This is a genomic window from Staphylococcus sp. GDY8P131P, from assembly GCF_017891975.1.
Lineage (GTDB): Bacteria > Bacillota > Bacilli > Staphylococcales > Staphylococcaceae > Staphylococcus > Staphylococcus nepalensis.
The window spans coordinates 1-57671 of record NZ_JAESKF010000004.1; the positions used below are offsets into that span (position 1 = coordinate 1).

Genomic DNA, 57671 nt, shown 5'->3' on the forward strand with positions numbered 1-57671 from the left:
GTTTGCATCATGACTCATGACTTACAGCCTCCCTTTCTTTTATACGTGCTTCACGTAAACGTTTTTCGGTTTCTGCTACTTCAGAAGCTGGGATATGATAACCGTGGTCTACTTGGAAACTGCGGAAAATCATAGTGCCAAAGATACCTATTAAGCAAATAACAGCTGGAATAATTGTTTCAAAGACAAGGAAGAAGCCCCCGATTGTGAAGAAAATTCCCATCCAGAAACCAACTGGCGTATTATTTGGCATATGGATATCAGTGTAGTTGTGATTATCTAAGTAGTGTCTACCGTGTTCTTTCATATTTACAAATGTATCATAGTCATTCCAGTCTGGTGTAACAGCAAAGTTGTATTTAGGTGGCATCGCTGAAGCAGTTGACCACTCTAATGTACGTCCCAAACCGTACCAGTTATCACCAGTAGCTTCACGTGGTGATTTGAAGAAGCTATATACGATACTAGCAACTAAGAACATAAAGCCTAATGCCATCATGAGCGCACCGACAGTAGAGATTGCGTTTAACAACCACCAGCCGTCTTCTGGCATATAAGTGTATAAACGACGTGGCATACCATCTAATCCAAGGATGAATTGAGGTAAGAAACAAACGTTAAATCCAATCATAAATAACCAGAAACTCCATTTGTTTAATGTTTCGTTTAACTTAAATCCAGTCATCTTAGGCCACCAGAATATGAGCGCACCTAAACAAGCAAATACAACACCAGCTACTAACGTGTAGTGGAAGTGTGCTACTAAGAAGTACGTATTATGGTACTGATAGTCAGCTGCTGCCATTGCAAGCATGATACCAGTTACACCACCAAGTAAGAAGTTAGGGATGAATGCTAGTGCAAATAACATTGGCGATTCAAACGTAATTCTACCTTGATATAAAGTGAATAACCAGTTAAATAATTTAACACCGGTTGGGATACCAATCAGCATGGTTGTGATTGAGAAGAATGAGTTAATTAATGCACCATTACCCATTGTGAAGAAATGGTGAACCCAAACTAAGAAACTAAGGAATGCGATACCTGCTGTTGCCCATACCATACTTTGGTGACCGAACAGACGTTTACGAGCAAATGTTGGAATAATTTCTGAATAAATACCGAATGCAGGCAGGATAACGATATAAACTTCGGGGTGCCCCCATACCCAGAAGAAGTTAGCCCATAACATTGGCATACCGCCATTTGCGACTGTAAAGAATGCAGTATCGAAGATTCTATCTGTTGTGAACAGTGCTAATGCCACTGTTAGTACTGGGAAAGCCAAGATAACGATTAATGCTGTAATGAAAGTAGTAACCGTAAACATTGGCATTTCCATAAATTTCATTGTAGGTGTTTTACATCTAAGTATTGTTACAAAGAAGTTAATACCAGTCATTAGGGTACCTATACCAGAAATCTGTATTGCGATAAGGTAGTAGTTGACCCCAGGTCCTGGACTGAATTCTCCTGCGAGTGGTGCGTAGTTCGTCCAACCAGCTGCAGGTGAGCCTCCGATTATAAATGATAAGTTGAATAACAACATACCTGAGAAGAATAACCAGAAACTTACGTTATTTAATACAGGGAATGCAACGTCTCTTGCACCAATTTGTAAAGGTACAATAACATTCCATAAACCAAAAATGAAAGGCATTGCCATAAAGATAATCATTATTACGCCATGCGTACTAAAGACTTCATTATAATGGTTTCCTTCTAAAAATGTATTATCTGGAATTGCTAATTGTGTACGCATCATTAAGGCATCAATACCGCCACGCACGAACATTAATACAGCACAGATTAAATACATAGCGCCGATTTTTTTATGGTCAATAGATGTGAACCATTCTCTGTATAGATATTTCCACAATTTAAAGTAAGTAATTACTGCGATCACTGCGATGATAGCGAACGGTGCACCAATTTGTGCCATTGTAATCATCCAGTTACCTTGAACGAGCAATTGATCCCATGGGAAATTCATTAATGTCCACCTCCATGTTCATGGTCTTTTTTCTCAGACTCTGATGCTTGTTCGTCTTTAGCACCTTCTGAGATTTTTTCCATTTCGTCCATATTATGTGATTCTTCATCTTTAAACTCACTATTATATGGTTCATTATTGCCTAGAATCATAGCTTTCATACCATGACGTTCGTAGTTTGCGTTTGTGATTTGTGGCTTACGTGCAGGTTTATTAGGTTTATCTAATACGTCCTCTTTTATTTCTTTTGGTGTATTAAAGTTTGGATCTTTCTGTACGTAATTGAAACGATCATAAGCATAGAAAATATACTCAGGATCAGCTGCTGGATCAACAAACGCCATATGCGTACCACTGAAAGTTAAGTTTTTGTTTTCAGTAGTTGGTAAAAGTTGTTTATCAAAAGTATCTTGATCTAATTCCTTTTGACTTTGAGCATCTTTTACCCAATCCTTAAATTCACTTTGGCTAACTGAATTGACATCAAATGTTTGGCGAGCGAATCCTTCACCGTTGAAGTTTGAGTTACGTCCTCTGAACGTTCCTTCTTCGCTAGCAGTTAAAGTCCAATCCATTGTCATTCCAGTCATCGCATATTTTTGACCACCTAACTGTGGAATCCAGAAACTTGTCATCATATCCATTGATTGGAGTTTGAAGACAACAGGTCGATCTTTAGGTATGGTTAAGTGGTTAACAGTTTCAACTTTTTCTTCAGGATAGCTGAAGAACCACTTATAACCAGCGCTTGTTGCATAGACAACAAGGGGATCGTCTTGTTTTTCCGGCGTTTCTTCATACATGTAAAGTGATTTTACTGTAGGAATAGCTAAAGCGATAACAATGATTACCGGGATAACAAACCAAATTGTTTCAATTAAAGAATTGTGGTGCATCTTACCAGATTCGTCTGTTTTGTGTAATCTATATTTATATAGAAACAGAGCAAACATGATAAGCACGGCGGCAATAATAACAAGCATGAAGATGATTGAGTAAATAATCAAGAACTTCGAGTCACTTGCTACCGGCCCTTTTGGGTTTAAAACTTCTACATTGGAACAGCCACTAAGTACAATTAGTGAGCCAAAGAGTAGAAGCAAAGACTTAAATTTTGACACTTTTTTGACCTCCTAATACTACAATTGTAGGGCTTACCATCAATTTTAAGATATTACGCAATATTTACAAGTGTTTGTGTAAAAAAAAATATTGTAAAATTAAAAGAAACCCAACAAACTCAACGTCTGACGGGCTTTTAAAGATTTGTTAAAATTATGTGTACATTTTGTGAAAAGTGTCATATTTAAGGCAATAGGATAATTTCACACTATTTGTTTACTGATTAGCACTCAATATTGTAATCAGATATGTATGAATAGACTCGTTTATTTTACTTCGATATACCTTACAGATTTATTTATAGCGCCTTCTGAATCTTCTACTTTGTATTCAACTTTATATTTTCCTTTTTTATCTGTATTAATTTGACCATCTACTATGATTTTATGCGTTAAGTCACCATCTTCTTTATCATACGCACGTACACCATTTAATAGATTGTAGTTATTCCCTTTATCTATTACTATATCGTTCGTTCCTTTTAACTCAGGTATAGAATTTTCTGTAGCTTCTGCGCTAAGGTTAGGTGAAACGAGTGTGGCAGAGACACCTAATGCTGATAATGACTGTAGTAATTTGTTCATAACGTAAACCTCCGTATGAGCGTCATTTAATTTTACCTTAATTACACTATATTTTATTTTAGATGATAAAACATCGTACTATAGTCCTAATATAACGTAGAAGTGTAAATTCAGTTATAATTTTCAGAAAAAATTCAATTAAATGTAATAATTCGCATATAGTGATAGAAATTGGCAAACGTTCATATATGAATCTAATAAGAAGAAAATAATTATTCTGTTTATAAAACTGTGTTGTAATGTTAGTAAGTTTTCAGTAGATAGAAGTGAATTTATTATAAAAAGATATTTCAAGATGCGTTACTGTAAATTTATATAAAATTGCGCTGGCTATAATTATAAGCCATTTTGCTATATTCATTATCAATTAGTTAGAAGCCAATCATTTATTATATGTTAATTGACATTTTTTATTTGTAATACTTCTGTTATCTAAACATATAAGAATTTAAAATGATATGAAAGAAAACGCACTTTAGAGAATTAATGTTTTAAAAGTGTTATTTAGAAGTGACACTTTGTATATTATCTATTGTCTATATAATAAACGAGCCCAAGCATTATTTATGACCCGGGCCCATTTATTTTTATTCAAATAAAAAGCGTATTATTCGATACCTCTACGCATTTTTTCTGCAATAAGTGTATTATTTAATACCATTGTAATCGTCATAGGGCCAACACCACCTGGAACTGGTGTAATAGCACCTGCTATTTCTTTAACTTCATCGTATGCAATATCACCTTTTAATTTGCCATTTTCATCCGGTGTGTTTCCTACGTCGATAACAACTGCGCCTTCTTTTACATCATCTTTAGTTACAAGCCCTGGACGACCTACAGCACTAACGATAACATCAGCATTTTTTAAATGTTGATGCATGTCTTTAGTTCTTGAATGAAGAATCGTAACTGAAGCATTTTTTTGTAATAATAATTTCGATACTGGCTGACCAACAATGTGGCTACGGCCAATGACGACTGCATCTTTTCCTTCTAAATCAATATCAGCATGGTTTAGTAATTCCATAATACCTAGAGGGGTACAAGGAACGAAAGTCTGTTGGTCGATATAAAGTTTACCAATATTTTCAGGGTGGAACCCGTCAACATCCTTAGCTGGATTAATTGATTCTAAAACTTTTTGTTCACTTACTTGTTCTGGTAGTGGTACTTGAACTAAAATGCCACTTACACTGTCATCTTCATTTAAGCGTTTAAGTTCGCTTAAAACTTTTTCTTCTGAAGCAGATTCATCTAAATGTACAATTTCTGAAATCATACCGATCTTTTCTGCTGCTTTCTTTTTAGAATTCACATAACTTTGACTTGCGCCATCATTACCTACAAGAATAACTGATAATTTTGGTGTATAACCCTTCGCTTGTAAAGCTTCGACTTGGTCTTTTAGACCTTGTCTGTAATCCTTTGCGATTTGTTTCCCGTCTAAAACTTTTGCGACCATGAAAAAATCCTCCTCCAATGTATGAACTTTACTTAACTTTAACATAAATAACACCACGTTTTTCAACCAAAAGACGTAAATTTAATGTTTTTTTAACTTTAAAGTTCGATTTTTGATTGAAAAAGCGTTTTTTAGTTGTTATGCTATATCTGTAATATACATCTAATAGTCATAACATTTCAAATTTCTGAAAGGGTGTTCATTTTGAAAGTGGTAGTCATAATGGGTAGTTCTTCCGATTGGGAGACTATGAAAGAAAGTTGCCAAATGTTAGAACAACTAGAAATACCGTACGAAAAGAAAGTAGTTTCAGCACATCGTACGCCTCAATTAATGTATGAGTTTTCTAAAGGAGCCAGAGATAATGGTTACGACGTCATTATTGCTGGAGCAGGTGGTGCAGCACATTTACCAGGTATGGTTGCATCAATGACAACATTACCAGTCATAGGCGTGCCAATTGAATCTAAAAGTTTAAAAGGTTTGGATTCTCTCTTGTCTATTGTACAAATGCCAGGCGGTATTCCAGTTGCGACAACAGCTATAGGTAAAGCAGGAGCTAAAAATGCAGGTGTTTTAGCTGCCAGAATGCTCAGTATTGGTAATAAATATATCCAAAAGAATTTGGAAAATTACGAAAAATCACTGATTGAGAAAGTGAGTGAAATGCAACATGAACTTCAGTAAATTACCATTTGGATCAACGATTGGCATTATCGGTGGAGGACAATTAGGGAAAATGATGGCACAATCAGCACAGAAGATGGGTTATAAAGTCATTGTGCTAGATCCTGATGAAAATTGTCCGTGTCAATATGTAGCACATCAATTTATAAATGCCAACTATGATGACGAACAATCACTTGCGCAATTAGGTGAATTGTCTGACGTGATCACTTATGAATTTGAAAATATCTCGGCTAGTCAATTACAAACGCTAGTCTCTAAATATAATATTCCTCAAGGTTACCAAGCGATTCAATTATTACAAGATAGATTAGTTGAAAAACAAACGTTGCAAAATGCTCAAACGCAAATAGCGCCATTTATAAAGTTATCAGACCCAAATGATTTAACTCGTGCTATAGAAGAAATTGGTTTTCCATTTATCATAAAAACAAGATTTGGTGGTTATGATGGCAAAGGTCAAGAACTTATTACTAATGAATCAGATTTGAATAAAGCAAAAGTATTAGTTGAAAAGCAAGAATGTGTTGCTGAACAATTTTTAGATTTGCAAAAGGAAGTTTCGCTTACAGTAACAATTGGTAATAATAACCAAATTACTTATTTTCCTCTACAAGAGAATGAACATCAAAATCAAATATTATTTAAGACGATTGTTCCTGCACGTGTCGATGTCCAAAAAGAACAAGAGGCGCGAAATGAAGTTGAAAAAATAATTGAACATGTACACTTTATTGGGACATTTACGGTGGAATTTTTCATAGATTCAAACAATCATTTATTTGTAAACGAGATTGCACCACGACCGCATAATTCTGGACATTATTCCATAGAAGCGTGTGATTATTCGCAGTTTGATACACATATATTGGCGGTTACAGGTCAACGCCTACCAGAAAAGATTAATTTATTAAAACCTAGCGTAATGATGAACTTATTAGGTAGAGACTTAGATTTACTAGAAAATGAGTTTGGGGACCATCCTGAATGGCATGTACACATATATGGAAAAATAAACCGTAAGCCTGATAGAAAAATGGGACATCTCACGATGCTAACGAATGATGTAGATCAAACTGAACAGGCTTTGTTAAATCATTTTGAAGGGAGACATAAATAATGTCTTTATTATATGAAGGGAAAGCTAAACGAATCTTTTCAACAGAGCAACCTGGTGTACTTCGTGTCGAATATAAAGATGAAGTGACAGCAGGTAATGGTGCAAAAAAAGATTATATAGAAGGTAAAGGACGCTTGAATAATCAAATTACTTCTAGAATCTTCAATTTTATTAAAGCACGTGGTATAGAGAGTCATTTTATCGAGCAGACATCAGAAACGGAGCAACTTGTAAAATCAGTTGATATTATCCCTTTGGAAGTAGTAGTGAGAAATATCGCTGCAGGTTCTATCACTAAGCGTTTAGGGTTTGAAAAAGGACATGAATTTGAAAGCCCGCTTGTGGAATTCTTCTATAAGAATGACAACTTAAATGATCCTTTAATTACAGAAGATCATATCCAATTATTACATTTAGCAAGTGAAGAAGATATTGAATTATTAAAAAATGCAGCAAAAGCAATAAACGCTGTGTTAGTTCAATTAATGGATGAAATGGAATTGAGATTGGTCGATTTCAAAATAGAATTTGGTCGAAATAAAAGTGGTCAAATTATTTTAGCAGATGAAATTTCACCAGACACATGCCGTATTTGGGATAAATACAGTGATACTAACTTCGATAAAGATGTTTATCGTGAGGATACTGGCTCAATCATAGAAACTTATCAAACTTTTCTTAATAAATTGGAGGAACTTTAAAAATGAAGACAATTGAATTGCATATCACATTACAACCACAGGTTTTAGATACACAAGGACAAGCGTTAAATCGTGCAGTACATGATTTAGGCTACACACAAGTGAATGATATTCGTGTTGGTAAAGTACTATATATGACAGTAGATGAAGCGACAGATGCTGCGGTACATAACGTTGTTACTACTTTAAGTGAAAAACTATTTGCAAATACAGTAATTGAAGAATATAGCTATAAAGTATTGGAAGAAGGAGAGAAAGCATAATGAAATTTGCAGTGCTAAAATTTCCAGGTTCCAATTGTGATAGAGATATGTATAATGCAGCAGTAAAATCAGGAGTCCAAGCGGAGTATGTAGATTATAGGAATATATCGTTAGAGGGGTATGATGGTGTGCTTATTCCTGGAGGCTTTTCATTTGGTGACTACTTACGATCAGGTGCCATGGCAAGTGTTGCTCCTATTACTGAAGAAGTGAAACGTTTTGCAGAAGAAGGTAAACCAGTATTAGGTGTTTGCAATGGTTTCCAAATACTTACTGAAATTGGTTTACTCCCTGGCGCTTTATTGCACAATGATTCACATTTATTTGTAAGCCGAAATGAGTCTTTGAAAGTGGTTAATAACCAAACGCCATATACAAATTTATATAGTGAGAATGAGGTTGTTGTTTATCCAGTAGCACATGGCGAAGGACATTACTACTGCACATCTGAAATGTATGACAAATTAGAAGCGAATAATCAAATTATTTTAAAATATATGGATAATCCAAATGGTTCGTATAATGATATTGCAGGAATTGTAAATGAAAAAGGTAATGTTTGTGGTATGATGCCTCATCCTGAACGTGCAATTGAAACTATATTAGGAACAGACAGTGGCGTAAGATTATTTGAAGCAATGGTGAATAGTTGGAGGGAACAAAATGTCTAAGTTTATCGAACCGAGTGTTGAAGAAATTAAATTAGAAAAATTATACAAAGATATGGGCTTGTCAGAGGCAGAATACGACAAAGTTTGTGAAATTTTAGGACGTGAACCAAATTTTACTGAAATTGGTATTTTTTCTGTAATGTGGAGTGAACATTGTTCGTATAAACATTCTAAGCCGTTTTTAACTCAATTCCCAACATCAGGGGAACATGTATTAATGGGGCCTGGTGAAGGTGCTGGTGTCGTTGATATCGGGGATAATCAAGCGGTAGTTTTCAAAGTTGAATCTCATAACCATCCATCAGCTGTAGAACCGTATCAAGGTGCTGCCACTGGTGTTGGGGGTATTATCAGAGATATTGTTTCAATCGGCGCTAGACCAATTAATTTGTTAAATAGCTTACGTTTTGGCGAATTAACAGAAAAGCAAAATCGTCGCTTATTACGTGGTGTGGTAGCTGGCATTGGTGGTTATGGTAACTGTATTGGCATACCAACAACAGCTGGTGAAATAGAGTTTGACGACAGATATGATGGTAATCCATTGGTAAATGCTATGTGTGTAGGTATTATTGACCACGATAAAATTCAAAAAGGCACCGCTAAAGGTAACGGAAATTCAGTTATCTATGTTGGATTAAAAACAGGACGTGATGGTATTCACGGGGCAACTTTTGCATCTGAAGAATTAAGTGAAGATAGTGAAAGTAAGCGACCTTCAGTACAAATTGGTGATCCATTTGTTGGTAAAAAATTAATGGAAGCAACTTTAGAAGCGATAACTTTCGAAGAATTGGTAGGTATCCAAGACATGGGAGCAGCCGGTTTGACGTCATCTTCTTCAGAAATGGCAGCAAAAGGTGGTAGCGGTTTACATTTACAACTAGAGAAGGTGCCAACGAGAGAACAAGGTATTTCTCCGTATGAAATGATGTTATCAGAAACACAAGAACGCATGCTTTTAGTAGTAGAAAAAGGTACGGAAGACAAATTCTTAGACCTTTTTGATAAACATGAATTAGATAGCGCTGTAATTGGAGAGGTGACAGATACAGATCGTTTTGTACTTACATATGAAGGCGACGTTTTCGCTGATATACCTGTTCAACCTTTATCTGATGAAGCGCCTGTTTATGTCTTAGAAGGAGTAGCGCCACAATATAATGCTAGTAAGAATGATTACAGTCATATTGATGTAGAAGATGTATTTGAACGTTTATTACAACATCCAACGATTGCTTCAAAGCGATATTTATATGAACAATATGATCAACAAGTCGGTGCTAATACAATTGTGAAACCAGGATTACAATCATCTGTAGTTCGAGTAGAAGGCACTAATAAAGCAATCGCATCTACGATTGACGGTGAAGCGCGTTATGTGTTCAACAACCCTTATGAAGGGGGGAAAATGGTTGTTGCAGAAGCGTATCGCAATTTAATTTCTGTTGGTGCTACGCCTTTAGCTATGACTGATTGCCTAAATTACGGTTCGCCAGAGAAAAAGGAAATTTATCAACAATTAGCTGATTCTACAAAAGGTATGTCAGAAGCTTGTGAAATATTGAGTACGCCAGTAGTGTCTGGAAATGTTTCACTTTATAATGAAACAAAAGAAACGTCAATATTCCCAACACCAGTAGTTGGTATGGTTGGATTAATTGAAGACATTGATTATTTAACTGATTTCTCACCAAAAGCAGGCGACACACTTTATATCGTGGGTGATACAAATGATGATTTTGGTGGCAGTCAAATTGAGAAATTGCTATATAGTAAAGTGAATCATGAATTTGAAGCGATAGATTTATCAGGTGAGGTACATAAAGGTGAAGCAATTAAAACTGCAATTCGTAACGGTGTAGCTTCTCATGTTCAAACAGTTGGAAAAGGCGGATTATTAATGACGTTTGCTCGTTTAAGTGCGCATTATCAATTAGGGCTAGAAGTAGAACTAGCGCTTACGAATGAACAACTGTTCAGCGAAACGCAAGGACGTTATATTGTTTCCGTAAAAGAGAACCAATCATTAGATCTTGATTGCGCAATCAAGGTTGGGTCATTTACACAAGATGGAAAATTTGTAGTTTCTAACAAAAATACTAAAGTAACACGTGATGTTAATGAATTGAATGAACTATGGGAAGGAGCTATTCCTAAATGTATGACTACAACGGATTAAACGAAGAGTGTGGTGTTTTTGGCATCTGGAATCACCATGAAGCAGCACAACTGACTTATATGGGGCTACATAGTTTACAACATAGAGGTCAAGAGGGCGCAGGAATGGTGTGTTCAAATGGAGAGACACTTATTGGAGAAAGAGGACTTGGTCTTTTGACTGAGGCTATTTCAGACACACAATTAGAATCATTTAAATCCTATCAACATGCGATTGGCCATGTACGATATGCAACATCAGGTAATAAAGGTATAGAAAATATTCAACCATTTTTATATCATTTTTACGATATGAGCGTTGCAGTTTGTCATAACGGAAACTTAATTAACGCACAAAGTTTAAGAAGATCGCTTGAACATCAAGGTTCTATTTTCCATTCTTCATCAGATACAGAAGTAATTATGCATTTAATTCGTAGAAGTAAAGCGCCTACATTTGAAGCGGCATTACAAGAGAGTTTACGTAAAATCAAAGGTGGTTTTACATTTGCATTGTTAACAAAAGATGCTTTATATGGTGCTGTTGATCCAAATGCTATCAGACCATTAGTAGTAGGCAAGATGAAAACAGGCTCATATATCCTTGCAAGTGAGACATGCGCTATTGATGTTTTAGGTGCAGAGTTTGTGAGAGATATTCATGCTGGTGAATATGTTGTTATCGACGACGAAGGTATTCGCGTGGAATCATATACGAGACATACAAATACAGCAATATCAGCTATGGAATATATTTATTTTGCTAGACCAGATTCTACCATCGCAGGAAAAAATGTTCATGCAATCCGAAAACAATCAGGTAAGCAATTAGCTTTAGAAAGCCCAGTTGAAAATGCAGACATGGTTATTGGCGTCCCCAATTCCTCGCTTTCAGCAGCCTCAGGTTATGCTGAGCAGAGTGGTTTACCTTATGAAATGGGCTTAGTGAAAAATCAATATGTAGCACGCACGTTTATTCAACCGACACAAGAGTTACGCGAACAAGGCGTGAGAGTTAAATTATCAGCTGTAAAAGATATTGTGCAAGGCAAAAATATTGTACTGGTAGATGATTCAATTGTAAGAGGTACTACAAGTAAACGCATCGTTCAGATGCTTAAAGATTCTGGCGCAAATGAAGTGCATGTACGTATCGCTTCTCCTGAGTTTATGTTTCCAAGTTTTTATGGCATAGATGTCTCAACAACAGCTGAACTTATATCAGCGAACAAATCACCAGAAGAAATTAGTAATCACATTGGGTCTGACTCTTTAGCTTATTTAACAGTAGATGGCTTAATCGATTCTATCGGCCTTGAAGTAGACGCGCCATACAAGGGGCTATGTGTGGAAAGCTTTACTGGTGATTACCCTGCTGGTCTTTATGATTATGAAAAAGATTATCTTGAAAATTTAAGCGAACGCCAAAAAGAATATTTAGCAAATCATAAACAATACTTTGATAGAGAGGGTAATTTAAATGTCTAAAGCATACCAACAAGCAGGTGTTGATATTAACGCAGGATATGAAGCAGTTGAACGTATGTCAAGTCACGTTCAAAGAACAATGCGAAAAGAAGTATTAGGTGGATTGGGCGGTTTTGGTGCTACGTTTGATTTATCTCAATTAAATATGAAAGCGCCGTTACTCGTTTCAGGTACCGATGGCGTTGGTACTAAATTAAAGTTAGCAATTGATAATGACAAACACGATACGATTGGTATCGATGCAGTTGCGATGTGCGTTAACGATATTTTAACGACTGGTGCAGAACCTTTATATTTTTTAGATTATATTGCTACAAACAAAGTAATTCCAGAAGTGATAGAACAAATCGTCAAAGGGGTTAGCGACGGTTGTGAAGAAACGAATACAGCGCTTATCGGCGGTGAAACTGCAGAAATGGGAGAAATGTATCACGAAGGTGAATATGATTTAGCTGGCTTTGCAGTAGGTGCAGTTGAAAAAGAGGCTTATATAGATGGTTCTACGGTAAAACCAGGTCATGTAATTATTGGACTTGAATCGAGTGGGATACATTCAAATGGTTACAGTTTAGTTAGAAATATCATTAAAAAATCTGGTGTTAATTTACAAGATAAATTTGATGTAGATCGCACGTATTTAGATGTTTTTCTAGAGCCTACACGCTTGTATGTCAAACCTGTATTAACAGTAAAAAAACAAATACAAATACATGCCATGACACACATCACTGGTGGCGGATTTATTGAGAATATACCTAGAGCATTGCCAAACGGTGTAACTGCAATGATTGACGTAACGCAGTTCCCGACGCCGAAAATATTCGAATGGCTACAAAACCAGGGTGATATAACAAAAGAAGAAATGTATAACGTGTTTAATATGGGTATCGGTTTTACATTAATTGTAGATGCTCAGGATGAATCTAAAGTGTTGGATGCATTAAAAGCCGAACAGATAAATGCTTATAAAATCGGAGAAATAGTTAAAGGCGAAGAGCCAATTCGCTTAATGGGGGTATAAAAGTGACTAACATAGCCATTTTTGCTTCAGGATCAGGAAGTAATTTTGAAAGTATCATGTCGCAAGTTGTAGCAGGCAAATTACCTCAAATTGAAGTGACTGCTTTATATACAGATAGAGTGGATGCTTATTGTATAGAGCGTGCAAGAAAGTACAATTTAGATGTACATATTAACGAACTTAAAAATTTTGATTCTAAAGCAGATTATGAACGTAAAATAATAGAATGGTTAACTGCTGAAAAGGTAGAATGGATCGTTTTAGCGGGATATATGAAATTAATCGGCGCAAACATCTTAAACGCGTATCCAAAACGTATTATTAACATTCATCCTTCACTATTGCCCAAATATCGTGGCAAAGATGCGGTTGGGCAAGCTTTAAATAGTGGAGAAAGTATTACAGGTACGACAGTACATTATGTAGACAGTGGGATGGATACAGGAGAAATTATTGAACAACGTATATGTGATATTAAACCGGGCGACACAAAAGAGCAATTAGAAACAAGAATTAAAGCATTAGAACATACATTATATCCAGAAGTTATTTCGAAAATTATTCAATAAGAGGTGCCAATAAAAATGAAAAAGGCAATTTTAAGTGTATCTAATAAAACGGGCATTGTCGCATTTGCTCAATCATTACAACAATTAGGATATGAGTTATATTCAACTGGTGGTACAATGCGCACTTTAGTTGAAGCGAATATTACAGTCAAATCTATTTCTGAATTAACGCATTTCGATGAAATTATGGATGGTCGAGTAAAAACACTACACCCGGCTGTTCATGGTGGTATCTTAGCAGATCGTGATAAACCAGAACATTTAGAACAACTCAGAGAACAGCACATTGGTTTGATAGATATCGTTGTGGTTAACTTATATCCATTTAAAGAAACGGTTGCTAAACCAGATGTTACAGAAGAAGAGGCAATCGAAAATATAGATATTGGTGGTCCTACTATGTTGCGTGCGGCAGCTAAAAACTATAAACATGTAACTACTGTTGTACATCCAGCAGACTATAATGAAGTTATCGAAAAATTGAAAGTAAATCAATTAGATGAGTCTTATAGAAAATCATTAATGATTAAGGTGTTTGAACATACAAATCAATATGATACTGCAATAGTTGACTTCTTTAAAAATAATAAAGAAAGTTTAAGATATGGTGAAAACCCACAACAAAAAGCATCTTTTGTTCGCACGTCTGAAGCTAATCACACACTAGGTGGCGCTAAGCAATTACATGGCAAACAATTGAGTTACAATAATATCAAAGATGCTGATGCAGCGCTTTCACTTGTTAAGCAATTTGAAACGCCAGCAGCCGTAGCAGTTAAACATATGAATCCTTGCGGCGTAGGCGTTGGTGAAACAATATTTGAAGCATATCAATATGCTTTTGAAGCAGATAGCCAATCTATTTTTGGCGGTATTGTAGCTTTAAATAGAAGTGTTGATACTAAATTGGCAGAAACGTTACACAGCATATTCCTAGAAGTGATTATTGCACCTCATTTCACACAAGAAGCGTTAGAAATTTTAAGTAAGAAGAAAAATATAAGGCTATTAGAAATTAACATGACAATTGACAATAATGAAGAAGAGATTGTTTCTGTTTCTGGTGGTTATTTAGTACAAGATAAAGATAATGTCGTGGTTCATCGTAATGATTTGACTGTTGTTACTGAAGCCACTCCTACTGAGGCACAATGGGATGCGATGTTACTTGGATGGAAAGTCATCGCATCTGTTAAAAGTAATGCAATTATTTTATGTAACAATAAACAAACAGTTGGTATTGGCGCTGGTCAAATGAATCGTGTAGGTTCAGCTAAAATCGCTATTGAGCGTGCGATTGAGATAAATGACAAAGTCGTTATGGTATCAGATGGATTTTTCCCAATGGATGATACAGTTGAACTTGCAGCACAACATGGTATTAAAGCAATCATACAACCGGGCGGGTCTATTAAAGATCAAGATTCAATTGATATGGCAAATAAACATGGTATAGCAATGGTAACTACTGGCGTTAGGCATTTTAAACACTAAATACATTGGAGGCAAAACCATTTATGAAAGTACTAGTTATTGGCACAGGTGGAAGAGAACATATCTTAGTGCATAAGTTAAACCAATCTTCACTAGTAAATAAAATTTTTGCAATTCCAGGTAATGATGCAATGTCAGACATTGCAGAGGTTCATAGTGAAATAGCAGAAACAGAACATGACCGAATTGTCGAATTTGCTAACGAAAACAACATTTCATGGGTTATTATAGGACCAGAACAACCTTTAACGGATGGCTTAGCTGACAAATTACAGGCAAAACAAATCAAAGTGTTTGGTCCAAATAAAGCAGCAGCACAGATTGAAGGTTCAAAATTATTCGCAAAGCAGTTAATGGAAAAATATAATATTCCTACTGCAGAATATAAAGAAATCACGAATAAGTTTGATGCATTACAATATATTGAAACATGCGAATACCCAGTTGTATTAAAGAAAGATGGTTTAGCAGCAGGCAAGGGTGTTATTATTGCAGAAAATTACGAGGAAGCGGTTGAAGCGGTTCATTTATTGTACTCACAAGAGTTAGGTACAGTGGTCTTTGAACAATTCCTAGAAGGCGAAGAATTTTCATTAATGACGTTTGTAAACGGCGATTATGTCGTGCCATTCGATTGTATTGCACAAGACCATAAACGCGCATTTGATGAAGATAAAGGGCCAAATACTGGTGGAATGGGCGCGTATTGCCCAGTACCACATATCGATCAGAAGATACTTGAACGTACAAATCAAGAGATTGCTCAACCTATCGCACAAGCAATGTATAAAGAAGGGTACATATTCTTCGGTGTACTTTATATTGGCGTGATTTTAACAAATGAAGGCCCAAAAGTAATCGAATTTAATGCAAGGTTTGGTGATCCAGAAGCGCAAGTATTGCTAACCCGAATGGAAAGCGATTTAATGCAACATATTTTAGATTTAGAAGCTAAAAGAGAAATTACATTTAAATGGAAAGATGCGTCTATCGTAGGTGTAATGCTTGCTTCAAAGGGCTACCCAGGTAAATACGAAAAAGGTAAAATAGTGTCTGGATTTAATTTAGATGGAAATTATTTTGTTAGTGGTCTAAAAAAAGATAAAGATAACTTCGTTACAAGTGGTGGCCGTGTTATATTAGCACTCGGAGAGGGCCATGATATCGTTAGTGCGAAAGCAAATGCATATAAGGCTGTAGAAAAAATAAAAAGTGAAGCGTTATTTTATCGCAAAGACATTAGTAATAAAGCAATTAAATAAGCAGATGTTATCACATTAAAATAGACGTATACTGAAATCTAAATTAACTTCAAGGTTTAGTATAAGCACATTTTTACACCAGTTATCTATTGATAATATCGCAGTATATTCAAGTCTATTTATCGACTAGAGCGCTTTGATATCTTTATTAAATTAGAGTATAAGCTAGGCTACTGATTTCCTATATTCTAAAGGAGATGAGTAGTCTCGTTTTGATTTTATTAAAACGTTAAATGTTGTTTTACAATGGCTATGATTGGACAATTTATTTTAAAATGAATACATATAATATATAAAGGGCTGAATAGCAATTTATTAAAAATGTATTATTTAACCCAAGTAGTTAGATTGAAAAAAGCTAAGACAAAGTGGTTTAAGTTTTGTCTTAGCTTTAAAAATTGGATAATAACGAATTTTGGATCTAGTAAAGGTAATGGTTAATAAATATTTGTTATTCTGACATCATTTATACCTGTAATAGGTAATTGTTGTGCTAAAAAATAAGCAACAATTAAAATAATGATGACAATTATAATTAATAGAATATCTTTATACGAGAAAGGCGCGTAATAATAATACGTACGTGGTCCATCTTTAAACCCTTTTTTTTCCATTGCTACAGCTAATTGATGTGCTTTTCTAATATTTTGGCTTAAAAGTGGGATAATAAGATGTTTCATTCGATTTAAAAAATTATAATTTTGTTTAGATATGATTTGATATCTCATTTTTAGGGATTTTCTAAGTTGTACGAGAGAACTAATCATTAATGGCACCATTCGAATAGCAGCCATAAAAGCATACGCAACTTTTGGTTTAACTTTTAAATGTTGCATGAGACTATAAAAAACCATAACAATTTCTGATGTAAATGCTATTAAAATACCAAAGAATGATATGGTTGTTGTACGTAATGCTAAATGAAGCCCTCTAACTAAACTTTCTACACTAATCTGAATAAATCCGAATTTAAATAGAATGTGGGTGCCGTCGCCATAAAAAATCATAAATAGTGCTGAAATTAAACTAAAGATAATCGTAAATAAAATAAACGCTAATGTAATTTTGAATTTTATACCATTGAAAAGTAATAAAAATATAAACATTAATAAACAAATGTAAACCATATAATCAAATTGATGTACAAAAATAATATAAAAAAACAAAATAATGGCTAATGTTAATTTAGTAATGATATTCACGTCATCTATGAAGGAATAATGGTTTTTCCACATTTCAAACATGTTTATCACCTTCGATTTCAAGTATTCGCTTATTTTCCACATATAATCTTCGTGAAGGGTAGCGTGAAATAATTTCTGAATCGTGTGTCACCATTATAATAGATTGGCCATTTTTCACACGTTGTTGGAATAATTTGATTAGGTTAAAGGTATTGTGACTATCCAAACCAAAAGTAGGCTCATCCAATAAAATAAAATCGGATGAAGAACTTAAAGCAATTGCTACGCTTAGCCTTCTTTTTTGGCCAATAGATAATTCATAAGGATGTTGCGTTTTAACAGCTTCTAAATTTAACAAACGGAGCAGTGTGTTGGTTTTTTCGTCAGCCTCTGCTTTTGAACGATAATTTGATTTGTTTTGAATTAAAATTTCTTGAAAAACTGAATGTGTAATAAATTGTTGCTCTGGATTTTGATATACTAAGTACATATTTTTGGAAGCGTCTTTAATTTTAGTGAGCTTTTTGTGATTGAAAAACATATTACCATCATATTTAATTAGTTGCATCATTGATTCTAATAGTGATGTTTTACCTGTACCATTTGGACCAGTGATGGTAATCCATTCTCCTTGCGTAATCTCAAGCTTAGGAATATTGATAAGTGATTGTTTTCTTCTTTTAATGATGCCTTTTTCAAAAGTGAATATCTTATTATTTGTTTCTGGGTTGTGATCGAGCTCGATTGGTTTGGGTGCTCTATCCCATGCCTTAGGATGCCATACGCCATACTCAGATAATAGATGTTCGTAGTTGTTAAGTATTTCAGCTGGCATCGCGTCAGCTACGATGTCTCCATCATAATTTAATAATATGACACGATCTATGTGTTGCCATATATGTTCTACTTTATGTTCTACTATGATAACTGTTTGGTTTTGCCACAACGATTTAATTTTATCCCATAACTCAACAGTTGCTTCTACATCTAACATTGCAGTAGGCTCATCTAAAAAGAGTGTATCTGCTTGTTGAAGTAATGTTTCTGCAATAGCTAACTTTTGTTTCATGCCACCACTTAAATTGTTGATATATTGATTTTTGTTGACACTCAGACCAACAGAGTCAAGTGCTGATTCGATCAGCGCATCCATTTCTTGACGAGGTGTTTGCAAGTTTTCTAGAACAAAAGCGAGTTCTTCATATACTTTTGGCATACAAAACTGACTATCAGGGTCTTGAAAAATAACTCCGCAATTACTATCAATTTCTAATTTATCGTATTTCATGGGTAAGTCGATTAGATTCGGCACAATACCACTTAAAACATTAAGTAGGGTGCTTTTGCCTGAACCAGATGGACCAAGTATAAGTAGCTTTTCTTTATCTTGTATATTTAGTGAAAAATGGTCGAATATTTTCTTAATCCCATTTGGGTATTTTAATCGTAGATTTTCAATTCCTATCAACTTTCATGCTCCTTATAAATTGTCATAATCTTTTTGGGTTGCAGGTCTAAATAATTTAGTTACACCGGTTTGATCTAATATTTTTACGATATAATAAGATAATAATCCAGCAACTACAATACCACTAATTAAACGAAAGGCGATATATAGTGTTAAATTCCACCCAACAATTTCTCCTAAATATCCATATGCAAAATCAAGTGGAAGTGTAGAGATAGAGGCTAAAAGGCCTGCTAATATTGCTACCATAGCAGAACGTGATTTATATCTAAAAATAGCGAAAATAACTTCACATGCTAATCCTTGAAGCAACGCATATACCATTGTGGGAATATCAAATCTACCCATAACAATCGTCTCTCCAGCGCCTGCAGCAAATTCAGCTAATAAAGCAATCCCAGCTTTCGGTATAATTAAATAAGCCACAATAGCTGCCATAAACCAGGCGCCATATGTGAGCTCTTCAAGATGAAGACCTGAAACCTGCACAGCTTTATAAACTAAAGTCCATATATTATAAATAAGCGCAAAGACAACTGCTATAAGTACAGTTACTAAAATTTCTGATAGCTTTAAACCTTTTGACATAAATTCTCCTCCAAAAAAAACGCACAACCTTCTAGAAGTTGCGCGCTAAACATAGGCATATGGATACAAAAAATATTGTATCGCAATACACTTTCCTACGCTAGCTTAATCTAGATCAGGTTCAAAGGGTTTGAGGGTATACCTCATCTCAGTCACTAAACACCCCTAGTGCGAATATTAATTTTAAATTTAACTATAATGTATGATTTTTCACCACTTATGTCAAGACGTATCGAGAATAAACTAAAGATTCACGAATGTTAAAGTCATTAGGTGCAAAATAGACGTTGCGATTTCGAAAATATTGCATTATCCTAAACCGGATAGAACTCATATTGTTTATAAAAAGCATTATATCATATAAGGCTCATCATAAAGAAGAAAACAGAAACCAGATTTTCAAAAATGATTTCATTGTTCAACTCTGGTAAAGATGACTAGAAAATATACAAGAACGATAAGGGTAAAACCATCGTGTGAGTGTATGCTCATCTTCACGTCTAAGCATCACTAACTCAACAGAATTAAGAAGCGAAACTTTATACTTTAGTTTTAATTATCTACTGATACACACTAATTATATATGTATAAATATGTTTCTTATTTCTTTACAAAAGTTAATAGAAGTAGTTGAGCCATAGGTAAACAAAATACATAAAAAACTAGGTTGCTAATCCTCATCGTAGAAAGAAGTCAACAACCTAGCCATATATAGTGTCTCAATAGAAGTCTATATTGAAAGTCCAACCTTTAGTAACGATATAACCTCTGTATCTTTGAATCAACACATTTTTTAAAGCGTTATACCGAATTTTAATCTAAACTGTCCTGAACGTTTTTCTTTGTTTCTTCAGTATTATTTTCAGCAGTTTCTTTTTTATCTTTTAATTTATCTTCAGCTTCTTTTGCTTTTTCAGCTGCTTTTTTATTTGCTTCTTCTTTACTCATAATTTAACACTCCTTCACAGTAAACATGACTTACAGTTATTATTTACCACATGAAATGAAACGTAAACAATAAGTATAGATGAAACTTTAATTCTTTGGTTGTAAAATATTTGTTTAGTAATTTAAATTTAGTGGAAAGTTGACTATACCACTTTTTTCTATCATACTATAGACTTATTTATGGATTTATTAAAGACAAGAACAAAATGTTAATATATAATAACTTTGAGGTGAATGGTATGTCTTTTTTTAAGAAACACGCTGAGATATTATATAGTTATATAATAGGCATCGTTTCGCTTTTCACAGGTCTCATCATTTTAATAAATTTACCCATGGTCCATGATTTAAAGGATAAGGGTAAAATAGAATTACATATTCATAATGTTTGGGATTTTATAAATGCATTTTTTGCAGAAATCATAAGAGTTATGAGTAATTATATAGGGAATTTTCCTGTTATAAGTGCGATATTAATTATTTTATTTGGTGTTGCAGTTATATTAATTGGGTTTGCCCTTTTAAGAACAACGAAATATGATTATGATGTTTCAATCTTCTTTTTAGTTATAGGTATTCTTTTCTTTATTATAACGTTAATTCTAATGACACAAGTTTATAGCTTTTTTGCTATCATTTTTATCATCCCGTTTGTTATTCACATTGGGTATATCGTGTATAAAGATGAATTAAATCCAAAACACAGAAAATATCACTATTTACTTATTATTTTCAGTTACGGCATGAGTTATTTAATTACACAAATTGTGTTATATGGAAGAATTGACAGTGATGAAATTATTCCAATAGATATATTAAGTGTAAACACATTCTTTATATTAATGTGGTTACTAGGGCAAATGTCAATTTGGAACTTCTTATTTTTAAGAAGATCATTACCGTTGACAAAACAAGAATTAGGTGAAGAAGAACCTGAATTATCTAGAGCGAGCAAAGATACAGTTACAAACCAAACAAAAGAACATTTGAAAAATTTACAAGATAAGACAACTGAGTTCACACGCAAAACCCGTAGAAGTGTCGATATTCAAAAATTAAGAGATAAAAAAGATAAATTTATCGAAAAATGGAAGAATATTATTGATATTCAAGAAGATGATATTCCAAATTGGATGAAAATACCAAAATGGGTTAAATCGGCGTATGTAGAAATATTTTGTGGTGTTGTATTATTGTTCTTTACAATTATAGAATTTAATAATAGAAACGCATTATTTGTATCAGGTAATTGGGAAATTTCTCAAACACAGTATGTAATCGAATGGATTACTTTATTATTGTTGATGTTTATTATCATTGCCTATATATTAACTACTATAACGAACTTCTTGAGAAATAAATTCTATTATCTACAGTTATTTATGATAAGTCTATTATTTTTCAAATTAGTAACAGAATTTATGAATATTATGGTTCATGGTCTATTACTATCAATTTTCATTACACCAATATTATTAATTATGTTAATTGCAGTAACAGTATCATTTATTATTAAATTACGTGAACCTTCAAGAGATTAACAAACAAAATATAACTTTAAATAGGGAACCTGAGATATTAATCAATATCTCAGGTTCTTCTACGGTATGCATAGTGAAGAATTGAATTAAAATTGTGATTATAACAAGTCATCTATGCAAGCATCCTGAATCCTGCGTGCCTTTTCAGCCATCTTTACAAGTCTGAAGCAAAGGAATTTCTAGAGAAATAGAGTGAAAACGCGATTAACGCGATTTTTTGTCTTACTTTTATTATTTTTAAATAACTAATGAGGTAAGTTTACATGTAATACATTATATTAAGCATTGCATATAGTTAATATTTATTTAAATATAAATGATGTTACTATAATTATTGAGATGATAGAATAAGAAAGCATTAATTACAAAACATTAGAAAGGCTGACATATATTTATGAAAACTGCCACATTAAATAAAGGTAAAGAAATGAAATATTTAAATGGTTACCCGCTGATTGATGATGAGGATGTTTTTGCTCATGATCATTTAAAAGAAGGAGATTTGTTCTTATTAGTAAATGATAAACACCAATTTATTGCAACTGCATATGTAGGAAGACAGCATAAAGGGCTTGGCTGGGTATTAAGTTATGATAAAGACGAAGAAATTAATATCCGCTTTTTTGAAAGTCTTTTTGAGACAGCTAAAGAGGAAAGGTCATATTTTTATAATATCGAAGGAACTAACGCTTTTAGAGTTTTTAATGGTGAAGGTGACGGCGTTGGAGGGCTAACTATAGATAATTATAACGGCCACTTTTTAATTCAGTGGTATTCTAAGGGCATTTATAAGTATCGCTACCAAATTTTAAATGCATTAAAGAATGTTTTTAAATATACTTCACTTTTTGAAAAAATGCGTTTTAAAGACGCTCATATAGAGGGCGGTTTTGTTGATGGAGAAGTACCTGAATTTCCAATTGTAATCGAAGAGAACCATACTTTTTATAACGTAGATTTAAACGATGGACCTATGACAGGTATATTCTTAGATCAAAAAGAAGTACGAAAGAAATTAAGAGATCAATTTGCAGATAATAGATACTTACTCAATATGTTTAGTTATACAGGTGCTTTTTCAGTTGTTTCAGCAGAAAAAGCAAAAGTGACTACTAGTGTAGATTTAGCTAACCGTTCTCGATCTTTAACAGAAGAAAATTTTGGATTGAATGCAATTGATCCAAAAACACAGTACATTTTTGTTATGGACACATTTGATTACTTTAACTACGCACGACGTCATGATTTAATTTATGACACGATTGTTATTGATCCACCTAGCTTTGCTAGAAATAAAAAGAAAACTTTTTCAGTGTTAAAAGATTACGATAAATTAATATTAGGCGCCTTAGAAATACTTTCGCCAGGCGGGACGCTATTATTATGTACGAATAACAGCACATTTTCATTAAAAGCCTTTAAAAAAGTTATTAAAGATACTTTAAACCGTGCAGAAGTTGATTTTGAATTTTTAGAAGTAATGGGCTTACCAAAAGATTTTAAAACACATCCTCACTACAAACCATCAAAATATTTAAAAGCTATTTTTGTAAATGTACAATAGATCACTAAAAATAGGGTAATGTTTTTAATATACTAGCATTTACAAGGAGTGAATATCATGAGTATTAAAAATAAAATTACAAATAGTGTGACCCAAAAAGTTGGAAATAAAGTGTTAAACATTGAAGATGTGAAAAATAAAAATAATTTACCCACTACACATATTGAACTTGAAGAGCGCCGCGAACGCGCTCAAGCAATTGTTAGAAAAAAATCAGTATTATCATCGAGTGTTAGTGTTGTACCCATACCAGGTTTGAATTTCGGTGTAGATATTAAGCTGATGAGAGATATAATTGAAGACGTTAATAAAATCTATGGTTTAGATCATAAACAAGTTAATTCAATGAGAGAAGATGTAAAAGAGCGCATTTTTGCATCGGCAGCCATTCAAGGCAGCCAATTCATTGGTAGAAAAGTATCTAATGCAATCTTAAAGGTTGTTATAAAAGATGTTGCAAAGCGTATGGCTGCTAAACAAACGAAATGGTTTCCACTTGTTGGACAGGCTATTTCTGCCTCTATTAGTTATTATTTTATGAAAAAAATAGGGGACGATCATATTGAGAAATGTGAAAAAGTTGCTAAATCTTTAATGTGATAGTGTAGCGTTTTCAAAAAAGAGACAATATTCACGGATTATTGTCATGTCATGGGTGCAACGAATTGAATTTATATATATAATTTGGTAATGTTATTATATAAAACTATGCTAGGTTTTATAATAAACTAACGATTCTAACTATACGAAGGAGACATTATATTATGGAACAAAAATCATATGTAATTATTGACGAAACAGGGATTCATGCACGTCCAGCTACAATGCTTGTTCAAACTGCATCAAAATTTGATTCAGATATTCAATTAGAATATAACGGTAAAAAAGTTAACTTGAAATCAATCATGGGTGTTATGAGTTTAGGCGTAGGTAAAGATGCTGAAATCACAATCTATGCTGATGGTAGCGATGAAGCAGACGCAATGGAAGCTATTACAGATATCTTATCTAAAGAAGGATTAACTAAATAATATGTCTAACTACATTAATGGTATTGCTGCATCAGACGGTGTAGCTATTGCTAAAGCATATTTATTAGTTGAACCCGACCTTTCATATAACAGCGAAAAGGTCAAAGATGTCGACGCAGAAATTGCTAAGTTTCAAAAAGCTATTGAAACATCTAAAGTTGAATTAACAAAAATTAGAAATAATGCTGAGGAAAATCTTGGTGCTGATAAAGCAGCTATTTTCGATGCGCATTTATTAGTTTTAGATGATCCTGAGTTAATTCAACCGATTGAAGAAAAAATAAAAAATGAACAAGTTAACGCACCAACTGCACTTTCGGATGTAACTGGACAATTCATTACCATCTTTGAATCGATGGATAATGAATACATGAAAGAACGCGCTGCAGATATTCGTGATGTATCTAAGCGTGTATTAGCGCACATTTTAGGTGTGGAATTGCCCAATCCGAGTATGATTGATGAAAGCGTTGTTATAATTGGAAACGATTTAACACCTTCAGACACGGCTCAATTAAACAAGGCGTTTGTACAAGGCTTTGTTACAAATATTGGTGGAAGAACTTCTCACTCAGCGATTATGAGCCGCTCACTTGAAATTGCTGCAGTAGTAGGTACAAAATCAATTACACAAGAAGTTAAACAAGGTGATATGATTATTGTTGACGGTTTGACTGGCGAGGTAATTATAGATCCTACAGAAGATGAAGTGATTGCATACCAAAATAAACGGGAACGTTTCTTTGAAGATAAAAAAGAACTTCAGAAATTACGTGATGAAGAAACAACAACAGTGGATGGAGAACATGCTGAATTAGCTGCCAACATTGGTACACCAAATGATTTAAAAGGTGTTATTGAGAATGGCGCTGAAGGTGTCGGACTATACCGTACTGAATTCTTATACATGGGCAGAGATGAAATGCCAACTGAAGATGAACAATTTGAAGCTTATAAAAAAGTTCTAGAAACTATGGAAGATAAACGCGTTGTTGTACGTACTTTAGATATCGGCGGCGATAAAGAGTTACCATATTTAAACTTACCTGAAGAAATGAATCCATTCTTAGGTTACCGTGCAATACGTTTGTGCCTAGATCAACCCGAAATATTTAGACCGCAACTACGTGCGTTATTACGTGCATCAACTTACGGTAAATTAAGTATTATGTTCCCAATGGTTGCTACGATTAAAGAATTCCGTGATGCTAAAGCATTATTATTAGAAGAAAAAGAAAATTTAACAAATGAAGGTATTGAGGTTTCAGATGATATCGAAGTTGGTATCATGGTAGAAATCCCTTCAACTGCTGCATTGGCAGATGTTTTCGCTAAAGAAGTAGATTTCTTCAGCATTGGAACTAATGATTTAATTCAATATACAATGGCAGCTGACCGTATGTCAGAACGCGTATCATACTTGTATCAACCATACAATCCTGCAATATTACGTTTAGTGCAACAAGTTATTGAAGCTTCTCATAAAGAAGGTAAATGGACTGGTATGTGTGGAGAAATGGCTGGAGACGAAACTGCTATCCCATTATTACTAGGTTTAGGTTTAGATGAATTCTCTATGAGTGCTACATCGATTCTTAAAGCACGTCGTCAAATTAAAGGTTTGAGCAAAAATGAAATGGAAGAACTAGCACAAAGCGCAATTAACTGTGCTACTTCTGAAGAAGTACAAGCATTGGTAAGCGAGTATACTAAATAATAAAAAAAGCGGGAGAGAAACTACGTTTCTTAAAATGTTTTCGTAATCTCGCTCTGGCTAAAATGGTTTGTCTTCATAAATAGATAAATAGCAATTAAGAAGTCATTTTTAAAGGCTATGAGAGACCCAAATGGGTCTCTTTTTTTAGGCTTTTTGTCAAAGAGGATTGAATGGCTTACATGACTAAAGCCCATGCGTAAGTACTATTAAATCAATGAGTTAAGAAACTATGCTTAAAAAGGGAGTTCATGTTCTCATGAGAGTTAGTTATTGCTGATATGCTAGTAGAAGTCAAAACAGTATGGGTGTCTTAAACTTTTTTAATTCATAGTAAATAAACATCTTTTGAGTAAAAAAATGTTTATTTATTTGTTTTAGTGTTAGATTGAATATATACATTAAACTAAAATAATGTCATTGGTTAGCAATAAGATTTGCTTTTGCTGGTTCCTGGTTCGATTAATCACATATTGATATAGTGTGTAACGTCAATGGGGCACTTGGCTTTGTTTTGCTTTCAATCAGTTAAAATCCTGATATTATACCTCTATATTTAATGAGTGGTTAATTTTATCCATATCAATTTGATACATTGGTTCATTATTTAATAAAATAAATGGTGTTGCAAATGCATCGTAATCTATCATTTCATTTCGAAATTGTGAATGAGCAATATTTTTCTCTGTGTAAGTAATGCCTTTATCTGATAAATAGTTTTTGATAAAAGTACAAGGTGGGCAATCATTCTGTGTGTAAATAATAACATCGTTCATTGATCATCAATCCTTTCGATAATTAAGTTACTTTAATATAAATTACTTTTAATAATAATTCAAGTTATTAAAATTACATGCAATTGGTCATTAATTTGTCACTTAAATTTGAGTTTAACTAATTTTAAATCATAGATATTCTAGTTATAATGAATAGACGTTGTGATTTTTGTCACAAATAATTAAAAAAGGTGATATTATGGATTCAGTTGAATTAGCGCGTTTTCTAACTGCAATGACACTTGCAGTTCATATCATATTTGCAACAATTGGTGTAGGCGTGCCATTAATGTTTGCTATTGCTGAATTTTTGGGGATTAAGAAGAATGATCCTCACTATATAACATTAGCTAAAAGATGGTCTAAAGGTTATACGATTACAGTTGCTGTAGGGGTTGTGACTGGTACAATCATAGGATTACAGTTATCCCTATTATGGCCAACATTTATGCAAATGGGTGGTCATGTAATCGCGTTGCCATTATTTATGGAAACATTTGCATTCTTCTTTGAAGCAATTTTCTTAAGTATTTATTTATATACTTGGGATAGATTTAAAAGTAAATGGACACATTTTTTAATTAGCATACCAGTCATTATTGGAGGTTCTTTCTCCGCATTCTTTATTACTGCAGTCAATTCATTTATGAATACGCCAGCTGGTTTTGAAATGAGTAAGGGAAAAATGATTAATGTTGAACCTTGGGTAGCAATGTTTAATGATTCATTTTTTGTAAGATCATTTCACGTTGTAGCTACTGCATTTATGACAATGGCATTTGTATTAGCTGCGATTGCTGCATTTAAGTTAATGAAAAATAAATTTAAAAAAGACACAGAATATCATAAAAAAGCATTAAAACTAACAATGATTCTTGGAATCGTCTTTACTTTAGGTTCTATGCTAGCCGGTGATTTATCAGCTAAGTTTTTACATCAAGAACAACCAGAGAAGTTAGCTGCATATGAATGGCATTTTGATACAGAATCAAATGCTAATTTAGTGCTTTTTGGAACTTTAGACGAAGAAACTCAAGAAGTTTCCGGTGCAATTAAGTTACCAAGTATACTCAGTTTCTTAGCAGATAATAACGTAAATACTGAAGTTAAAGGATTAAATGATTTTCCAGAAGAATTACATCCGCCAATGATCGTACACTACTACTTTGATTTAATGGTTTCTATGGGTGTCTTCTGTTTAATTATTTCAGCAGCATTTATATTAACGCTATGCTTTAAAAAATTACGGAGATTCACTTATTCCAAACCAATGTTATATGGTGCCTTACTAACTGGGCCAGCAGCTATGCTTGCTATAGAGTTTGGCTGGTTCCTGACAGAACAAGGACGTCAACCATGGATTGTGCGTGGTTATCTAAAAGTAGCTGACGCTGCAACACAAGCAGGCGGCATAACACTCGTGACAGTATTATTTGGTATATTATATCTCATATTGATTGTAACTTCTTCGTATGTATTATTAAGAATGTTTAAGAATAAACCAGCCTATAAAGAGTTTGAAGAACATTCATCAGAAAGAGGTGATGCATAATGGTATTCGCATATATAGGGATCGCAGTTTTATGGATATTCTTATTTTGTTATATTATTGTTGCCTCAATTGATTTTGGTGCTGGTTTCTTTACATTACATGCGAAAATAACAAAGCAAGATAAAAAAATTAATCATTTAATTGCACGTTACCTTAACCCTGTTTGGGAAGTAACTAACGTTTTCTTTGTTTTCTTTTTCGTAGGTATGGTTGGATTTTTTCCAGACTCAGCTAAATATTTCGGTACAGTATTGTTAGTACCTGCTTCAATTGCACTTGTATTATTGTCAATTAGAGGTGGATTCTATGCTTTTGAAAATTATGGGCCAGATACAAAATTACCTTGGTTAGCAATGTATGGTCTAGCTGGGTTATTTATACCGGCTGCTTTAGCTACTACGTTAACAATTTCAGAAGGGGGATATATCACTGGATCAAACAACAATTTAGATTTAAATTGGTTTGAGTTACTCTTAAGTCCATATTCATGGTCAGTAGTATTTTTAGCAATTATATCAGTGCTCTATATTTCGTCTGGATTTTTAACATACTACGCTTCGAAAGCAAATGATAAACCAGCATATAGTTTGTTGAGATATTGGTTCTTATTCTGGGGGCCTCCTATGATAGCCATTTCATTATTTGTCTTTTTATCATTAAGAATACAAAACGAGACCCATTTCTATACGGCAGTATTTGATTATTGGTGGATGTTTGCACTTAGCTTCATTTGTTTTGCAGGTGCCATGTTGCTTACTTTAATGAAAAAATGGCACGGTATCGCATTTATATTAGTTATTTTACAAATGGGCTTTGCGTTCTTTGGATATGGTGTAAGTAAATTACCATATATCTTATATCCTTATATACGTATAGATGAACACGTGGTTAATAGTAGTATGGCAATTGCTTTGATTATTGCATTTATTTTAGGTTTACTTTTACTTATTCCATCGCTAATATTATTATTGAGATTGTTTGTTTTTGATAAAGAATATGTCAAAGGTAAAAAATAAACTCATATATTAAAGTGCTGTAATGATAATTGTTTAAATTATTTAGATTTGATACATTTCAATTATCTTACTGTTTGGAGGACGCATATGGACAAAGAATATGTGGTTATAGGTTTAGGCCGTTTTGGCGGCAGTATTGTCAGAGAATTGAATGCTTTAGATATGGATGTTATGGCAATTGATATGAATGAAGCACGCGTGAATGAATATAGTGATATTGCTACACACGCTGTAATTGCTGACACAACAGATGAAGCAGTAATGAAAAGTTTAGGTATTAGAAATTTTGACCATGTTATTGTAGCTATTGGTGAAAATATCCAGTCAAGCACGTTAACCACTTTAATTTTAAAAGAATTAGGTGTTAAAAAAGTAACTGCTAAAGCTCAAAATGATTATCATGCTAAAATTTTAAATAAAATAGGTGCAGATACAGTCGTTCATCCAGAAAGAGATATGGGAAGAAGAATTGCGCATAATGTAGCAAGTGCGAGCGTTTTAGATTATTTAGAGTTAGCAGATGAACATTCTATTGTTGAAATTAAAGTCAGTGAAAAAATGGCAGGTCAAACGATTATTGAATTAGATATTCGAGCACAATATGGGATAAGTATCATAGCTGTGAAAAGAGGAAGAGAAATTATTGTTTCACCAGATCCCCATATCAATATTGAAATTGGCGATATTTTAATTATGATTGGCCATGATAATGATTTAAATCGTTTTGAGAAGAAGGTCGTTAGATAATAAATGCACCTAAGTATATTAAAGGTTGAGACTTAAATACGTCTCAGCCTATTTTCATAACATTATAGTAAACAAAATAAAAGCACACGGTTAAGTTATACTTAACCGTGTGCTTTTATTTTAATTTGACTCAGTTGATTGATTGGCTTTGTTATCATCTTTTTTTGATTTTGATTTCTGATTTGGCTTTTTATTATCTTTGTTGTTCGGTTTAGGATTTGTATGTTTATTTTGAGGTTTCGTGTTGTTCTTTTTTGATTTATCCTTTTTATTGTTAGGTTTATTTTGTGTTTTTTTAGTTGAAGAGGGTGAATTACCTTCGTTTACCTTCATGATTACGGGTAGAATCATAGGTTTACGAGCCGTTTTTTCAAATAAATACGGTTGTAATGTCTCTATAATAGATGACTTAATTTGATGCCACTGAATTTCTGGATTTTGGTTTAATTTAGTAATGACATCTGTTTTTATTTTTCGTTGCGCATCATAAATTAATTGTCCAGATTCGCGCATATAAACAAAACCACGAGAGATAATATCCGGACCAGATAAAAGTTTATTTGTCTTAAAGTCTATGCTAACAACTACGATGACTAAACCTTCTTCAGACAATAATTTACGATCGCGGATAACCACATTTCCGATATCTCCAATACCACTACCATCTACTAAGACATTTCCAGAAGGGATTCTTCCAGCTTTCCTAGCAGAGTTGTGCGTTAAAGCTAATACATCTCCAATATCAAAGATAAACACATTGTCTGGGTCAACGCCACATTCTATACCTGATTGACCATGCGCTTTTAACATACGGTACTCACCATGAATGGGAAGGAAGAATTTTGGACGTAATAAACGTAACATAAGTTGTTGATCGCCTTTAGATCCGTGACCAGATGTGTGAATGTTTGATACCTTATTATGAATAACTTCAGCACCAGCACGATACAATGCGTTTATCGTGCGGTTGATACTTTTGGTATTACCTGGAATAGGTGAAGAACTAAACACCACTGTATCTTCAGGAATAATTTTAATTTGCTTATGTGTTCCATTAGCAATTCTTGATAACGCAGCCATTGGTTCACCTTGTGAACCTGTACATAGAATGAGTAGCTCGTGTTTAGGTACACTATTAATTTTATTAGGTTCGATAAATGTTTCAGGTGGCGCTTTGATATAGCCTAACTCCATACCAATTTTGATATTATTTTCCATTGAACGCCCAAATGTCACAATTTTACGATTGTATTTAATTGCAGCTTCGACGGCTTGTTGAACACGATAAATATTTGACGCAAAAGTAGCAAATATGATTCTACCACTACAATTACGGAATATTTTTTCAACGTTCTGACCAACTTCACGTTCACTTAATGTGAAATCTGGAACGAGTGAATTTGTGGAATCTGAAAGTAAGCAAAGCACACCTTCTTCTCCAAGTTTTGCCATTTTCGCCATATTAGCAGGCTCTCCAACGGGAGTAAAATCAAATTTGAAGTCACCAGTATGAACGATATTACCTTCTGGTGTGTTAACAATCACACCATACGATTCCGGGATACTATGCGTTGTTAGATAGAAAGAAACTTCAAAATGTTTAGATTTAATAACACTGCTCTCTTCAATTTCAATAAGTTCAGTGGTTCTTAACAAATGATGTTCTTCCAGTTTATTTCTAATTAAGCCTAAAGCTAATGGTCCACCATATATAGGTACATTAATTTGTTTTAATAGGTAGGGCACACCACCTATATGGTCTTCGTGGCCATGAGTGATAAACAGTCCGACAATTTTATCTTGGTTTTGTTCTAAATAAGTAATATCAGGGATAACATAATCAATACCTAATAAGTTATCATCAGGGAATTTAATACCTGCATCAATGATTACGATTTCATCCTGATACTCTACAGCGTAAGTGTTTTTACCTATTTCACCCAAGCCACCGAGAGCATAAACCGCAACTTCATTTTTGTGAATTTGTTTCATTATTCTGCTTGCTCCACATTAAAGTGATCTGATTGTTTTTCGTATTCTAAATGTGCGCCCTCAAGTTTAGTGATAAACTCGATATTGTAATTACGATCTTTCAAATATCTTCTTACTTGTTCTTCTGATTGTGCTTCAACATAAATCGTTTGTGTGTGTTCTCTTACAACTACTTCATCTTTGTTATGTTGAAAAAATACTTTATATACTGCCATTATATCTATTTCCTCCTAAGTTTTTGTTTAAATTATTTATATAAACCCTGGATTGTATATTTTTTGTGAGTTTCTTAATATTAAATAAAAATAAAGTCACTCAAAACAGTGAATTGAAACTACGTTCATATATATAAAGAGAACATACGAGCATACGCCCAGTATGTTTCTAGGGTCATTTTAAATTCGTTCGATTAGAAAAATACAAATTTCACTATTTTGTATGTTTTCAGTTATTTCTCATTTTACATGATGTAGTCGAATAAATAAAGCAGTTTTATTTTAAGGGTACTTATTATATTACATAAAGTAATTAAGTTAATACGAAGTCCAAGAAAGTCGTTTTAATTAGATGTATTTAAATTTAAAAGCTATCTATCATAAAGCTTGAGTCAATGGTGAAAATTAATTATGATGAAAGGGTGATACATAATTGCAAAGTGTTTAATATAGAAAGAAACATAGATATTAGGTGAAGGTGATTGCTATGGACAAAGTAAAACGTATTTTAGAAGATATCAAGAATGAGAAACAACGAACTGACAAAGTATTTCAAGATATTACATTTGAAGTGCGTGCAGAACAAGTTATTATGTTTTTTAATTATAATGAAATTATCGATACAGTAAATGAAGACCAAAATTATCTAAAACATAACCATGACCCTGAATTCATTGATATTCAAGAACTGAATACATTGAAAAAAGAATTAACAGCATTAAATATTTCATTTCATGAGAGAAGAGACGACTTTATGTAAAAAAACTGTTAGTAAGCATGTGGATTAACACATTTACTAACAGTTCTTTTTTATACTTCTACTGCATCTTCATGTGGTTGCAGCGGATGATTGGGGTCAATATGATCATAAAACATGATACCATTAATATGGTCAATTTCGTGTTGTACGACAACAGCTGGATAGCCTTTTAAACGTAATTTTATATCATTGCCGTCTATATCTTTAGCTTTAACTGTGATTCTAAATTTACGATGAACGAGCCCGGGGATGTTTTCATCTACACTTAAGCAACCTTCTCCAGTTGGTAAGTATGCTTCTTGAATACTGTGGCTCATGATTTTAGGGTTTACTAACATTAAGTCATAATTTTTACCTTCTCCGTCATCAGGTAAATACACAGCAATCATTTTTTTAGATACATTAATTTGTGGTGCTGCTAACCCGACGCCAGAACGTAAACCATATTTATTAGCTGTTTCTTCATCTTGACTATTGATTAGAAATTCTCTCATAGATTTTAAGGTTTCTTTATCTTCATTTGATAAAGGAACTTCGACTTCTTTAGCTTTTTCACGAAGTGTAGGGTGACCATCGCGAATAATATCTTTCATTGTTAACATTTGTTCATACACCTTCCTTAATATAAAATATACCAAAGATTACTAGTTGAAATACAGTGATAAATTTGATTTATTAAAATTCATTATATAATATAACACACGGAAAAGGAGGATTACTCAAAAATGAAATTAAAACTCGGTATAGGTGCATTACTTGCTTCAACAGTACTTGTAGCTGGATGTACAACTGATAAAGACGAAATAAAAGATTACAACGAAAAAATACAACAAGCTTTTGATAAAGAAAAACCAGTTTCTTCTGTAGGAAAAAAACTTAACGATCTTGAACAAGAAAAACAAAAATTAGTTGAAGAAATAAATGGAAAAGATCAACAAGAGGCGAAAGAAACTTCTCAAAAAATTGTAGGTAACGTTAAAGATAGACAAGAAGCATTTGAAAAAGAAGAACAAGCTTTAGATAATTCAGAAAAAGAATTTAAAAAGGCACAAAAGCATTTAGATAATATCAGTGATAAAGATAAGAAAAAAGAAGTGAAAGAATTAAATGATGCATTAAAGGATAAATATAAAGCACACGACGATTATGCTAAGTCATATAAAAACATTATGAGCAAAGAAAAAGATTTATTTGAATATGGGGCTGGAGACCAAGCAAATCAAGAAGAAATGAATCAAAAAACGGAAGCAGTATCCAAATCATATAAAGATATGGATAAATCATTTAATAAATACAAAGACGCAATGGAAAAAGTAAATAAAGAAAAACAGGACGTAGATAATTTAAATTAAATCTATAGTGCTATAAATTTGAAATTTTGCTTATTTAACTATAGCATAATAAATGAGGGCGCTTACATTTTTAAGGGATATTACAACCCATATTTCAAAAATACAGGTAGTACAGCATGACGAAAATTAGTAGTACAGATTAAAAACTGTACCGGTTTATAGTACTACAGAACTTTTCTTATTTGTTTAACAGCGGAATAGTTTTGTGGTACAATATGAAAGGATAAAATGAATTTCTATTATACGGGAAAGGTATGGTGAATTGAATGGCTCCGAAATTGAAAGCCCAATTCGATGCAGAGAAAGTATTGAAAGATACTGAATCTCAATTTGAAATGATCCAAATTTTGGATGAAGACGGTAATGTCGTTAATAAAGATCTAGTACCAGATTTATCAGACGAGCAATTAGTAGAATTAATGGAAAGAATGGTTTGGACACGTATCCTTGACCAACGTTCTATTTCACTAAATAGACAAGGTAGATTAGGTTTCTATGCTCCTACAGCTGGACAAGAAGCTTCTCAATTAGCTTCTCAATATGCTTTAGAACAAGAAGACTTTATCTTACCAGGTTATCGTGATGTACCACAATTAATTTGGCAAGGTTTACCATTAACTGAAGCGTTCCTATTCTCTAGAGGTCACTTTAAAGGGAATAGAATGCCTGAAGGTGTTAATGCATTAAGCCCACAAATTATTATCGGTGCTCAATATGTACAAACGGCTGGTGTTGCACTAGGACTTAAAAAACGCGGCAAGCAAGCTGTAGCAATCACATACACTGGTGATGGTGGTTCGTCACAAGGTGATTTCTATGAAGGTATCAACTTTGCTTCTGCTTACAAAGCGCCTGCAATCTTTGTAATCCAAAACAATAACTATGCGATTTCTACACCACGTAGTAAACAAACAGCTGCTGAAACTTTAGCACAAAAAGCGATTTCAGTTGGTATTCCAGGACTCCAAGTGGACGGTATGGATGCATTAGCAGTGTATCAAGCAACTAAAGAAGCGCGTGACCGTGCTGTGAACGGTGAGGGACCAACGCTAATTGAAACAATCACTTATCGTTATGGCCCGCATACAATGGCTGGTGACGACCCAACGAAATATAGAACTTCAGATGAAGATTCTGAATGGGAGAAAAAAGATCCATTAGTTCGTTTCAGAAAATATCTTGAAGGTAAAGGTCTATGGACTGAAGAGAAAGAAAACGAAGTAATCGATCGTGCGAAAGCTGAAATTAAAACTGCTATTAAAGAAGCGGACAATACAGAAAAACAAAAAGTTACAGACTTGATGGAAAATATGTATGAAGCAATGCCTCAACATTTAGCAGAACAATATGAAATCTATAAAGAGAAGGAGTCGAAGTAACCGATGGCACAAATGACAATGGTTCAAGCGATTAATAACGCGCTTAAAACCGAATTACAAAATGATGAAAATGTCTTACTTTTCGGTGAAGACGTCGGCGTTAACGGTGGTGTATTCCGTGTAACTGAAGGATTACAAAAAGAATTCGGTGAAGACCGTGTGTTTGATACACCGTTAGCAGAATCTGGAATCGGTGGTTTAGCTTTAGGTTTAACTACACAAGGCTATCGTCCAGTTATGGAAATCCAATTCTTAGGATTCGTATTTGAAGCATTTGACTCTGTTGCAGGTCAAATCGCACGTACACGTTTCCGTTCTGGTAACTCAAAACAAGCACCAGTAACAATTCGTGCGCCATTTGGTGGCGGCGTGCATACACCAGAATTACACGCAGATAATTTAGAAGGTATTTTAGCTCAATCACCAGGTTTAAATGTAGTTATTCCATCTAACCCTTATGACGCTAAAGGTTTATTAATTTCTGCAATTAGAAGTAACGATCCAGTTGTATATTTAGAACATATGAAATTATATCGTTCATTCCGTGAAGAAGTCCCAGAGGAAGAATATACAGTTGAAATCGGCAAAGCTAACGTTAAACAAGAAGGTAATGATCTTACTTTAATCGCTTATGGTGCAATGGTACAAGAATCATTAAAAGCTGCAGAAGAATTAGAAAAAGAAGGCTATTCAGTAGAAGTTATCGATTTACGTACGGTGCAACCTATTGATATAGAAACGCTTGTTGCTTCAGTTGAGAAAACTGGTCGCGCAGTTGTTGTTCAAGAAGCGCAACGTCAAGCTGGTGTTGGTGCAACAGTTGCTTCAGAATTAGCTGAACGTGCTATTCTTTCATTAGAGGCACCAATTGCGCGTGTAGCAGCTGCTGATACGGTTTATCCGTTTACTCAAGCTGAAAACGTTTGGTTACCAAACAAAAATGATATCATTGAAAAAGCAAAAGCAACATTAGAATTCTAATTTATAAATAAAAAAGTTTGGGATATCTGTCACAATGTTATCCCAACTTCATTTGTTTTTATTAAAAGAAAGCATGAGATAGTGAATAATAAATTCAACTCTCATTTTATCATTTGTGACTAAATATGAACTTTTTAGGAGGATAATAACGTGGCATTTGAATTTAAACTACCCGATATTGGTGAAGGTATCCACGAAGGTGAAATTGTAAAATGGTTTGTTAAAGCTGGAGATAACATCGAAGAAGATGATGTTTTAGCTGAAGTACAAAATGACAAATCAGTAGTAGAAATCCCATCACCTGTTTCAGGAACAATTGAAGAAGTACTAGTAGATGAAGGTACTGTAGCAGTTGTGGGTGACACAATCGTTAAAATCGACGCGCCTGATGCAGAAGATATGGAATTTAAAGGTAGCGACAGTGATGAATCTGCAAGCGAATCAGAATCTGAAAAAGAAGAAAAAACTGAAGCACCTGCTCAATCATCAAATGATGAAGATGTAGATGAAAATAAACGCGTTAAAGCAATGCCTTCAGTACGTAAATATGCACGTGAAAATGGTGTTAATATTAAAGCAGTTGTAGCTTCTGGTAAAAATGGTCGCACAACTAAAGAAGACATTGATGCGTACTTAAATGGAGAGACAAGTACAGCTTCAGCTGAAAGTACATCAGAAGCTACTGAAGAAACTACAGCTAGTTCTGCACAATCAGCACCAGTTGCTACTGAAGGAGAATTCCCAGAAACAACTGAAAAAATTCCTGCAATGCGTAAAGCAATTGCTAAAGCAATGGTTAATTCTAAACACACTGCGCCTCACGTGACTTTAATGGATGAAATCGATGTTCAAGAATTATGGGATCACCGTAAAAAATTCAAAGAAGTTGCGGCTGAGCAAGGTACTAAATTAACTTTCTTACCATATGTAGTGAAAGCACTTGTTTCTGCACTTAAAAAATACCCAGCACTTAACACAGAATTCAATGAAGAAGCTGGCGAAATTGTACAAAAACATTATTGGAATATCGGTATTGCAGCTGATACTGACAGAGGCTTATTAGTACCTGTTGTTAAACATGCTGACCGTAAATCTATGTTCCAAATTTCAGATGAAATTAATGAATTAGCTGTGAAAGCACGTGATGGTAAATTGACTTCAGATGAAATGAAAGATGCGACTTGTACAATTAGTAATATTGGTTCAGCTGGTGGTCAATGGTTCACTCCTGTTATAAATCACCCAGAAGTTGCTATCTTAGGTATTGGTCGTATTGCCCAAAAACCTATTGTTAAAGACGGAGAAATTATAGCTGCTCCAGTATTATCATTATCATTAAGCTTTGACCATAGACAAATTGATGGTGCGACTGGACAAAATGCTATGAACCATATCAAACGTTTATTAAATAATCCAGAATTATTATTAATGGAGGGGTAAAACATGGTAGTTGGAGATTTCCCAATTGAAACAGATACTATTGTAATCGGAGCCGGACCTGGAGGATATGTTGCAGCAATTCGCGCAGCTCAATTAGGTCAGAAAGTAACAATCGTTGAAAAAGGCGAATTAGGTGGCGTATGTCTTAACGTTGGTTGTATCCCATCAAAAGCATTATTACATGCATCTCACCGTTATAATGAAACTCAAAACTCTGAAGATTTAGGTGTTATTGCTGAAAGTGTTTCACTTAAATTTGATAAAGTTCAAGAATTCAAGCAATCAGTTGTTAAAAAATTAACTGGTGGTGTTGAAGGACTATTAAAAGGTAATAAAGTAGAAATCGTTAAAGGTGAAGCTTATTTTGTAGATAATAACAGCTTACGCGTTATGGACGAAAAAAGTGCTCAAACTTATAACTTTAAAAACGCGATTATTGCAACTGGTTCTAGACCAATTGAAATCCCTAACTTCAAATTCGGTAACCGCGTAATCGATTCAACTGGCGCTTTAAATTTACAAGAAGTTCCTGGTAAATTAGTTGTCGTTGGTGGCGGTTATATTGGTTCTGAATTAGGTACTGCTTTTGCTAACTTTGGTTCAGAAGTTACGATTTTAGAAGGTGCAAAAGACATACTAGGTGGCTTTGAAAAACAAATGACGCAACCTGTTAAAAAAGGTATGAAAGAAAAAGGCGTTGAAATTGTAACTGAAGCGATGGCAAAATCTGCTGAAGAAACTGACGATGGCGTTAAAGTAACATATGAAGTTAAAGGCGAAGAACAAACAATCGATGCAGACTATGTACTGGTAACTGTTGGTCGTCGTCCAAACACTGATGAGTTAGGTTTAGAAGAAATTGGTCTTAAATTTGCTGATCGTGGATTATTAGAAGTAGATAAACAAAGCCGTACTTCTGCTGAAAATATCTTTGCAATTGGTGATATCGTTCCTGGATTACCATTAGCACATAAAGCTAGTTATGAAGCGAAAGTAGCTGCTGAAGTTATTTCCGGTGAAGCATCTGAAGTTGATTACATCGGTATGCCAGCTGTATGTTTCACTGAACCAGAACTTGCACAAGTAGGTTATACTGAAGCACAAGCTAAAGAAGAAGGATTAGAAGTTACTGCTTCTAAATTCCCTTATGCAGCTAACGGCCGTGCATTATCATTAGATGACACAACCGGTTTTGTTAAATTAATAACACTTAAAGAAGATAATACATTAGTAGGTGCTCAAGTAGTTGGTACTGGCGCTTCTGATATTATCTCTGAGTTAGGTTTAGCAATTGAAGCTGGTATGAACGCAGAAGACTTAGCATTAACTGTACATGCGCACCCAACATTAGGTGAAATGTCTATGGAAGCTGCTGAGAAAGCTTTAGGATTACCAGTTCATACTATGTAATTAAAGCAATTTTTATATAAAAGACAAAGTGCTAGTGATTAATTGTTTCCATTTCAACTTATTTAGAAATCGGCATATCATAGTAGATGATTCATTTTAAATAATTTAATGTGCACTTTTAAGCAATATAGCATCTTTGTAGGGGCGGGCATATGAAATCAATTTCTTAAATTTGGTTTCTGTTCCGTCCTTTTTTAAATTAAATCTTAAAAATTCGGCATATAATAGGTAACATAAAGGTGGGTTAGTATATGGAGTATTCATACCCCTTAGACCTTGATTGGTCTAAGGAAGAAATGTTGCAGGTGGTGGATTTTTTTAATGCAATAGAGAAGTATTACGAATCGCAAGTTGAAGGCGAAGACCTTTTAAATCGTTATCAGCAATTTAAAAATATTGTCCCAAGCAAGGCTGAAGAAAAACAAATTTTAAAAACATTTGAAAAACAAAGTGGTTATAATAGTTATCAAGCAGTAAAGTCCGTTCAAACATCGCCTAACCAAAAATATTTCAGTTCAAAAGAAAAATAATTGTTGTCATACAGGCTATACTTTGATATTTTTATTAAGCGCTAAAAAACGTTTAATAAAAGTAAATAAAGTATAGCCTTTTTTGAAGTAATTTAAAGTGTGTGTGTCAAAATAGATTGTAAACGATAATAAATATGAATAAATTAATTGATTTGTCATTAAGAATATAAGGGAAAACTCAAAAGTCTAAGAAGGGTAAAACAGTGCGTTCAAGAAAAAATCGTAGAAAATTTAATTTATCAAACGTTTTTCAGTATTGAAAGTGAATGTGCACTACCAATATGGAAAAATTTTTTAATATATTATAAGTTTTAGTACAATACATACTAAAATTTTAAAAACCTAGTGTTTAAAAAGTGAGACATAAAAGAGGTATAAAATTCATTATGAAAAACTTGAGAAGAGATGATCAATTAAATTGAAGCCGCACAACCAAATGGTTTTAAACAGAGGCGCTATTAGTTACTTTGAAACCTAATACTTTATATAAAATTTTGGTACCTCTGATTCTGGTACATTGAATTTTTGTCTCTAAGGCAAAGCGTTATTTTTATTGGATAGGCGTGATAATCGATATGCTGAAGAAAGAGACTTATTATAATTTAAATCAAGTCAAACTAAATACATAAATTAAAAAATATGGTGTCAAGGTACGTAAAAATGATAGCTATTACAACAGTATTATATTTATAGGAGGATAAAGTATGACCCCCTTATTAACATTCCAATCCGTTAGTAAATCCTATGAAGAATCCCAAGTTTTAAATGATATAGATTTGAATATCGACTCTGGTCATTTTTACACATTATTAGGGCCTTCTGGTTACGGGAAAACTACAATACTTAAACTTATCGTAGGCTTTGAACAATTTGATAGTGGTGAAATCATATACCAAGGTAAAACGATTAATCACATTCCTGCTAACAAGAGAAAAGTAAATACTGTTTTTCAAGATTACGCGTTATTCCCACACTTAAATGTTTTTGATAATATCGCATTTGGTTTAAAAATTAAAAAGCTAAGCAAACAAGTAATTAAGGCTAAAGTGCAAGAAGCTTTAAAATTAGTGAAATTAACTGGGTTTGAAAATAGAATGGTTGACGGCATGAGTGGTGGACAAAACAACGTATTGCAATCGCCCGGGCTATAGTGAATGAGCCTGAGATTTTACTTCTAGATGAATCGTTGTCTGCATTAGATTTAAAGTTAAGAACTGAGATGCAATATGAATTAAGGGATATACAATCAAGGTTAGGTATTACTTTTATATTTGTCACACATGATCAAGAAGAAGCATTAGCATTGAGTGATTATATTTTTGTAATGAAAGATGGAAAAATACAACAATTTGGATCGCCTATAGATATTTACGATGAACCAGTGAATCGATTTGTTGCTGACTTTATTGGAGAATCTAATATCGTAAAAGGAACAATGGTTGAAGATTTTGTGGTAGATATTTACGGACAAGTATTCAATTGTATTGATAAAGGCATCCCTACACAACAACAAGTCGATGTCATCATTCGTCCAGAAGACATATCTTTGGAACCGCCTAATCATGGGTTATTTGAAGTCACTGTCGATTCTATGTTATTTAGGGGCGTCCACTATGAGATGAATTGTGTTGATAAAAAAGGCTATGAATGGCTGATTCATTCTACTAAAAAAGCTGAGGTTGGCAGTAAAGTAAGTTTATACTTCGAACCTGAAGCCATTCATATCATGGTACCTGGTGAGACTGAAGAAGCATTTGAAAAACGAATTGAAAGTTATGAGGATGGTAACAATGCGCAAAATTAATGGTTATTTATTTATACCATATATATTGTGGATGCTTCTTTTTGTTGTTATTCCTGTGATTCTGCTTATCTACTTTTCAATGATTGATATTCATGGTCATTTCAATTTAGATAATTATAAACAAATCATGACCACAAAATATTTTAGAATGATTTGGGATTCTATCATGTATGCTACGGCGATCACAATAATGACTTTATGCATTAGTTATCCAGCAGCTTATTTCATTCGAATATCTAAATATCAAAGTCTTTGGTTGCTTATCCTAATTATACCTACTTGGATTAATTTACTACTGAAGACCTATGCATTTATTGGTTTGTTCAGTCATGATGGTATTATCAACCGAATATTATATGGTTTGCACTTGCCTAAATTGGAACTATTATTTACTGTGCCTGCTTTTTTAATCGTTGCCAGTTATATTTACATTCCATTTATGATTCTACCTATCTTTAATAGTATGAAAGACATTCCTAACAACTTGTTACAAGCTTCAAGTGATCTCGGTGCTAGTCGGTTAATAATATTTAGAAAAGTGATTGCTCCTTTGACGAAACGAGGTGTATTAACGGGTGTCCAAGTTACTTTTATCCCTGCGCTTTCACTATTTATGATTACAAGATTAATTGCAGGTAATAAAGTGATTAATATGGGTACAGCTATTGAGGAACAATTCTTAGTTATTCAAAATTATGGCATGGGGTCAACGATAGCATTGTTTCTGATTCTCTTTATGGCATTTGTCTTAATTATAACTAATACAAAAAATACAATTGTAAAAGGATGAATCATATGAAATGGTATGGCAAATTATATATCGGTATGTTAATCACAGTGTTGTATATTCCAATATTATTTTAATGATTTATTCATTTAATTCAGCAGGCGATATGATCCATTTTGATCAATTTACATTAGCGCATTACCAGTCTCTATTTAAAAATGAAAGACTCATGGCAGTTATATTTAATACGGTAGCAGTTGCATTATTAGCAGCTTCAGTTGCCACTATGATTGGAACAATGGGTGCTATTGCGTTGTACCATTTACGTAACAAAAAATTAAAAATATCATTGTTAACTTTAAATAATGTATTAATGGTATCTTCAGATGTTGTTATTGGCGCTTCTTTTTTAATTATGTTTACAGCAATAGGTCATTTTACAGGGTTGGGGCTAGGCTTTATAACGGTGTTAGTATCTCATATTGCTTTTTGTATTCCTATTGTGGTTATTATTGTATTACCTAAATTACATGAAATGAATGTTTATATATTAGATGCAGCACGAGATCTTGGAGCAAGTGATTTCCAAGTTTTAAATAAAGTGATGTTACCATATTTATTTCCTTCAATAATTGGCGGTTTTTTCATGGCATTAACTTATTCAATAGATGATTTTACAGTAATTTTTTTGTTACAGGAAATGGATTTAGCGTATTGTCAGTAGACGTTTATGCTATGGCTCGGAAAGGTATAAGTATGGAAATCAATGCGATATCCACGATGCTCTTTATAACAATTATATCAGGTATATTAGGCTACTTTATAATGAGAAAATTATTTAAACGCAATAAGCAATTGAAACAGGTGATGTAGCAATGAAACGGTTTTTACAATTAATCATATTATCCGTTGCTATTGGATTATTGTGTCTTTTTTTAAGCCAAAAATTTACTGCCAAAAACCAATCGGGTACAGGTAAAAAAATTTATGTATATAACTGGGGAGAGTACATTGATCCTAAATTAATTAAAAATTTTCAAAAAGAAACAGGGATAAAAGTGGTATATGAGACTTTTGATTCTAATGAAGCGATGGAAGCAAAAATTCGTAATGGTGGTACCCACTATGATGTTGCTTTTCCCAGCGAATATACAGTACAAAAAATGAAAATTTGTTATTACCGTTAAATCATGAGAAAATACCCAATATAAAAAATTTAGATAAAGATTATATGAATATGCCATTTGACAAAGGTAATCGTTATTCAATTCCATACTTTTTTGGAACGGTCGGCATTTTGTATAATAAAGATGTTTACCCCGATGACGATTTTAGTTCATGGAAAAGTTTGTATCATACAAAATATAAAAATGACATATTGTTAATTGATGGTGCTAGAGAAATTATTGGTTTAAGTTTAAATAAATTAGGTTACAGTTTAAATGATACACAAACCCAACATTTAAAAAAGGCAGAGAATGACTTGAAGGTTTTAAGCCCTAATGTGAGAGGTGTTGTAGGCGATGAAATTTCGATGATGCTTGAACAGCACGAGGCAAATATAGCAGTGGTATGGAGCGGTGTAGCAGCATCTATCATACAAAATAATAGTGATTTTGACTATATTGTTCCAAAAGAAGGGCCCAATTTATGGTTTGATAACATGGTTATCCCTAAAACTGCACAAAACAAAGCAGGCGCACATCAATTCATTAATTTTATACTTAATACACAAAATAGTAAACAAAATACAGAATGGGTAGCCTACGCCACGCCAAATAAATCATCAAGAGATCAATTGCCAAACTATATAAAAAATGATGAACGATTTTATCCCTCAAAATCTGTACAAAGCCATTTAGAAATTTATAAAAATTTGGGTAAAGATACATTAAGTGAGTATAATGAGCGGTTTTTAAATTTTAAAATGTCGTTAAATTAAAACGTAGTATAGTAGTTATTTTATCGTTTATTCGATATAATAGTTTGATAAGTAGTATAAGGAGTTGTATAGAAATGTCAGGAGAACAATATACTCAAGTTAGGCGTCCAGTGAGTCGACTAGCAGAAAAAGTATTGGGTTGGTTGAGCTGGATATTCCTACTTTTATTAACTATAGTAACAATGTTTATTGCATTAGTCTCTTTTAGTAGTGAAAGCTCTATTCAAAATTTAGAAACATCATTAAATGGTAATGATTTTATTCAACAAATATTAACGAATAATGGATTAAATACAATTCAATTTGTCATTTGGTTACAAAATGGGATATGGGCTGTTATTGTATACTTTATTGTTTGCTTATTAATATCATTTTTAGCGTTAATTTCAATGAATATCAGAATTTTATCTGGTTTCTTATTTTTAATAGCTATGATTGTAACATTGCCTTTAGTACTATTGTTCGTGCCATTAATTATACCAATTCTCTTTTTAATAGTAGCAATCATGATGTTTGCACGTAAAGAGAAAGTAGAAACCATACCAACGTATTATACTGGTGGTTTCCAAGGCGGTTATAATGACCAAAGATATGAGCAAGAACCACAACCAGATCCAGAACCACAACCAAAATCTCAACCAAATCCACAATACAATGTACAACAAGAAACTTCTGACGTAGAACGACCATCAGATGATGAACATCAATTAAGAAGAGGTGGGTACAGTTCTGAAGTTGCAGATAAAGTAAATGCGGATGTAAATGCAACAGATGAAGAACCTCAAGTATTATCAAGACAAGCGAAATATAATTATAAATCTAAAAAACAACCAAATAATATAGAAGAAAATGCTCAAGACGATAATGAGGCGCAAGATTTTGCTAACCAACAATCTGAAGAAGAAGCTAGATATAGACAAGAAGCATTCGAAAAAGAACAACAGCGCAAACAAGAAGCATATGAAGAACAACAACGTCTTAAACAAGAACAAGCAGAAGAAGCTGCTAGATTGAAACAAGAGAAGGCAGAGGAAAAAGCTAGAATCAAACAAGAAAAGAAAGAACGTAAACAGCGTGAAAAGGAAAGACGTAAGCAACAACCGAGTGCGGTGAATCAACGAAGAATGAATTTTGAAGAGCGAAAAAAAATCACAACTCAACAATCTGAAGAAAAAGATATAAATGATCAAAATAAGTCGTCAGATAAAAATGAGCAATCTGAAGAAACAAATTCAGAAAATGAAAAGTAACAAAAACGACCGAGTGCAAATTATATTGTGCACTCGGCCTTTTTTATCCTAATTCTTGGAAAGTTTCAATTATTAAATAAATATTTAAAATACTTAAAATAATAATTAATAACCAAGAAATTGTGTTAATCCACATTTTATTTTTAAACTGTCCCATTAGATAGCGATTATTTGTAGCTAACTGTAATGGTATTAAAGAGAAGGGTAAAGCTAAACTTAAAAATACTTGTGAGAATATAAGCAATTGCTCTATTTTACCTTCGTCACTCTTGAAAATAACGATACAGAATATGATTGGTAAAATTGCAATTAGACGTGTTACAAGTCGACGCAACCAGTTTGGAATTTTTAAGTGTAAAAACCCTTCCATTACAATTTGTCCTGCCATTGTCCCAGTAATTGTAGAATTTTGACCAGAAGCAAGTAATGCAACTGCAAATAACGTGCTCATAATTGCGCCCATAGAAGCCCCTAATATAGGTTGATTTTGCAAGGCTTGATACAAATCATAAAAACCACCTAATTGATCACTGTTAACACCATAAAATAAAGCTGCGCCTAAAACTAATAATAAACAATTAATAACAAATGCTATTGAAAGTTGAATGTTTGAATCCATTGTAGCGTATTTAATTGCATGAGCCTTAGATTTCAAATTATTTCTATCATACATTCTTGACTGCACAATTGAAGAATGTAGATATAAATTATGTGGCATGATTGTAGCTCCAATAATACCAAGCGCAATAAATAAAGCGCCGTTATCAGTAATGATTGTTTTACTTGGTAAAAAACCGTTTAAAGCTTCACTTACATGAGGAGAAGCAATAAATACTTCAAATATAAATATAACTAATACAGTGAAAATTAAAGTACCGACAATAGCTTCAATTTTTCTGAAACCAAAACGCATAATAAAGAGTAATAAAAATACATCTAGTACAGTGATGAGTGCACCAACGAGTAAAGGGATTCCAAATAATAAATCTAACGCTATCGCACTACCAATAACTTCAGCAATATCGGTTGCAATAATTGCTAGCTCAGCAATAATCCAAAATACAAAAGATAGTGGTTTATTCAAGTAGTATTTTGTTGCTTGTGCTAAGTCCATACCTGTTGCTATTCCTAATCTTACTGTCATACTTTGAAGTAACATGGCTGATAGGCTAGAGAGTAAAATTACGAATAGCAAAATGTATCCAAATTGAGCACCGCCTTGCATTGAAGTGATCCAATTTCCTGGATCCATATACCCAACAGCCACTAATAGACCTGGCCCTAAATAAGATAATAATTTTTGGCTAAATTTGCCATTAGTATTGATAGAAACCGTATTGTTGATTTCTTCTAAACTTTTATTGTGCATTTTAATATTTTTAGACATTAAAAGACACCTCCTATATTCACAATTAATATTTTATAGGTTACTCCGAATTTTTTATTAGGTCAACCTAAAATAAAAGGTTTTTTGTCCCAAATTTTACTGTTTTTAACTTTATATTCAAAAATTAATATTTTGGTAATTAAGGGATGATACTTTGTGATTTTTAAATTTTAAAAAATTTGCTATGATGGTATTAATGAAATATTAGGAGGAAAAGTATGAATCGGAAAGCTGAAAAAATCCTTGCTTGGATTGCAAATGGTCTTAGTTTATTATTTTTAGTAATTATGATTTTAGGGCTAATTTTATTAAATTTCCCAGAATCTAAAGAAGCTTTAAATCAAATATATCAACAACAAGGCATGTCAGTATCTGCAGATGCGCTTAAAGCTTCAATAATAATGCAAGGTGGATTTTTATTATTTGCAACGATTCTAGGATTCTTAGGTGTCTTCACAATTAAAGGCAATAGGATTTTAGCAGGATGTCTTTTAGTTGCTGCTGCTTTAGTTAGTATTTTTACAGGTAATTTTATTGCACTTATACTTTGGATGATTGCGGGTATTATGTTATTAGTCAAAAAAGATAAAAAGAAACAACAATATAACCATGCAAGTTATCAAGAGCAACAGAGAAATAATGATAAAGATATTCAACAGCGTCAGAACAGTGACATGAACCCGGAAGATGAATTAAAAAAGAAAAAAGAGGATGATCCATATATATACTAAAATACCCTTTGGTAACAAAAGGATATACGTTTAAATGACTCCAGTATAAAACCAGGTTGAGATAGAAATAAAGGTCTCAACCTGGTTTTATATTATAGTTTTATTGATAGAATTTTAATAATTGTTCAAAAGTTTCTTCAAGAAAGTTTAAAAAGGCTTTATCGCTTTTTAATTCTCTTGCATCAGGTGTAAGTGTGCGTGCAACAAATAATTCACCCTTTTTAACTTTTTTGACACGATTAATGGCGCTTTGTATAGCCTCATCTGACATATCTTTTATGTATGTTTTTTCTTGAGACATATGGTCTAAACTCAAACTATAATCAGTAGGCAAATTTTTAAGTGTATCGAATTGTTCTTCAAATACTTTTACACGCTGTGCTTTATCTTTTGCTTCATGCATCACACCATACATAACAAAAAGTTGATTTTCAAAAAGACCGATTTGAAAATGGGGGATCATTTTATAACCACGATTATTTGTAGCAAAAGCAACCCAAGTATCTTTTGGCGGGTTAACGCTTCTTCTCGCATGTTTTGCAACGTGTGGATAGAATATTTCACCTGTTGCTGTCTCTAAATATTGGGAAAAATATTCACCAAGTTCGTTCAACTGTGGTCGAATATGTTCATTTAATGCTTCCATTCTTGCATTTAAGCCGTCAACTGCAAATGCTTTAAAATCTTGTGTTGTAAATGTATATTTAGTCATATTTAGCCTCCTGTTATTTATTTATTCGATTGTATTGTAGCATAACGTAGCACGTTAAACATTGCGTTTGGCTTGGATTGTAATATTTATATAAAATGCGTATCACGTGTACAAACCTATGAATTAGGGTAAAAAAATAGTATTATGAACTAGCATAAGATTACATATAATTATTTATTTTAATATATACTTCTATATCTTTTTAACCACATATTAAGGTATAATGATTCGCTAAAAAGGAGATGGAAACAATGACTGTTTATGAGTTTGCAAAAGGCCTTATATTAGAAGCAGGCATCAATGTAAAAAAAATCATGAAACAAGATATAGAAATTGAAACTAAGTCTAATCCTAATGATCTCGTAACAAATGTTGATAAAGCTACAGAAAAATATATTTTTGACAATGTTATGCAAACCTATCCAGAGCATCTAGTAATTGGTGAAGAAGGGCATGGCCATAATCTTAAAGATGAATCAGGCGTTGTATGGGTCATTGATCCGATTGATGGGACGTTGAATTTTGTGCATCAAAAGGAAAATTTTGCGATTTCTATCGGTGTATTTAATGACGGGAAGCCATATGCAGGTTTTGTATTTGACGTGATGAACGATGTGCTATATCACGCGAAAGTAGGCGAAGGCGCTTATGAAAATGGTAATTTATTACCGTGTATTGAATCCAGTCCTTTAAACACTAGTGTAATAGGACTTAACCCAAATTGGCTTACAAAACCAAGATTAGAAGAAATGTTCAAACCAATTGTAGAGGAGTCAAGAAGTGTGAGAGCATATGGTTCTGCAGCTTTAGAAATTATTTGTGTCGCTACAGGCAAGTTAGGTGGTTATATTACCCCCAGGTTACAACCTTGGGATTTCGCTGGAGGGTTAATTATATTGCAAGAGGTTGGTGGTATAGGAACTGATTTAATGGGGAACGCACTGTCTATTTATGAACCGAGCTCAATAGTAATGGCAAATCCACAATTACATGCAGAACTGTTAGAATTTCATTTTCAAAAAAATAATGAAATAATAGAGGCCTTGCAACAACGCTTAAAAAATAACAAATGAAAATAAAAAAGGCTGATAACATCATTGATGTTTCAGCCTCGAATATCATATGAACAACAATAGCTAGTAGTGCTGATACAAGAACTTTAGCGCTTGCACACTTTTTTCTAGTCATGCTTGCCGGGATAGGGCCACGAAATCATTCCGTAAAAGTATAATTTCTATCCCACTCCCTATAAAACACGTTATTTGTTTGGGCAACTATAGCCAATTATTTTCACGATATTTCTTTTTTAATGTGAAACCGCAACCAAATGTTGCAATGAACAGTATAAATGTTAAAATCATCATTGGAACATTTGTAGCAGCGATACTAAAGCTAAATAATAGTAAAAATACGATAGCAATTATAGCGAGTACCCAAAATATTGATTTAGATTTTTTTTGTTGCATCCCGACCACACCTTTATAGTTTTCTTTAATCAATTATATGATATAATAAAAAAGTTGCAAAGAAAAGTGGGAATTTACTCGAGAAAGGAAATAGTATAAAATGACTAATTTAAGAGAAGATGTTCGCAATATAGCCATCATCGCTCACGTTGACCATGGTAAAACAACATTAGTAGATGAATTATTAAAACAATCAGGAATTTTCCGTGAGAACGAGCATGTTGATGAAAGAGCAATGGATTCTAACGACATAGAAAGAGAACGAGGCATCACAATTCTTGCTAAAAATACAGCAATTAATTATAAAGATAACAGAATCAACATTTTAGATACACCAGGACACGCTGACTTCGGTGGAGAAGTGGAACGTATCATGAAAATGGTTGACGGCGTAATCTTAGTAGTAGATGCTTATGAAGGTACAATGCCACAAACACGTTTCGTATTGAAGAAAGCACTTGAACAAAATTTAAAACCTGTAGTTGTGGTAAATAAAATTGATAAACCAGAAGCTAGACCAGAAGGTGTAGTAGATGAAGTATTAGATTTATTTATCGAATTAGAAGCTAATGATGAACAATTAGATTTCCCCGTTGTTTATGCGTCAGCTGTTAACGGTACAGCAAGTTTAGATTCTGAAAAACAAGATGAGAATATGCAATCACTTTATGAAACAATTATTGACTATATACCTGCACCTATTGATAACAGAGATGAACCATTACAATTCCAAATTGCATTGTTGGATTATAATGATTATGTTGGACGTATCGGTGTAGGACGTGTGTTCAGAGGAACGATGCGTGTTGGTGATAGTGTATCTTTATTAAAATTAGACGGCTCTGTGAAGAATTTCAGAGTATCTAAAATCTTTGGTTATTTCGGATTGAAACGCGAAGAAATTGAAGAAGCACATGCTGGAGATTTAATAGCTGTTTCAGGCATGGAAGATATTAACGTAGGCGAAACAGTGACGCCTTCTGATCATCAAGAAGCATTACCAGTACTTAGAATTGATGAGCCAACATTAGAAATGACATTTAAAGTTAATAATTCACCATTTGCTGGGCGTGAAGGTGATTTTGTAACATCTCGTCAAATCCAAGAACGTTTAGATGAACAATTAGAAACAGACGTGTCATTAAAAGTAACACAAACTGAATCACCAGATAGATGGATTGTCGCAGGACGTGGTGAATTACACTTATCAATTTTAATTGAAAATATGAGACGTGAAGGTTATGAATTACAAGTTTCTAAACCTCAAGTTATCTTGAGAGAGATTGATGGCGTCCAATGTGAACCATTTGAGCGTGTACAATGCGAAGTACCACAAGAATACACTGGTGCAGTTATCGAATCATTAGGTCAACGTAAAGGTGAAATGCTAGATATGGTTACGACTGACAATGGTTTAACGCGTATTATTTTCATGGTTCCAGCTCGTGGCTTAATTGGTTATACAACTGAATTTATGTCACAAACACATGGCTATGGTATTATTAACCATACATTTGAAGAGTTCAAACCTCGTGTTAAAGGACGTATTGGCGGCAGAAGAAATGGTGCGCTTGTTTCTATGGATAAAGGTCAAGCTAGTGCATACGCAATTATGGGCTTAGAAGATCGCGGTACAAACTTTATGGAACCAGGAACTGAAGTATACGAAGGTATGATTGTTGGTGAGCATAACCGTGAGAATGATTTAACAGTTAATATCACAAAAGAAAAACATCAAACTAACGTACGTTCAGCTACAAAAGACCAAACAGTAACAATGAAACGACCAAGAAAATTAACTTTAGAAGAAGCGTTACAATTTATTAATGATGATGAATTAGTAGAGGTTACTCCTCAAACGATCCGTATTAGAAAAACAATATTAGAAAAATCAGCTCGTGAGAAAGAAGCTAAACGCATCAAACAATTAATGCAAGAAGAAGACTAATAATTATATTGAAGACAGAAGCGGAACAGAAACCTATAATTCTTAAAAGATTTTAGTGTTTTGTTCTAATCCTGTTTTTATATTTGAGACAGTTCGACTCAAAAGTTTCTTATAATATAGAATTAATTAGAGTTTGTGATATAGTATATGTGTACAAAAAATGTCCCTTCATTTTAAAATGAAGGGACATTTTTTGTATTTAAATCGTGCTGATTTTGAGTATTACAATTCTGGAGCATAAACATCTCGGATAAAGCGTAAAACGCCAGTTTCTACTGAAATTATATAGAAATTGACGTTTTCTTTGTTGTTGTGAATTTTTGTAGCTCGTTGGACTACTATGTTTTTATTTAGCACTATTAAGATAAAATGGTATTCTCATTGGACCTTATTTATTTCTCGAACTGGTATTCGAGTGAAACGCCAAATAGCACTACTAACTCTAAAAGCTGGTTCTATATCCTTAGTTCGTTGACTGAAGCATTTTTAACTTCTAATTCTGAAAGATTTTGATTGATTTGAGAATTGAAATATTTTAAATTATAATTTTCCGATTGTATATCTATTAACGTTAGCTACTACTTTAATACCATCAATAAAAAATCTATGACAATTATATATAATTTGAATCATAGTATTGGTAACAACACGCCGATAGGGATAGCATGTGTGTTGAGATTATAGGTCTAGGACATCTCTGAGACAAGCGAGCAAAACGATACGAAATAAAAATATAAAATGAGCCCCAAAAAGATCCCTAAGTCAAGCATTTTTTGGGGCTGCATTGTGGGATTTATATCCCAGCTTCATTAATCTACTTTTAAAAAGGCAATAATAAAATTAAGCAACACATAGCGTCGGTATAGTTTAACGATGATCGAAAGTCGTTTCTTGATTTCTTTGTTTCGGTGTATCTAGTCGACTTTTACATTCATCGCACATAAATGTATGCATTGGATCATTTCTTAACCTTTTAGCTTCTAATGTATTTCGATCAATAAATACCTCGGTATCACAAATAATACATTGAACTTTAATCAACTTAAATCACCTCAATATGAGTAACATACTTAAACTCATATGAATAACCTTGTTCTGGAATATAAACAAAACTATCTACAAAGTTATCGTCGTAAAGTCTTTTGCCATCACGCGCAAATTGGAAAAAAAGATACGGTAATAATTCCATCGGTACTTCAATTGAATCTTTATCATTAAATAAACGAATTGCTGTTGCGTTATCATACGGTTCCGCGTTTTTAAAAAATGGTGCCATATTAATTACAAATGAATTTTCTAAAACAGCTCTTTTTCTGTATTTTATTTCTGAATTTAGCGTTGGTGGATTTGTTTGTCCTTCGAGAATAGCGCGGTTCCATTCACGATTATCATTGAAATTGATTGGTTTTGTGCCATCAAATACGCCGCTTTCTAAATCTTCTAATTGAACTTTTCTATCGTCAAAAATCCAAGTCGTACTATCTAAAGTGATCGGAAATTTAACTTCACCCTTAATTTGAATCATAATCCCACTCCTAATGCATTTTAAATATTTTTAAATAAACGATACTACAAAAAGTATGTACATGCCTAAAAATGACATTTTTGTGAATTTAAAATCAATGAACAGCTAAGTTTAATTTTTACAAATCAAAAATTAAAAGTTGAAAAATTGTATTAAAGGCTTATGTCACAATGTTTTATGTACTTCGTTTTTAAATTAAATATATAACTGGTTTAAATATATCGCTGGTTATAATTTTATCACAAATAACTATGATTAGTATATTACTGAATTCTCTTGCTTTTTATTTATCAGTAAGATAAACTTTTACATATAAAGTTACTATTGATAGGGGGAATATGTCATGGTAAAGAGTCAAAAATTAAATAGTGCGGCATATGACCAATTAAATAAAGATGCGGATAGGATTCTTCAATTGATTAAAGTTCAAATGGATAATCTAACATTACCTCAGTGCCCATTATATGAAGAAGTTCTGGATACTCAAATGTTTGGTTTGCAAAAAGAAGTAGATTTTGCTGTAGAACTTGGGTTAGTTGACAGAGAAGCGGGCAAAGATTTAATGCTTCGTTTAGAGAAAGAATTATCTAAATTGCATGAAGCATTCACTAACGTTTAATTGGAATAAATATATTTAGTAAAGACTTAATTTATTTTTAGTAAATAGAACCTTATAAAAAATAAAGTAGTGAAATAAAACTACATAAATGATTTGGAGTGGCTAAGATATCAATATTTTATTGATTGTATCGTAGCCGCTTTTTTGTTTGATATTAAATGAGCTAAAATGATGATTTCAAAATATGAAATATTGCGTTACATTTGTTCGAAATATGCTTGTGTTATTTGATATAATGTTCAAGTACAATTAAATTTATAAATAACACCCATTTGTAATAGTTGAAGTATTGAAAGAAATTTTTATTAGCTTGTAAAGAATAAAAAATAGAATTGGATGATATGTCAAATGAATAACATAAAAAAATTTTTTCGATATATTGGTAAAAATGCTAAATATATTGATTATCCATTAGTAATTACATATTTATTGTTATGTCTCATTGGCTTAGTCATGGTATATAGTGCAAGTATGGTGGCAGCTACAAAAGGATCTTTAACTGGTGGCGTTTCAGTAGCAGGGACTTATTTTTATACTAGGCAGTTGATGTACGTAATCATGAGTATCATTCTCGTGTTTTTTATGGCCTTCGTGATGAATGTTAAATTGTTAGAAACAATTAGGTTTCAGAAATGGATGATGCTAGGCATTATTTTATTACTACTAGCCACGTTATTAGTAGGAAGTAATATTAATGGTTCAAAAAGTTGGCTTAATTTAGGCTTTATGAACTTACAGGCTTCAGAATTATTAAAAATCGCAATAATTATATATATACCGTATATGATAGAAAAGAAAAGACCAAGGGTATTTAAAGAGCCAAAAGTGATGCTGTCTCCGATTGTTTTAGCTGCTATTTGTATTGCACTTGTATTTTTACAACGCGACGTTGGTCAGACACTTTTAATACTAATTATTTTCTTTTCAATTTTATTTTACGCGGGTATTGGGGTTCATAAATCATTAAAATACGGATTAATCATAGCGACAGGTGTGGTCTTAATTGGTGGTTTATTTTTACTCATTGGCCTCGTCCCAGATTATTTAACAGCTCGGTTTAGTACACTGACAGACCCATTTAGCAATGAATCAGGCACAGGGTATCACATTTCTAATTCATTAATAGCAATTGGTAATGGAGGCTTGTTAGGTCGTGGTTTAGGTAATAGTATTATGAAATTAGGTTACCTACCTGAACCACACACAGATTTTATATTTTCAATAATTTGTGAAGAACTGGGACTTGTTGGCGGGCTTATCGTAATCTGCTTGTTATTCTTTATTGTTTATAGAGCGTTTGAACTCGCAAGTAAAACAAGTTCATATTTTTATAAACTTGTTTGTGTAGGGGTCGCAAGTTATATAGGAAGTCAAACTTTTGTTAATTTAGGTGGTATTTCAGGTACAATCCCGTTAACAGGGGTCCCATTACCTTTTATTAGTTTTGGTGGATCTTCCATGATAAGTTTGAGTATCGCGATGGGATTATTATTAATCACTGCTAAACAAATTAAAGTGGACGCGTATAAAAGAAAACAACAACGCAAACAGACTAAAAAATTTGATATCTCAAGTAGATATTAAAGATGGCTATAAAGGCAAACATTTCAACCTTAAATGATTGAAAACGTTTGCTTTTTTTCAATTTACTCATTTTAATTTTGAAAAACTTAGCGAATATAGTATGAATGATAACGTTTAGTTATTGTCAGTGATAACTTTATGTTATGTAATTGGTATGATATAATGTGTTTTAAATCCGATAGCTACCATGCTTTTGGTGAATAATTATATTAAAACTAATGGTATATTAATGAAAATTACATTATTAATTTTATTACTAAACAAAAAAGTGTCAAAAATGTTTTACTGTATACATAGTTCGTATTTTGCTATAATAAAATCTATATTAAACTTTTTAGAAAATTCAAAATTTAAGGGGGACCATGATTTGAAACAAATAAACAAACTACTAGTAGCCAATCGTGGGGAAATTGCAATAAGGATTTTTAGAGCAGCAACTGAGTTAAATATTAAAACGGTAGCAATTTATTCCAACGAAGACAAAGGCTCTTTACATAGATATAAAGCAGATGAATCTTACTTGGTAGGAAATGACTTAGGACCAGCAGAATCATACTTAGATATTGAACGTATTTTAGATGTTGCTAAACGCGCAGGTGTGGACGCGATCCATCCTGGTTATGGGTTCTTAAGTGAAAATGAAACATTTGCTAAACGGTGTCAGGAAGAAGGCATTAAATTTATTGGTCCACAAGTAGAACATTTAGATATGTTTGGAGATAAAGTTAAAGCGAGAACAACGGCAATTAATGCTAATTTAAGTGTTATCCCAGGGACAGATGGACCGATTGACAACCAAGAGGATGCAGTCGCTTTTGCCAATGAAGCTGGTTACCCGTTGATGATCAAAGCAACGAGTGGTGGTGGCGGTAAAGGCATGCGTATTGTCCGTTCGGAAGATGAATTAGAAGATGCATTTCACCGTGCAAAATCCGAAGCAGAGAAATCATTTGGTAATAGCGAAGTTTATATTGAAAAATATATAGATAATCCAAAACACATTGAAGTACAAGTGATTGGTGATGAGCACGGAAATATAGTCCATTTATACGAGCGTGATTGTTCTGTACAAAGACGTCATCAAAAGGTTGTTGAAGTTGCACCTTCTGTCGCTTTACCTGATGATTTAAGAGAGCGTATTTGTGATGCTGCGATTCAATTAATGGAAAACATCAACTATGTTAA

51 protein-coding genes, 3 pseudogenes and 1 riboswitch (1 of these 55 running past the window's edge) are annotated in these 57671 nt (G+C 33.2%); of the genes and pseudogenes, 37 read left to right on the forward strand and 17 right to left on the reverse strand.

All coding sequences use genetic code 11. The annotated features are described in order from the left end of the window. Window positions 1-7: 7 nt before the first annotated feature. From qoxB to folD, 4 genes are all read right to left on the reverse strand, one after another. Complete coding sequence (qoxB, locus tag KA894_RS04145) at window positions 8-1996, reverse strand: cytochrome aa3 quinol oxidase subunit I (RefSeq protein WP_096810432.1); 1989 nt, start codon at window positions 1994-1996, stop codon at window positions 8-10. Beyond that, entirely contained in the window at window positions 1996-3117 is a 1122-nt protein-coding gene (gene qoxA, locus KA894_RS04150; RefSeq protein WP_096810431.1) for a cytochrome aa3 quinol oxidase subunit II, read from the reverse strand. The genes qoxB and qoxA overlap by 1 nt, the downstream gene beginning before the upstream one ends. A 267-nt stretch (window positions 3118-3384) precedes the next feature. Then, entirely contained in the window at window positions 3385-3702 is a 318-nt protein-coding gene (locus KA894_RS04155) for an immunoglobulin-like domain-containing protein (RefSeq protein WP_119488085.1), read from the reverse strand. A 607-nt stretch (window positions 3703-4309) separates the two neighbouring features. Next, the gene (folD, locus tag KA894_RS04160) at window positions 4310-5167 is read right to left on the reverse strand and encodes a bifunctional methylenetetrahydrofolate dehydrogenase/methenyltetrahydrofolate cyclohydrolase FolD (RefSeq protein WP_096810429.1); all 858 of its coding nucleotides are present in this window, start codon (window positions 5165-5167) and stop codon (window positions 4310-4312) included. Between the two features lie 204 nt (window positions 5168-5371). On the opposite strand from folD, the gene purE reads away from it, so the two are divergent. From purE to purD, 11 genes are read left to right on the forward strand one after another with little or no spacing between them, the layout of a single operon-like run. Beyond that, window positions 5372-5854 (forward strand): 5-(carboxyamino)imidazole ribonucleotide mutase, encoded by a 483-nt coding sequence (gene purE / locus KA894_RS04165; protein ID WP_119488084.1) that lies wholly within the window; start codon window positions 5372-5374, stop codon window positions 5852-5854. Beyond that, the gene (purK, locus tag KA894_RS04170; protein WP_119488083.1) at window positions 5841-6974 is read left to right on the forward strand and encodes a 5-(carboxyamino)imidazole ribonucleotide synthase; all 1134 of its coding nucleotides are present in this window, start codon (window positions 5841-5843) and stop codon (window positions 6972-6974) included. The genes purE and purK overlap by 14 nt, the downstream gene beginning before the upstream one ends. Beyond that, entirely contained in the window at window positions 6974-7675 is a 702-nt protein-coding gene (gene purC, locus KA894_RS04175) for a phosphoribosylaminoimidazolesuccinocarboxamide synthase (RefSeq protein WP_096810426.1), read from the forward strand. Before purK ends, purC begins: the two co-directional genes overlap by 1 nt. 2 nt (window positions 7676-7677) lie before the next feature. Then, the gene (gene purS, locus KA894_RS04180) at window positions 7678-7938 is read left to right on the forward strand and encodes a phosphoribosylformylglycinamidine synthase subunit PurS (RefSeq protein ID WP_096810425.1); all 261 of its coding nucleotides are present in this window, start codon (window positions 7678-7680) and stop codon (window positions 7936-7938) included. Next, complete coding sequence (gene purQ / locus KA894_RS04185; protein ID WP_096810424.1) at window positions 7938-8609, forward strand: phosphoribosylformylglycinamidine synthase I; 672 nt, start codon at window positions 7938-7940, stop codon at window positions 8607-8609. Before purS ends, purQ begins: the two co-directional genes overlap by 1 nt. Further along, on the forward strand, window positions 8602-10791 hold the full coding sequence (purL, locus tag KA894_RS04190; protein ID WP_119488082.1) for a phosphoribosylformylglycinamidine synthase subunit PurL: 2190 nt from the start codon (window positions 8602-8604) through the stop codon (window positions 10789-10791). Before purQ ends, purL begins: the two co-directional genes overlap by 8 nt. Further along, window positions 10770-12257, forward strand: coding sequence for an amidophosphoribosyltransferase (gene purF / locus KA894_RS04195; protein WP_096810422.1), 1488 nt, complete (start codon window positions 10770-10772; stop codon window positions 12255-12257). The genes purL and purF overlap by 22 nt, the downstream gene beginning before the upstream one ends. After that, entirely contained in the window at window positions 12250-13278 is a 1029-nt protein-coding gene (gene purM, locus KA894_RS04200; RefSeq protein WP_096810421.1) for a phosphoribosylformylglycinamidine cyclo-ligase, read from the forward strand. The genes purF and purM overlap by 8 nt, the downstream gene beginning before the upstream one ends. 2 nt (window positions 13279-13280) lie before the next feature. Continuing rightward, window positions 13281-13847: a phosphoribosylglycinamide formyltransferase gene (purN, locus tag KA894_RS04205; RefSeq protein ID WP_119488081.1), complete on the forward strand. Its 567-nt coding sequence runs from the start codon at window positions 13281-13283 to the stop codon at window positions 13845-13847. Window positions 13848-13862: 15 nt separating this feature from the next. Further along, on the forward strand, window positions 13863-15341 hold the full coding sequence (gene purH, locus KA894_RS04210) for a bifunctional phosphoribosylaminoimidazolecarboxamide formyltransferase/IMP cyclohydrolase (RefSeq protein ID WP_119488080.1): 1479 nt from the start codon (window positions 13863-13865) through the stop codon (window positions 15339-15341). A 23-nt stretch (window positions 15342-15364) separates the two neighbouring features. Beyond that, window positions 15365-16603, forward strand: a complete 1239-nt coding sequence (purD, locus tag KA894_RS04215) for a phosphoribosylamine--glycine ligase (RefSeq protein ID WP_115342304.1) — start codon at window positions 15365-15367, stop codon at window positions 16601-16603. 437 nt (window positions 16604-17040) lie between these two features. Here the strand turns inward: purD and KA894_RS04220 are convergent, their stop codons facing one another. The 4 genes from KA894_RS04220 to graF all read right to left on the reverse strand — a co-directional run bounded on the left by KA894_RS04220 (window position 17041) and on the right by graF (window position 20791). After that, window positions 17041-17847, reverse strand: a complete 807-nt coding sequence (locus KA894_RS04220; RefSeq protein ID WP_107644373.1) for an energy-coupling factor transporter transmembrane component T family protein — start codon at window positions 17845-17847, stop codon at window positions 17041-17043. After that, a complete protein-coding gene (locus KA894_RS04225) occupies window positions 17840-19255 on the reverse strand; it encodes an ABC transporter ATP-binding protein (protein ID WP_119488079.1) in 1416 nt (471 codons plus the stop codon). The genes KA894_RS04220 and KA894_RS04225 overlap by 8 nt, the downstream gene beginning before the upstream one ends. Before the next feature lie 12 nt (window positions 19256-19267). Further along, window positions 19268-19843, reverse strand: a complete 576-nt coding sequence (locus tag KA894_RS04230) for an ECF transporter S component (RefSeq protein ID WP_119488078.1) — start codon at window positions 19841-19843, stop codon at window positions 19268-19270. A gap of 75 nt (window positions 19844-19918) precedes the next feature. Next, window positions 19919-20020, reverse strand: a riboswitch (TPP riboswitch). 636 nt (window positions 20021-20656) lie between these two features. Next, a complete protein-coding gene (graF, locus tag KA894_RS04235; protein WP_194445642.1) occupies window positions 20657-20791 on the reverse strand; it encodes a glycopeptide resistance-associated protein GraF in 135 nt (44 codons plus the stop codon). 239 nt (window positions 20792-21030) lie between these two features. Here graF and auxA point away from each other — a divergent pair, with 239 nt between their 5' ends. The 5 genes from auxA to ptsP all read left to right on the forward strand — a co-directional run bounded on the left by auxA (window position 21031) and on the right by ptsP (window position 26644). Next, complete coding sequence (auxA, locus tag KA894_RS04240) at window positions 21031-22332, forward strand: lipoteichoic acid stability factor AuxA (RefSeq protein WP_115342302.1); 1302 nt, start codon at window positions 21031-21033, stop codon at window positions 22330-22332. Between the two features lie 394 nt (window positions 22333-22726). Continuing rightward, on the forward strand, window positions 22727-23896 hold the full coding sequence (locus KA894_RS04245) for a class I SAM-dependent rRNA methyltransferase (RefSeq protein WP_119488110.1): 1170 nt from the start codon (window positions 22727-22729) through the stop codon (window positions 23894-23896). 57 nt (window positions 23897-23953) lie between these two features. After that, window positions 23954-24496 (forward strand): DUF697 domain-containing protein, encoded by a 543-nt coding sequence (locus KA894_RS04250; RefSeq protein WP_096810412.1) that lies wholly within the window; start codon window positions 23954-23956, stop codon window positions 24494-24496. Window positions 24497-24660: 164 nt separating this feature from the next. Then, entirely contained in the window at window positions 24661-24927 is a 267-nt protein-coding gene (locus KA894_RS04255; RefSeq protein WP_096810411.1) for a phosphocarrier protein HPr, read from the forward strand. A gap of 1 nt (window position 24928) precedes the next feature. Next, window positions 24929-26644, forward strand: a complete 1716-nt coding sequence (gene ptsP, locus KA894_RS04260; protein WP_107644257.1) for a phosphoenolpyruvate--protein phosphotransferase — start codon at window positions 24929-24931, stop codon at window positions 26642-26644. A 539-nt stretch (window positions 26645-27183) separates the two neighbouring features. Here the strand turns inward: ptsP and KA894_RS04265 are convergent. Then, window positions 27184-27417, reverse strand: coding sequence for a glutaredoxin family protein (locus KA894_RS04265; protein ID WP_096810409.1), 234 nt, complete (start codon window positions 27415-27417; stop codon window positions 27184-27186). A 199-nt stretch (window positions 27418-27616) separates the two neighbouring features. On the opposite strand from KA894_RS04265, the gene KA894_RS04270 reads away from it, so the two are divergent. From KA894_RS04270 to KA894_RS04280, 3 genes are all read left to right on the forward strand, one after another. Then, window positions 27617-28969, forward strand: a complete 1353-nt coding sequence (locus KA894_RS04270) for a cytochrome ubiquinol oxidase subunit I (RefSeq protein WP_115342301.1) — start codon at window positions 27617-27619, stop codon at window positions 28967-28969. Continuing rightward, window positions 28969-29985 (forward strand): cytochrome d ubiquinol oxidase subunit II, encoded by a 1017-nt coding sequence (locus KA894_RS04275; protein WP_096810407.1) that lies wholly within the window; start codon window positions 28969-28971, stop codon window positions 29983-29985. The genes KA894_RS04270 and KA894_RS04275 overlap by 1 nt, the downstream gene beginning before the upstream one ends. A gap of 87 nt (window positions 29986-30072) precedes the next feature. Further along, window positions 30073-30732 carry a potassium channel family protein gene (locus KA894_RS04280; RefSeq protein ID WP_096810406.1) on the forward strand — a complete coding sequence of 220 codons (660 nt, stop codon included), beginning with the start codon at window positions 30073-30075 and terminating at the stop codon, window positions 30730-30732. Window positions 30733-30852: 120 nt separating this feature from the next. Here KA894_RS04280 and rnjA read toward each other — a convergent pair whose 3' ends face one another. Together rnjA and KA894_RS04290 are read right to left on the reverse strand one after the other, a co-directional pair. After that, window positions 30853-32724 (reverse strand): ribonuclease J1, encoded by a 1872-nt coding sequence (gene rnjA, locus KA894_RS04285; RefSeq protein ID WP_096810405.1) that lies wholly within the window; start codon window positions 32722-32724, stop codon window positions 30853-30855. Continuing rightward, window positions 32724-32939: a DNA-dependent RNA polymerase subunit epsilon gene (locus tag KA894_RS04290; protein ID WP_096810404.1), complete on the reverse strand. Its 216-nt coding sequence runs from the start codon at window positions 32937-32939 to the stop codon at window positions 32724-32726. Before KA894_RS04290 ends, rnjA begins: the two co-directional genes overlap by 1 nt. A gap of 487 nt (window positions 32940-33426) precedes the next feature. On the opposite strand from KA894_RS04290, the gene KA894_RS04295 reads away from it, so the two are divergent. Further along, a complete protein-coding gene (locus KA894_RS04295) occupies window positions 33427-33699 on the forward strand; it encodes a hypothetical protein (protein ID WP_096810403.1) in 273 nt (90 codons plus the stop codon). Window positions 33700-33749: 50 nt separating this feature from the next. On the opposite strand, the gene def is transcribed toward KA894_RS04295, so the two are convergent. Beyond that, window positions 33750-34301, reverse strand: a complete 552-nt coding sequence (def, locus tag KA894_RS04300) for a peptide deformylase (RefSeq protein ID WP_210133734.1) — start codon at window positions 34299-34301, stop codon at window positions 33750-33752. A gap of 123 nt (window positions 34302-34424) precedes the next feature. Between def and KA894_RS04305 the strand changes: the two genes are divergently transcribed. From KA894_RS04305 to auxB, 11 genes and pseudogenes are all read left to right on the forward strand, one after another. Then, window positions 34425-35051, forward strand: a complete 627-nt coding sequence (locus tag KA894_RS04305; protein WP_096810401.1) for a YkyA family protein — start codon at window positions 34425-34427, stop codon at window positions 35049-35051. Window positions 35052-35317: 266 nt separating this feature from the next. Further along, on the forward strand, window positions 35318-36430 hold the full coding sequence (gene pdhA, locus KA894_RS04310; protein ID WP_096810400.1) for a pyruvate dehydrogenase (acetyl-transferring) E1 component subunit alpha: 1113 nt from the start codon (window positions 35318-35320) through the stop codon (window positions 36428-36430). 3 nt (window positions 36431-36433) lie between these two features. Then, entirely contained in the window at window positions 36434-37411 is a 978-nt protein-coding gene (locus KA894_RS04315; protein WP_096810399.1) for an alpha-ketoacid dehydrogenase subunit beta, read from the forward strand. Between the two features lie 150 nt (window positions 37412-37561). Continuing rightward, complete coding sequence (locus tag KA894_RS04320; protein WP_115342300.1) at window positions 37562-38851, forward strand: dihydrolipoamide acetyltransferase family protein; 1290 nt, start codon at window positions 37562-37564, stop codon at window positions 38849-38851. Between the two features lie 3 nt (window positions 38852-38854). Next, window positions 38855-40261: a dihydrolipoyl dehydrogenase gene (lpdA, locus tag KA894_RS04325; RefSeq protein ID WP_096810397.1), complete on the forward strand. Its 1407-nt coding sequence runs from the start codon at window positions 38855-38857 to the stop codon at window positions 40259-40261. A 251-nt stretch (window positions 40262-40512) separates the two neighbouring features. Next, window positions 40513-40791, forward strand: a complete 279-nt coding sequence (locus KA894_RS04330) for a UPF0223 family protein (protein ID WP_210133735.1) — start codon at window positions 40513-40515, stop codon at window positions 40789-40791. A 704-nt stretch (window positions 40792-41495) separates the two neighbouring features. Then, window positions 41496-42595, forward strand: a pseudogene (locus KA894_RS04335) (ABC transporter ATP-binding protein). After that, window positions 42582-43385: an ABC transporter permease gene (locus KA894_RS04340; protein ID WP_103372890.1), complete on the forward strand. Its 804-nt coding sequence runs from the start codon at window positions 42582-42584 to the stop codon at window positions 43383-43385. The pseudogene KA894_RS04335 and the gene KA894_RS04340 overlap by 14 nt, the downstream one beginning before the upstream one ends. A gap of 5 nt (window positions 43386-43390) precedes the next feature. Beyond that, window positions 43391-44195 (forward strand): annotated as a pseudogene (locus KA894_RS04345) (ABC transporter permease). Window positions 44196-44197: 2 nt separating this feature from the next. After that, window positions 44198-45264: pseudogene (locus KA894_RS04350) on the forward strand (ABC transporter substrate-binding protein). 74 nt (window positions 45265-45338) lie between these two features. Then, a complete protein-coding gene (gene auxB / locus KA894_RS04355; RefSeq protein ID WP_096810394.1) occupies window positions 45339-46514 on the forward strand; it encodes a lipoteichoic acid stability factor AuxB in 1176 nt (391 codons plus the stop codon). A gap of 43 nt (window positions 46515-46557) precedes the next feature. Here the strand turns inward: auxB and KA894_RS04360 are convergent, their stop codons facing one another. Next, a complete protein-coding gene (locus tag KA894_RS04360) occupies window positions 46558-47901 on the reverse strand; it encodes an Nramp family divalent metal transporter (RefSeq protein WP_096810393.1) in 1344 nt (447 codons plus the stop codon). Between the two features lie 218 nt (window positions 47902-48119). Here KA894_RS04360 and KA894_RS04365 point away from each other — a divergent pair, with 218 nt between their 5' ends. Further along, window positions 48120-48632 carry a DUF4064 domain-containing protein gene (locus KA894_RS04365; RefSeq protein ID WP_103372888.1) on the forward strand — a complete coding sequence of 171 codons (513 nt, stop codon included), beginning with the start codon at window positions 48120-48122 and terminating at the stop codon, window positions 48630-48632. Window positions 48633-48732: 100 nt separating this feature from the next. Here KA894_RS04365 and KA894_RS04370 read toward each other — a convergent pair whose 3' ends face one another. After that, the gene (locus KA894_RS04370) at window positions 48733-49344 is read right to left on the reverse strand and encodes a YktB family protein (protein ID WP_096810391.1); all 612 of its coding nucleotides are present in this window, start codon (window positions 49342-49344) and stop codon (window positions 48733-48735) included. A gap of 251 nt (window positions 49345-49595) precedes the next feature. On the opposite strand from KA894_RS04370, the gene KA894_RS04375 reads away from it, so the two are divergent. Continuing rightward, the gene (locus tag KA894_RS04375) at window positions 49596-50417 is read left to right on the forward strand and encodes an inositol monophosphatase family protein (RefSeq protein ID WP_107644347.1); all 822 of its coding nucleotides are present in this window, start codon (window positions 49596-49598) and stop codon (window positions 50415-50417) included. A gap of 201 nt (window positions 50418-50618) precedes the next feature. Here KA894_RS04375 and KA894_RS04380 read toward each other — a convergent pair whose 3' ends face one another. Beyond that, window positions 50619-50810 (reverse strand): DUF5325 family protein, encoded by a 192-nt coding sequence (locus KA894_RS04380; RefSeq protein ID WP_096810389.1) that lies wholly within the window; start codon window positions 50808-50810, stop codon window positions 50619-50621. A gap of 100 nt (window positions 50811-50910) precedes the next feature. Between KA894_RS04380 and typA the strand changes: the two genes are divergently transcribed. After that, window positions 50911-52758 (forward strand): translational GTPase TypA, encoded by a 1848-nt coding sequence (gene typA / locus KA894_RS04385; RefSeq protein ID WP_207606617.1) that lies wholly within the window; start codon window positions 50911-50913, stop codon window positions 52756-52758. An 867-nt stretch (window positions 52759-53625) separates the two neighbouring features. Here the strand turns inward: typA and KA894_RS04390 are convergent. Beyond that, window positions 53626-53799: a DUF2197 domain-containing protein gene (locus KA894_RS04390; protein ID WP_096810387.1), complete on the reverse strand. Its 174-nt coding sequence runs from the start codon at window positions 53797-53799 to the stop codon at window positions 53626-53628. Between the two features lies 1 nt (window position 53800). Next, window positions 53801-54283 (reverse strand): hypothetical protein, encoded by a 483-nt coding sequence (locus KA894_RS04395; protein ID WP_119487808.1) that lies wholly within the window; start codon window positions 54281-54283, stop codon window positions 53801-53803. A 343-nt stretch (window positions 54284-54626) separates the two neighbouring features. Between KA894_RS04395 and KA894_RS04400 the strand changes: the two genes are divergently transcribed. From KA894_RS04400 to KA894_RS04410, 3 genes are all read left to right on the forward strand, one after another. Continuing rightward, window positions 54627-54902 (forward strand): Fpa/YlaN family protein, encoded by a 276-nt coding sequence (locus KA894_RS04400; protein WP_096810385.1) that lies wholly within the window; start codon window positions 54627-54629, stop codon window positions 54900-54902. A 348-nt stretch (window positions 54903-55250) separates the two neighbouring features. After that, window positions 55251-56486 carry a cell division peptidoglycan polymerase FtsW gene (gene ftsW, locus KA894_RS04405; protein ID WP_103373728.1) on the forward strand — a complete coding sequence of 412 codons (1236 nt, stop codon included), beginning with the start codon at window positions 55251-55253 and terminating at the stop codon, window positions 56484-56486. Window positions 56487-56853: 367 nt separating this feature from the next. Beyond that, a protein-coding gene (locus KA894_RS04410; protein ID WP_115342297.1) for a pyruvate carboxylase crosses the window boundary here: on the forward strand, window positions 56854-57671 show its 5' portion. It continues 2638 nt past the right edge of the window; 818 of the gene's 3456 nt are visible here — the first part of the coding sequence; it begins with the start codon at window positions 56854-56856; its stop codon lies beyond the right edge, outside the window.

What these genes read in the sequence shown, in the direction of transcription:
- qoxB (WP_096810432.1), bottom strand. Translation starts at nt 1,996, where the DNA reads ATGAATTTCCCATGGGATCAATTGCTCGTTCAAGGTAACTGGATGATT.
- KA894_RS04155 (WP_119488085.1), bottom strand. Translation starts at nt 3,702, where the DNA reads ATGAACAAATTACTACAGTCATTATCAGCATTAGGTGTCTCTGCCACA.
- folD (WP_096810429.1), bottom strand. Translation starts at nt 5,167, where the DNA reads ATGGTCGCAAAAGTTTTAGACGGGAAACAAATCGCAAAGGATTACAGA.
- purK (WP_119488083.1), top strand. Translation starts at nt 5,841, where the DNA reads ATGAACTTCAGTAAATTACCATTTGGATCAACGATTGGCATTATCGGT.
- purC (WP_096810426.1), top strand. Translation starts at nt 6,974, where the DNA reads ATGTCTTTATTATATGAAGGGAAAGCTAAACGAATCTTTTCAACAGAG.
- purS (WP_096810425.1), top strand. Translation starts at nt 7,678, where the DNA reads ATGAAGACAATTGAATTGCATATCACATTACAACCACAGGTTTTAGAT.
- purQ (WP_096810424.1), top strand. Translation starts at nt 7,938, where the DNA reads ATGAAATTTGCAGTGCTAAAATTTCCAGGTTCCAATTGTGATAGAGAT.
- purL (WP_119488082.1), top strand. Translation starts at nt 8,602, where the DNA reads ATGTCTAAGTTTATCGAACCGAGTGTTGAAGAAATTAAATTAGAAAAA.
- purF (WP_096810422.1), top strand. Translation starts at nt 10,770, where the DNA reads ATGTATGACTACAACGGATTAAACGAAGAGTGTGGTGTTTTTGGCATC.
- purM (WP_096810421.1), top strand. Translation starts at nt 12,250, where the DNA reads ATGTCTAAAGCATACCAACAAGCAGGTGTTGATATTAACGCAGGATAT.
- purH (WP_119488080.1), top strand. Translation starts at nt 13,863, where the DNA reads ATGAAAAAGGCAATTTTAAGTGTATCTAATAAAACGGGCATTGTCGCA.
- purD (WP_115342304.1), top strand. Translation starts at nt 15,365, where the DNA reads ATGAAAGTACTAGTTATTGGCACAGGTGGAAGAGAACATATCTTAGTG.
- KA894_RS04220 (WP_107644373.1), bottom strand. Translation starts at nt 17,847, where the DNA reads ATGTTTGAAATGTGGAAAAACCATTATTCCTTCATAGATGACGTGAAT.
- KA894_RS04230 (WP_119488078.1), bottom strand. Translation starts at nt 19,843, where the DNA reads ATGTCAAAAGGTTTAAAGCTATCAGAAATTTTAGTAACTGTACTTATA.
- graF (WP_194445642.1), bottom strand. Translation starts at nt 20,791, where the DNA reads ATGAGTAAAGAAGAAGCAAATAAAAAAGCAGCTGAAAAAGCAAAAGAA.
- auxA (WP_115342302.1), top strand. Translation starts at nt 21,031, where the DNA reads ATGTCTTTTTTTAAGAAACACGCTGAGATATTATATAGTTATATAATA.
- KA894_RS04245 (WP_119488110.1), top strand. Translation starts at nt 22,727, where the DNA reads ATGAAAACTGCCACATTAAATAAAGGTAAAGAAATGAAATATTTAAAT.
- KA894_RS04250 (WP_096810412.1), top strand. Translation starts at nt 23,954, where the DNA reads ATGAGTATTAAAAATAAAATTACAAATAGTGTGACCCAAAAAGTTGGA.
- KA894_RS04255 (WP_096810411.1), top strand. Translation starts at nt 24,661, where the DNA reads ATGGAACAAAAATCATATGTAATTATTGACGAAACAGGGATTCATGCA.
- ptsP (WP_107644257.1), top strand. Translation starts at nt 24,929, where the DNA reads ATGTCTAACTACATTAATGGTATTGCTGCATCAGACGGTGTAGCTATT.
- KA894_RS04265 (WP_096810409.1), bottom strand. Translation starts at nt 27,417, where the DNA reads ATGAACGATGTTATTATTTACACACAGAATGATTGCCCACCTTGTACT.
- KA894_RS04270 (WP_115342301.1), top strand. Translation starts at nt 27,617, where the DNA reads ATGGATTCAGTTGAATTAGCGCGTTTTCTAACTGCAATGACACTTGCA.
- KA894_RS04275 (WP_096810407.1), top strand. Translation starts at nt 28,969, where the DNA reads ATGGTATTCGCATATATAGGGATCGCAGTTTTATGGATATTCTTATTT.
- KA894_RS04280 (WP_096810406.1), top strand. Translation starts at nt 30,073, where the DNA reads ATGGACAAAGAATATGTGGTTATAGGTTTAGGCCGTTTTGGCGGCAGT.
- rnjA (WP_096810405.1), bottom strand. Translation starts at nt 32,724, where the DNA reads ATGAAACAAATTCACAAAAATGAAGTTGCGGTTTATGCTCTCGGTGGC.
- KA894_RS04290 (WP_096810404.1), bottom strand. Translation starts at nt 32,939, where the DNA reads ATGGCAGTATATAAAGTATTTTTTCAACATAACAAAGATGAAGTAGTT.
- KA894_RS04295 (WP_096810403.1), top strand. Translation starts at nt 33,427, where the DNA reads ATGGACAAAGTAAAACGTATTTTAGAAGATATCAAGAATGAGAAACAA.
- def (WP_210133734.1), bottom strand. Translation starts at nt 34,301, where the DNA reads ATGTTAACAATGAAAGATATTATTCGCGATGGTCACCCTACACTTCGT.
- KA894_RS04305 (WP_096810401.1), top strand. Translation starts at nt 34,425, where the DNA reads ATGAAATTAAAACTCGGTATAGGTGCATTACTTGCTTCAACAGTACTT.
- pdhA (WP_096810400.1), top strand. Translation starts at nt 35,318, where the DNA reads ATGGCTCCGAAATTGAAAGCCCAATTCGATGCAGAGAAAGTATTGAAA.
- KA894_RS04315 (WP_096810399.1), top strand. Translation starts at nt 36,434, where the DNA reads ATGGCACAAATGACAATGGTTCAAGCGATTAATAACGCGCTTAAAACC.
- lpdA (WP_096810397.1), top strand. Translation starts at nt 38,855, where the DNA reads ATGGTAGTTGGAGATTTCCCAATTGAAACAGATACTATTGTAATCGGA.
- KA894_RS04330 (WP_210133735.1), top strand. Translation starts at nt 40,513, where the DNA reads ATGGAGTATTCATACCCCTTAGACCTTGATTGGTCTAAGGAAGAAATG.
- KA894_RS04340 (WP_103372890.1), top strand. Translation starts at nt 42,582, where the DNA reads ATGCGCAAAATTAATGGTTATTTATTTATACCATATATATTGTGGATG.
- auxB (WP_096810394.1), top strand. Translation starts at nt 45,339, where the DNA reads ATGTCAGGAGAACAATATACTCAAGTTAGGCGTCCAGTGAGTCGACTA.
- KA894_RS04360 (WP_096810393.1), bottom strand. Translation starts at nt 47,901, where the DNA reads ATGTCTAAAAATATTAAAATGCACAATAAAAGTTTAGAAGAAATCAAC.
- KA894_RS04365 (WP_103372888.1), top strand. Translation starts at nt 48,120, where the DNA reads ATGAATCGGAAAGCTGAAAAAATCCTTGCTTGGATTGCAAATGGTCTT.
- KA894_RS04370 (WP_096810391.1), bottom strand. Translation starts at nt 49,344, where the DNA reads ATGACTAAATATACATTTACAACACAAGATTTTAAAGCATTTGCAGTT.
- KA894_RS04375 (WP_107644347.1), top strand. Translation starts at nt 49,596, where the DNA reads ATGACTGTTTATGAGTTTGCAAAAGGCCTTATATTAGAAGCAGGCATC.
- KA894_RS04380 (WP_096810389.1), bottom strand. Translation starts at nt 50,810, where the DNA reads ATGCAACAAAAAAAATCTAAATCAATATTTTGGGTACTCGCTATAATT.
- typA (WP_207606617.1), top strand. Translation starts at nt 50,911, where the DNA reads ATGACTAATTTAAGAGAAGATGTTCGCAATATAGCCATCATCGCTCAC.
- KA894_RS04395 (WP_119487808.1), bottom strand. Translation starts at nt 54,283, where the DNA reads ATGATTCAAATTAAGGGTGAAGTTAAATTTCCGATCACTTTAGATAGT.
- KA894_RS04400 (WP_096810385.1), top strand. Translation starts at nt 54,627, where the DNA reads ATGGTAAAGAGTCAAAAATTAAATAGTGCGGCATATGACCAATTAAAT.
- ftsW (WP_103373728.1), top strand. Translation starts at nt 55,251, where the DNA reads ATGAATAACATAAAAAAATTTTTTCGATATATTGGTAAAAATGCTAAA.